The 57283-nt window shown below is 55.4% G+C and carries 51 protein-coding genes and 1 pseudogene (2 of these 52 only partly in view); 21 read left to right on the top strand and 31 right to left on the bottom strand.

Annotation, left to right across the window (positions count from 1 at the left end; all coding sequences use genetic code 11):
* Window positions 1-359, bottom strand: partial view of an RNA pyrophosphohydrolase gene (gene rppH / locus SPL01S_RS12665; RefSeq protein WP_004952284.1) — the 5' portion only. The gene continues 169 nt to the left of window position 1, outside the view; only the first 359 of its 528 coding nucleotides appear in the window; it begins with the start codon at window positions 357-359; its stop codon lies off the left edge, out of view.
* 696 nt (window positions 360-1055) lie between these two features.
* On the opposite strand from rppH, the gene mutH reads away from it, so the two are divergent.
* The 4 genes from mutH (at window position 1056) to SPL01S_RS12645 (ending at window position 4292) form a co-directional block, all read left to right on the top strand.
* Window positions 1056-1742: a DNA mismatch repair endonuclease MutH gene (mutH, locus tag SPL01S_RS12660; RefSeq protein ID WP_063200254.1), complete on the top strand. Its 687-nt coding sequence runs from the start codon at window positions 1056-1058 to the stop codon at window positions 1740-1742.
* A 94-nt stretch (window positions 1743-1836) separates the two neighbouring features.
* Window positions 1837-2553, top strand: a complete 717-nt coding sequence (locus SPL01S_RS12655; RefSeq protein ID WP_063200251.1) for a TerC family protein — start codon at window positions 1837-1839, stop codon at window positions 2551-2553.
* 175 nt (window positions 2554-2728) lie between these two features.
* Window positions 2729-2947: a YgdI/YgdR family lipoprotein gene (locus SPL01S_RS12650; RefSeq protein ID WP_004952287.1), complete on the top strand. Its 219-nt coding sequence runs from the start codon at window positions 2729-2731 to the stop codon at window positions 2945-2947.
* 304 nt (window positions 2948-3251) lie between these two features.
* A complete protein-coding gene (locus SPL01S_RS12645; protein WP_004952289.1) occupies window positions 3252-4292 on the top strand; it encodes an NADP(H)-dependent aldo-keto reductase in 1041 nt (346 codons plus the stop codon).
* Between the two features lie 47 nt (window positions 4293-4339).
* Here the strand turns inward: SPL01S_RS12645 and lplT are convergent, their stop codons facing one another.
* From lplT to SPL01S_RS12630, 3 genes are all read right to left on the bottom strand, one after another.
* The gene (gene lplT, locus SPL01S_RS12640; protein ID WP_063200248.1) at window positions 4340-5536 is read right to left on the bottom strand and encodes a lysophospholipid transporter LplT; all 1197 of its coding nucleotides are present in this window, start codon (window positions 5534-5536) and stop codon (window positions 4340-4342) included.
* Window positions 5533-7689, bottom strand: coding sequence for a bifunctional acyl-ACP--phospholipid O-acyltransferase/long-chain-fatty-acid--ACP ligase (gene aas, locus SPL01S_RS12635; protein WP_063200245.1), 2157 nt, complete (start codon window positions 7687-7689; stop codon window positions 5533-5535). The genes lplT and aas overlap by 4 nt, the downstream gene beginning before the upstream one ends.
* 686 nt (window positions 7690-8375) lie before the next feature.
* The gene (locus SPL01S_RS12630; protein ID WP_063200242.1) at window positions 8376-10634 is read right to left on the bottom strand and encodes a molybdopterin guanine dinucleotide-containing S/N-oxide reductase; all 2259 of its coding nucleotides are present in this window, start codon (window positions 10632-10634) and stop codon (window positions 8376-8378) included.
* A 220-nt stretch (window positions 10635-10854) separates the two neighbouring features.
* Between SPL01S_RS12630 and galR the strand changes: the two genes are divergently transcribed.
* On the top strand, window positions 10855-11874 hold the full coding sequence (gene galR / locus SPL01S_RS12625; RefSeq protein ID WP_004952299.1) for an HTH-type transcriptional regulator GalR: 1020 nt from the start codon (window positions 10855-10857) through the stop codon (window positions 11872-11874).
* Here galR and SPL01S_RS12620 read toward each other — a convergent pair.
* On the bottom strand, window positions 11871-12326 hold the full coding sequence (locus SPL01S_RS12620) for a GNAT family N-acetyltransferase (RefSeq protein WP_062868389.1): 456 nt from the start codon (window positions 12324-12326) through the stop codon (window positions 11871-11873). The two genes, galR and SPL01S_RS12620, sit on opposite strands and share 4 nt — an antisense overlap.
* A 151-nt stretch (window positions 12327-12477) precedes the next feature.
* On the opposite strand from SPL01S_RS12620, the gene SPL01S_RS12615 reads away from it, so the two are divergent.
* From SPL01S_RS12615 to SPL01S_RS12605, 3 genes and pseudogenes are all read left to right on the top strand, one after another.
* On the top strand, window positions 12478-13488 hold the full coding sequence (locus SPL01S_RS12615) for a LacI family DNA-binding transcriptional regulator (protein WP_062868390.1): 1011 nt from the start codon (window positions 12478-12480) through the stop codon (window positions 13486-13488).
* Between the two features lie 146 nt (window positions 13489-13634).
* Window positions 13635-13970, top strand: a pseudogene (locus tag SPL01S_RS12610) (type II toxin-antitoxin system RelE/ParE family toxin); the annotation flags it as partial.
* Window positions 13971-13975: 5 nt separating this feature from the next.
* Entirely contained in the window at window positions 13976-14278 is a 303-nt protein-coding gene (locus tag SPL01S_RS12605) for a helix-turn-helix domain-containing protein (protein ID WP_063200237.1), read from the top strand.
* Window positions 14279-14308: 30 nt separating this feature from the next.
* Here the strand turns inward: SPL01S_RS12605 and lysA are convergent, their stop codons facing one another.
* The gene (gene lysA, locus SPL01S_RS12600; RefSeq protein WP_063200234.1) at window positions 14309-15571 is read right to left on the bottom strand and encodes a diaminopimelate decarboxylase; all 1263 of its coding nucleotides are present in this window, start codon (window positions 15569-15571) and stop codon (window positions 14309-14311) included.
* Window positions 15572-15707: 136 nt separating this feature from the next.
* On the opposite strand from lysA, the gene SPL01S_RS12595 reads away from it, so the two are divergent.
* Window positions 15708-16631: a LysR family transcriptional regulator gene (locus SPL01S_RS12595; RefSeq protein WP_004952309.1), complete on the top strand. Its 924-nt coding sequence runs from the start codon at window positions 15708-15710 to the stop codon at window positions 16629-16631.
* Here the strand turns inward: SPL01S_RS12595 and SPL01S_RS12590 are convergent.
* Together SPL01S_RS12590 and SPL01S_RS12585 are read right to left on the bottom strand one after the other, a co-directional pair.
* Window positions 16621-17775 (bottom strand): MFS transporter, encoded by a 1155-nt coding sequence (locus SPL01S_RS12590; protein WP_004952311.1) that lies wholly within the window; start codon window positions 17773-17775, stop codon window positions 16621-16623. The genes SPL01S_RS12595 and SPL01S_RS12590 overlap by 11 nt on opposite strands.
* 316 nt (window positions 17776-18091) lie before the next feature.
* Window positions 18092-19000 carry a LysR family transcriptional regulator gene (locus SPL01S_RS12585; RefSeq protein WP_004952315.1) on the bottom strand — a complete coding sequence of 303 codons (909 nt, stop codon included), beginning with the start codon at window positions 18998-19000 and terminating at the stop codon, window positions 18092-18094.
* A 110-nt stretch (window positions 19001-19110) separates the two neighbouring features.
* Here SPL01S_RS12585 and SPL01S_RS12580 point away from each other — a divergent pair, with 110 nt between their 5' ends.
* Both SPL01S_RS12580 and SPL01S_RS12575 read left to right on the top strand, forming a co-directional pair.
* The gene (locus SPL01S_RS12580) at window positions 19111-19995 is read left to right on the top strand and encodes an MBL fold metallo-hydrolase (protein ID WP_062792605.1); all 885 of its coding nucleotides are present in this window, start codon (window positions 19111-19113) and stop codon (window positions 19993-19995) included.
* 83 nt (window positions 19996-20078) lie between these two features.
* Window positions 20079-20729: a DsbA family protein gene (locus SPL01S_RS12575; protein ID WP_062868394.1), complete on the top strand. Its 651-nt coding sequence runs from the start codon at window positions 20079-20081 to the stop codon at window positions 20727-20729.
* A 31-nt stretch (window positions 20730-20760) separates the two neighbouring features.
* Here the strand turns inward: SPL01S_RS12575 and SPL01S_RS12570 are convergent, their stop codons facing one another.
* On the bottom strand, window positions 20761-21468 hold the full coding sequence (locus tag SPL01S_RS12570; RefSeq protein ID WP_063200231.1) for a tetratricopeptide repeat protein: 708 nt from the start codon (window positions 21466-21468) through the stop codon (window positions 20761-20763).
* A gap of 193 nt (window positions 21469-21661) precedes the next feature.
* On the opposite strand from SPL01S_RS12570, the gene SPL01S_RS12565 reads away from it, so the two are divergent.
* Together SPL01S_RS12565 and SPL01S_RS12560 are read left to right on the top strand one after the other, a co-directional pair.
* Window positions 21662-23398, top strand: a complete 1737-nt coding sequence (locus tag SPL01S_RS12565) for an ABC transporter ATP-binding protein/permease (RefSeq protein WP_063200227.1) — start codon at window positions 21662-21664, stop codon at window positions 23396-23398.
* 250 nt (window positions 23399-23648) lie between these two features.
* Window positions 23649-24869 carry a CynX/NimT family MFS transporter gene (locus SPL01S_RS12560; RefSeq protein WP_063200223.1) on the top strand — a complete coding sequence of 407 codons (1221 nt, stop codon included), beginning with the start codon at window positions 23649-23651 and terminating at the stop codon, window positions 24867-24869.
* Here SPL01S_RS12560 and SPL01S_RS25480 read toward each other — a convergent pair.
* The 3 genes from SPL01S_RS25480 to SPL01S_RS12555 all read right to left on the bottom strand — a co-directional run bounded on the left by SPL01S_RS25480 (window position 24859) and on the right by SPL01S_RS12555 (window position 27199).
* A complete protein-coding gene (locus tag SPL01S_RS25480; RefSeq protein ID WP_169800858.1) occupies window positions 24859-25032 on the bottom strand; it encodes a YciX family protein in 174 nt (57 codons plus the stop codon). The genes SPL01S_RS12560 and SPL01S_RS25480 overlap by 11 nt on opposite strands.
* An 11-nt stretch (window positions 25033-25043) precedes the next feature.
* On the bottom strand, window positions 25044-25160 hold the full coding sequence (locus tag SPL01S_RS24600) for a YmiA family putative membrane protein (RefSeq protein ID WP_006327629.1): 117 nt from the start codon (window positions 25158-25160) through the stop codon (window positions 25044-25046).
* 386 nt (window positions 25161-25546) lie between these two features.
* Window positions 25547-27199, bottom strand: a complete 1653-nt coding sequence (locus SPL01S_RS12555; RefSeq protein ID WP_063200219.1) for a multidrug ABC transporter permease/ATP-binding protein — start codon at window positions 27197-27199, stop codon at window positions 25547-25549.
* A gap of 422 nt (window positions 27200-27621) precedes the next feature.
* Here SPL01S_RS12555 and SPL01S_RS12550 point away from each other — a divergent pair, with 422 nt between their 5' ends.
* The gene (locus tag SPL01S_RS12550) at window positions 27622-28173 is read left to right on the top strand and encodes a tyrosine-type DNA invertase (protein WP_006327634.1); all 552 of its coding nucleotides are present in this window, start codon (window positions 27622-27624) and stop codon (window positions 28171-28173) included.
* Window positions 28174-28276: 103 nt separating this feature from the next.
* Here SPL01S_RS12550 and SPL01S_RS12545 read toward each other — a convergent pair whose 3' ends face one another.
* From SPL01S_RS12545 to SPL01S_RS12460, 17 genes are all read right to left on the bottom strand, one after another.
* On the bottom strand, window positions 28277-28945 hold the full coding sequence (locus tag SPL01S_RS12545; RefSeq protein ID WP_063200216.1) for a helix-turn-helix transcriptional regulator: 669 nt from the start codon (window positions 28943-28945) through the stop codon (window positions 28277-28279).
* A 52-nt stretch (window positions 28946-28997) separates the two neighbouring features.
* Window positions 28998-29702 carry a LuxR C-terminal-related transcriptional regulator gene (locus SPL01S_RS12540; RefSeq protein ID WP_063200213.1) on the bottom strand — a complete coding sequence of 235 codons (705 nt, stop codon included), beginning with the start codon at window positions 29700-29702 and terminating at the stop codon, window positions 28998-29000.
* A 138-nt stretch (window positions 29703-29840) separates the two neighbouring features.
* Window positions 29841-30368 carry a fimbrial protein gene (locus SPL01S_RS12535; protein ID WP_063200210.1) on the bottom strand — a complete coding sequence of 176 codons (528 nt, stop codon included), beginning with the start codon at window positions 30366-30368 and terminating at the stop codon, window positions 29841-29843.
* Window positions 30369-30421: 53 nt separating this feature from the next.
* Complete coding sequence (locus SPL01S_RS12530; protein ID WP_220669753.1) at window positions 30422-31474, bottom strand: fimbrial protein; 1053 nt, start codon at window positions 31472-31474, stop codon at window positions 30422-30424.
* A 10-nt stretch (window positions 31475-31484) separates the two neighbouring features.
* Window positions 31485-34034: a fimbria/pilus outer membrane usher protein gene (locus tag SPL01S_RS12525; RefSeq protein ID WP_063200204.1), complete on the bottom strand. Its 2550-nt coding sequence runs from the start codon at window positions 34032-34034 to the stop codon at window positions 31485-31487.
* A gap of 105 nt (window positions 34035-34139) precedes the next feature.
* Window positions 34140-34817: a fimbrial biogenesis chaperone gene (locus SPL01S_RS12520; RefSeq protein ID WP_006327646.1), complete on the bottom strand. Its 678-nt coding sequence runs from the start codon at window positions 34815-34817 to the stop codon at window positions 34140-34142.
* Window positions 34818-34906: 89 nt separating this feature from the next.
* A complete protein-coding gene (locus SPL01S_RS12515; protein WP_006327647.1) occupies window positions 34907-35422 on the bottom strand; it encodes a fimbrial protein in 516 nt (171 codons plus the stop codon).
* Between the two features lie 482 nt (window positions 35423-35904).
* Complete coding sequence (locus SPL01S_RS12510; protein ID WP_013814324.1) at window positions 35905-36453, bottom strand: tyrosine-type DNA invertase; 549 nt, start codon at window positions 36451-36453, stop codon at window positions 35905-35907.
* A 547-nt stretch (window positions 36454-37000) separates the two neighbouring features.
* Window positions 37001-37243 carry an acyl carrier protein gene (locus tag SPL01S_RS12505; protein WP_062868403.1) on the bottom strand — a complete coding sequence of 81 codons (243 nt, stop codon included), beginning with the start codon at window positions 37241-37243 and terminating at the stop codon, window positions 37001-37003.
* A gap of 2 nt (window positions 37244-37245) precedes the next feature.
* The gene (locus tag SPL01S_RS12500; RefSeq protein ID WP_063200202.1) at window positions 37246-38523 is read right to left on the bottom strand and encodes a beta-ketoacyl-[acyl-carrier-protein] synthase family protein; all 1278 of its coding nucleotides are present in this window, start codon (window positions 38521-38523) and stop codon (window positions 37246-37248) included.
* Window positions 38516-39907, bottom strand: coding sequence for an efflux transporter outer membrane subunit (locus SPL01S_RS12495; RefSeq protein WP_063200199.1), 1392 nt, complete (start codon window positions 39905-39907; stop codon window positions 38516-38518). Before SPL01S_RS12495 ends, SPL01S_RS12500 begins: the two co-directional genes overlap by 8 nt.
* Window positions 39904-41859 (bottom strand): ABC transporter permease, encoded by a 1956-nt coding sequence (locus SPL01S_RS12490; protein ID WP_063200196.1) that lies wholly within the window; start codon window positions 41857-41859, stop codon window positions 39904-39906. Before SPL01S_RS12490 ends, SPL01S_RS12495 begins: the two co-directional genes overlap by 4 nt.
* The gene (locus SPL01S_RS12485; RefSeq protein WP_062868409.1) at window positions 41849-43012 is read right to left on the bottom strand and encodes an efflux RND transporter periplasmic adaptor subunit; all 1164 of its coding nucleotides are present in this window, start codon (window positions 43010-43012) and stop codon (window positions 41849-41851) included. Before SPL01S_RS12485 ends, SPL01S_RS12490 begins: the two co-directional genes overlap by 11 nt.
* A gap of 1 nt (window position 43013) precedes the next feature.
* Window positions 43014-45146 (bottom strand): peptidase domain-containing ABC transporter, encoded by a 2133-nt coding sequence (locus tag SPL01S_RS12480; protein WP_062868411.1) that lies wholly within the window; start codon window positions 45144-45146, stop codon window positions 43014-43016.
* A gap of 19 nt (window positions 45147-45165) precedes the next feature.
* Window positions 45166-46110 carry a hypothetical protein gene (locus SPL01S_RS12475; protein ID WP_063200193.1) on the bottom strand — a complete coding sequence of 315 codons (945 nt, stop codon included), beginning with the start codon at window positions 46108-46110 and terminating at the stop codon, window positions 45166-45168.
* Window positions 46110-46775 (bottom strand): DsbA family protein, encoded by a 666-nt coding sequence (locus tag SPL01S_RS12470; protein WP_063200190.1) that lies wholly within the window; start codon window positions 46773-46775, stop codon window positions 46110-46112. The genes SPL01S_RS12475 and SPL01S_RS12470 overlap by 1 nt, the downstream gene beginning before the upstream one ends.
* A gap of 188 nt (window positions 46776-46963) precedes the next feature.
* Window positions 46964-47161, bottom strand: coding sequence for a DUF4762 family protein (locus SPL01S_RS12460; protein WP_006327659.1), 198 nt, complete (start codon window positions 47159-47161; stop codon window positions 46964-46966).
* A gap of 435 nt (window positions 47162-47596) precedes the next feature.
* On the opposite strand from SPL01S_RS12460, the gene SPL01S_RS12455 reads away from it, so the two are divergent.
* Together SPL01S_RS12455 and lldD are read left to right on the top strand one after the other, a co-directional pair.
* Window positions 47597-48517, top strand: coding sequence for a LysR family transcriptional regulator (locus SPL01S_RS12455; RefSeq protein ID WP_063200184.1), 921 nt, complete (start codon window positions 47597-47599; stop codon window positions 48515-48517).
* Window positions 48518-48854: 337 nt separating this feature from the next.
* Window positions 48855-49994: an FMN-dependent L-lactate dehydrogenase LldD gene (gene lldD / locus SPL01S_RS12450; protein WP_063200180.1), complete on the top strand. Its 1140-nt coding sequence runs from the start codon at window positions 48855-48857 to the stop codon at window positions 49992-49994.
* 44 nt (window positions 49995-50038) lie between these two features.
* On the opposite strand, the gene SPL01S_RS12445 is transcribed toward lldD, so the two are convergent.
* Entirely contained in the window at window positions 50039-50941 is a 903-nt protein-coding gene (locus SPL01S_RS12445; RefSeq protein WP_063200177.1) for a LysR family transcriptional regulator, read from the bottom strand.
* A gap of 140 nt (window positions 50942-51081) precedes the next feature.
* Between SPL01S_RS12445 and SPL01S_RS12440 the strand changes: the two genes are divergently transcribed.
* From SPL01S_RS12440 to SPL01S_RS12420, 5 genes are read left to right on the top strand one after another with little or no spacing between them, the layout of a single operon-like run.
* Window positions 51082-52620: an MFS transporter gene (locus SPL01S_RS12440; protein WP_063200174.1), complete on the top strand. Its 1539-nt coding sequence runs from the start codon at window positions 51082-51084 to the stop codon at window positions 52618-52620.
* A gap of 23 nt (window positions 52621-52643) precedes the next feature.
* Complete coding sequence (locus SPL01S_RS12435; protein ID WP_232245977.1) at window positions 52644-53705, top strand: HlyD family secretion protein; 1062 nt, start codon at window positions 52644-52646, stop codon at window positions 53703-53705.
* Window positions 53702-55147: an efflux transporter outer membrane subunit gene (locus tag SPL01S_RS12430; RefSeq protein ID WP_063200171.1), complete on the top strand. Its 1446-nt coding sequence runs from the start codon at window positions 53702-53704 to the stop codon at window positions 55145-55147. Before SPL01S_RS12435 ends, SPL01S_RS12430 begins: the two co-directional genes overlap by 4 nt.
* Window positions 55128-55901: a siderophore-interacting protein gene (locus SPL01S_RS12425; RefSeq protein ID WP_063200168.1), complete on the top strand. Its 774-nt coding sequence runs from the start codon at window positions 55128-55130 to the stop codon at window positions 55899-55901. Before SPL01S_RS12430 ends, SPL01S_RS12425 begins: the two co-directional genes overlap by 20 nt.
* A 21-nt stretch (window positions 55902-55922) precedes the next feature.
* Window positions 55923-56366 carry a universal stress protein gene (locus tag SPL01S_RS12420; RefSeq protein WP_063200165.1) on the top strand — a complete coding sequence of 148 codons (444 nt, stop codon included), beginning with the start codon at window positions 55923-55925 and terminating at the stop codon, window positions 56364-56366.
* A 16-nt stretch (window positions 56367-56382) separates the two neighbouring features.
* Here SPL01S_RS12420 and SPL01S_RS12415 read toward each other — a convergent pair whose 3' ends face one another.
* Window positions 56383-57283, bottom strand: partial view of a BCCT family transporter gene (locus SPL01S_RS12415; RefSeq protein ID WP_063200162.1) — the 3' portion only. Its footprint extends 644 nt past the window's final position; only the last 901 of its 1545 coding nucleotides appear in the window; its start codon lies beyond the right edge, outside the window; it ends in the stop codon at window positions 56383-56385.

Here is a 57283-nt window from a genome sequence, read left to right as displayed (position 1 = left end):
TCCGGCGTGCTGCTGCGTTGCATATTGATATCCGCGTCATTGCACATTAACTGCAACAAAAACCATTTCTGCTTTTGGCCGATACATACCGGCTTTGTGTCCCAACGCACCAAACGTTTTGGCAATTTATAGCGCAACCAGTTGCGGGTTGAGGCCAGGATGCGCACATCCTTTTTGCTCAGCCCCACTTCTTCGAACAGCTCACGGTACATTGCCTGTTCTGCGGTTTCGCCAGGGTTAATCCCACCTTGGGGAAACTGCCAGGAGTGTTGACCGTAACGGCGAGCCCAAAGGACCTGCCCCTGACGATTACAGATTACGATACCAACATTCGGGCGGTAGCCATCATCATCGATCACCGGACTACCTCGATAAGCTTAATTTCGCATAGATGTACTGATTGTTTCACACAAGCTACAGGCGGTAAACCACTGCTTTGCAGCGCCGTAAACCGGATAACATTGGGATAACTCACAGATAATGGCAAAGTTATAAACATGCGAGGCGATTTCACGGCGGTTTTATTCACTTTTTCTGTGGATAGGTGTGTGAAGAACTCAAGGGATAAGCTGGTACAACTCTGACGAGCCTAAAAGCACCGTTAAAACAAATTCAATATTACTTTAATAAAAACAACATAATACATTATTATCAACAGGTATGAATAGGGCAGAAATGTGATCTGTGCACGGTTAGGATCTTACCCTGGCGAAAGATCCACCAACGTCGTTTTTATCCACAGATTATCCGTATGAGTTACGCACAAAACGGACAATTTCGCAAAAAAATGCCCGCGTCAAGGCTGTAAATCGAACCAGTGATCGGGAAAAATTTGGGTTATCCCATAAATCTGTGGATAAATAGGTGTAAGATCCTGTTTATTGTCGGTGGCTTCAGGTGCACAAGCGCCGGAGGGAATTTGTTTCCTGCGCGACGGAAGAAAAAAAGTCATGAAAAATCATGCTGCTATTAGTCTATTCCCGTGTCTTTTCCAGCCGATGTTCGCTGTGCACAAATGCAGTACATTTTTCAACCAAATCTGACGGACTTGCATTATGGCGTTTTTATCCCCTCTTCCCCTTCCGCCGGAAAACGAACGGCAGCTGTTTGAACGAGCACAGCAGCTTGCCGGCTTTACCCTGGGTGAACTGGCCGTGCGTGCCCAGTTGCCGATCCCCAAGGATCTGAAACGTGATAAAGGTTGGGTGGGCATGCTGCTGGAGCTGTACCTCGGCGCCATGGCGGGCAGCAAACCGGAGCAGGATTTTCCCGAACTGGGCATTGAGTTGAAAACCATCCCGATTGACGCTGCCGGCAAGCCGCTGGAGACCACCTTCGTCTGCGTAGCACCGCTTACCGGCAACAGCGGCGTTACCTGGGCCAGCAGTCATGTACGCCATAAGCTGGCGCGGGTATTGTGGGTACCGGTAGAAGGCGAGCGACAAATCCCACTGGCGCAGCGGCGCATAGGATCTCCGCTACTGTGGAGCCCGAGCGCCGCTGAAGAAGAGATGCTGCGCCGGGATTGGGAGGAACTGATGGACCTGATCGTGCTCGGCCACGTGGAGCGGATCACCGCTCGTCACGGAGAGGTACTGCAACTGCGGCCCAAGGCGGCCAACAGCAAGGCATTGACCGAGGCCATCGGCGAACAGGGCCAGCCTATCCTCACGCTGCCGCGCGGTTTTTATTTGAAAAAAAGCTTCACCGGCGCGTTATTGGCAAGACATTTCTTAATATGATCCTCTTTGTTTAAACCATGTTTAGCTAACAGTGTCGCCGTACCAATAAACGCGTATAATTCAGCCTTTGCATTTTATTAAGGTGTACTGGGTAATGTTCGATTGGATTATGGATCCCAATGCCTGGTTAGCGTTAGGTACGCTGACCATTCTTGAGATCATTCTGGGTATTGATAATATTATTTTCCTGTCTCTGGTGGTGGCCAAACTGCCGAAGGCACAGCAAAACAAGGCACGCCGTATCGGTCTGGCCGGCGCCATGCTGATGCGTCTGGGGTTGCTGGCTTCCATCGCCTGGGTGATCCGCCTGACCCACCCGCTGTTTACGGTGATGGACCACAGCATCTCGGCGCGCGATCTTATCCTGCTGCTCGGCGGGCTGTTCCTGATCTGGAAAGCCAGCAAAGAGATCCACGAAACTATCGAAGGGTCCGATGAAGAACACCACACGAAAGTGAACGGCTTCTTCGGCGCCATCGTGCAGATTATGTTACTGGATATCATCTTCAGCCTGGACTCGGTGATTACGGCGGTAGGCCTGTCCGATCACCTGTTTATCATGATGGCGGCGGTGGTGATTGCGGTTGGGGTAATGATGTTTGCCGCCCGGCCGATAGGCGAGTTCGTTAACCGCCATCCTTCTGTGAAAATGCTGGCGCTGGCGTTCCTGATTCTGGTGGGCTTCACCCTGATGCTGGAAAGCTTCCAGGTACATATTCCGAAAGGTTACATCTACTTTGCGATGTTCTTCTCGATGTCCGTCGAAGCGCTCAACCTGGTGCGAGGCAAGAAAAGCCAGCCAGTAGAGTAATCCCCACGGGAGCGAGCGAAAGCCGCTCCCGTTTGCATTTTTATCCTTCCTTCAACTCTTCTGCGTACTTTCTCTTACCAAGATAAGGACTTATCCGAAACACGAGGTATCCAGAGTTTGCTAATCTTGGAAGAAGACTCTTTTCTGCATACATACATAATTGAGGATCGGCAGGATGAAAAAGTGGGTAATGGCAGTTTCTGCGTTGGTGATCGCCGCCGGGCTGACGGGCTGCTCCAGCGATTACGTGATGGCGACCAAAGACGGCAATATGATCCTGACTCAGGGCAAACCCGAGATCGACCAGGATACCGGCCTGATCAGCTATAAAGATGAGAAAGGTAACAACCGCCAAATCAACGGCGATCAGGTTTCGCAGGTCATCGAACGTTAATCCCTCTACTATGTCAAGGTACAGCCAGGCGTCTAATAACTGCGTTTAATACCGCGACACCCCAAGCTTGAGACGGGTGAGGAGCACGATTAAGCGCAGCTATTTAGATGTAGCTTGAAAGACGACGGGGATATCGCCTCCTCTCCGCGCGATAGCCTCCTCCCTCCGCACTGAATCCACTTCCCCCATCTTCACGGCTTGGTTTATAGTCGAGAAAGGCGATATCACCGTCTCGCAGGTGATGAGACTCCTGTTTCACCGGGCGTAAAGGCCCGTAAGCGCTAACTTGAAAGGAAGGCCGTTAATGCAATACCACCGTATTCCCCACAGTTCTTTAGAAGTGAGCGTGCTGGGACTGGGCACCATGACCTTTGGCGAACAGAACAGTGAAGCCGATGCCCATGCGCAACTCGACTATGCATTAGCCGCTGGCGTCAACCTGATCGATACCGCAGAAATGTATCCGGTACCGCCCCGCCCTGAAACCCAGGGGCTGACCGAACAGTACATTGGCAGTTGGATCAAGGCGCGTGGCAACCGTGAGAAAATAGTGCTGGCCAGCAAAATCGCCGGGCCGGTACGCGGCACCGACAGCAGCATCCGGCCGCAACAGGCGCTGGACCGCAAAAATATCCGCGCCGCGCTGGACGCAAGCCTGAAACGGCTGAACACCGATTATCTCGATCTTTATCAGTTGCACTGGCCTCAGCGCCAAACCAACTACTTCGGCAAACTCAATTATCAATACACCGACGATAAAGCCACCGTTACCCTGTTGGAAACGCTGGAAGCGCTGACCGAACAGGTTCGCGCCGGTAAAATCCGCTATATCGGGGTATCCAATGAAACGCCGTGGGGCGTAATGCGCTACCTGCAGTTGGCTGAAAAACACGAGCTGCCGCGCATTGTCTCGATTCAAAACCCCTACAGCCTGCTGAACCGCAGCTTTGAGATCGCTCTGGCAGAGATCAGCCAGCACGAGGGCGTTGAACTACTGGCCTATTCCAGCCTGGCGTTCGGTACCCTGAGCGGCAAGTATCTGAACGGCGCCAAGCCGGCCGGAGCGCGCAATACGCTGTTCACCCGCTTTAACCGCTATTCTGCACCGCAAACGCAACTGGCGATTGCCGAGTATGTCGCGTTAGCCAAAAAGCACGGGCTGGATCCTTCGCAGATGGCACTGGCGTTCGTACGGCAGCAGCCGTTCGTGGCCAGCACCCTGCTGGGTGCCACCACGCTGGAACAGTTGAAAACCAACATCGACAGCTTTGACCTGGTGTTGGATGAAGACGTGTTGCAGGGGTTGGAAGAGATCCATACCCGCTTTACCATTCCCGCGCCATGAATAACTCGGGGCGCAGTTTGTTGCGCCCCGACAGCTGTCCGTTGCGGTTATTTCGTGCCGCGCTGTGAAAACCACAGCGCGGTAATCGCCAGCGCAAACACCGCGCCAAAACCAATTCCCACGCCGACCACCGGCACGCTCACTTTCACCGCCAGAGAGTACAGACCCAGCATGAGCAACATGGCGGTATTCTCCCCCAGGTTTTGTACTGCAATCGCATTGCCGGCGCCTACCGAACGTTTTCCTCGTTCCTGCAACAACGCGTTCAGCGGCACCACAAAGAAGCCCCCCAGCACGCCTATCGTCAGCAGCAGCGCATAAGCATTAAACAGGGTGGTTTGCAGCGCAAAGATTGCCACCGCCACACCAATCAGGATCCCGGCCGGCATACAGCGTTTCACCGTTTCCAGCGTGACAAAGCGCGCAGCCGCCCCGGCACCAATCACAATCCCTACCGCCACCATGGCGTTCAGCAGCGTCGGCGTGGCGTTATCGGCGATGCCAAGCGCCACCGGCACCCACAGCACCAACAGAAAACGCAGCGTCACCCCGGCGCCCCAGAACAGGCTGGTGCCAATCAATGAAAAGCGTGTCTGACCGTCGCGCCACAGCACAACGCATGCGTTGAAGAAGGCACGGGTCATCGCGCGCGGCGTCCAGGAAGCCGCCGGGTGCGCCGCCGGCAGGCGTGGAATGTACAGGTTGGCGATCACCGCCGCCGCATACACCAGCGCGCAGACCGCCAACGCCGCCACAATGTGCCAGTCGGCCAGCACGCCACCGGCAACCGAGCCAATCAGGATCGCGGCAATGGTGGAGGCCTCCATCAGGCCGTTGGCCTTGACCAGCTTTTCGCCGTGCGTGATTTCACCCAAAATGCCGTACTTGGCCGGGGAATAAGCGGCGGCACCCACGCCCACCAAGGTATAACCGAGGAAGGGATTAAGCCCGAAACAGATGACCAGCGCGCCGGCCAGCTTCAGACCATTCGCCACCATCATCACCCGCCCCTTGGCGAAACTGTCGGCGATCTGGCCGACAAAGGGCGCCAGAATGATATAGGTGGCGACAAACGCCATCTGCAAAATCGGTTGGCTCCAGTCGGGGTACAGTTGCTGCTTGATCAGCGCCAGCGTGGCAAACAGCAAAGCATTGTCGCCGAAGGCGGACAAAAACTGCGCGCAAATCACGGCAATCATGCTACGCGAGAGCAAAGGCGAGTCGGTATTCAACGATGGGTTCATCGGGCATTCTCCGGCTGTTCGGCCATTTTACGCAGGGTTACAAAGTCCGGTTTACCACTGCCGAGTACCGGCAAGGCTTTAAGCGGACGAATATCACGCGGCACCGCCAGTTCAGGGCTCCCCAACTCGCGCGCAGCACGCAGCAAGGCTTCGCGGGTGATGCTTGCGTCTGTGGTAAACAGCACCAGCGCTTCCCCCTTGCTGCTGTCGCTTTTCACCGTGGCGGCATGCTGCCCTTCCGGCGCCACGCGCTGCGCCAGCAACTCCACGCTCTCCAGCGAGACCATTTCGCCGGCCAGTTTGGCAAAGCGCTTTACCCGGCCGCGAATGACGCAATAACCCTGCTCGTCCAACGTGACGATATCGCCGGTGTCGTACCAACCCGGTTGCAGATTGCCATTTTCATCTTCCGCCGCCGGCGGTTCCAGTTCTCCCGGGCGTTCCACCCGCAGATAACCTTTCATGATATTCGGGCCTTTCAACTGCAGGCGGCCACCGTTATCAATGCCCGGCACCTTCATCAGACGCGCCTCCATCGTCGGCATAATGCGGCCCACGGTACCCACCTTCGCCGCCAGCGGAACGTTGATCGACACCACCGGCGCACATTCGGTTACGCCATAGCCTTCCAGAATGCGGATGCCGTATTTGTCCTGATAAATCTGTTTGGTGCTGTCCGCCAGTTTTTCCGCGCCGGCTACCACGTAACGCAAGCGGGCAAAATCATACGGATGGGCGAAGCGCGCATAGTTATTGAGGAAGGTGGCGGTACCAAACAGCACGGTACAGTTGCGGTCATACACCAGTTCGGGCACCACGCGGTAATGCAACGGGCTGGGGTAAAGGAAAATGCGGCTACCGGTCATCAGCGGGGTCAGCAGCCCGACCGTCAGGCCGAACGAATGGAACAGCGGCAGCGATGACATAAAACGGTCACGCGGGGTGAAATCGGCGATGGTGCGGATCTGTTCAACGTTGGCCAACAGGCTGGCGTGGGAATGCACCACGCCTTTTGGGTTACCTTCCGACCCCGAGGTAAACAGGATCAACGCGGCATCGTCCGGCTGTTGCGGCAACATGGCATGCGCCGGCTGGAACAGGTGGCGCAGGATCCACAGCTTGTCTGCCAGGGTCAGGGTATCTTTAAGATCCTCCAGGTACACCCAGTTGGCCTCCGGCACCTGCTCCGGCAAGTGTGTCAGTTTGCCCTTTTCCAGGAACTGGCGCGAAGTGACGATGGTTTTGATGGTCGCGGCAGTCATCGCGCTTTTCAAACCCTTGGAACCGGCGGTGTAGTTGAGCATCGCCGGAATGCGATTGCGCACAGAGGCGCCGAAAATCGCCGCCACGGTGATGGTGGCGTTCGGCAACAACATGCCGACATGTTCACCCTCGGCGGTAAAGCGCTGCAGGATACGGCTGACGCCCAACGATTTTTTGATCAGTTGCCGGTAGCTGTCTTCCTTGAAGGAGATGTCTTCGATGCAGGGTTTGTTGCGACCATAGCGGTGCTGAGCCGCCAGCAGGGCGCGGAACAGGGTTTGCGGCTCGCGAGTGTCCATCCGCGCCTTCATCATAATCTGCATCAGCCGGTCACCGGCCAATGCGCGACGATCGCGGGCGCGCGGCGCTTCCGGCATCGGCAGCGACGTCGGCGGTAAAATACGGATGCTGATCTGCGGGAACCAGCGGATCTTGAACACGCCGGCCATGCGGCCAAAGGGGCTGAACTCGGCGCCGTCCAGCCGTACCGGTACCAGGGTCGCGCCCGATTTGGCGGCGATAAACGCGGCGCCGTCATAAACCTTCATCAGCGAACCGGTAACGGTGATACGCCCTTCAGGGAACACCACGATCGGCCGGCCCTGTTCGATCATACGCACCAGCTGTTTGATCGCCATCGGTTTGGTCGGGTCGAGATAGACCAGATCGATATAGGGTTTCAACCAACGCATAAACCAGCGATCGCCGATGCTGGCATAGACCGCAAACACCGGTTTAATCGGTAAAAACAGCGCCAGCAATAGGCCGTCGAGGAAGGAGATATGATTGGGCGCAATCAATAGCTTAGGCTGTTCGAAGTGCCGGGCATCACCCTCAACGCGAATTCGATACAGCAGGCGGAACAGCGTGCGCAGCACGGAAAGGATCATGCCCTTCTCCCTTTAGCCAAAATGAGCGTAAACAGTTGTAGGGAAAAGAATACTATACGGCAGGCAAAAAAAAACCTACGCATCCGCGTAGGTTGGTGCAAGTGAAAATGGCTTCAACATACAGAGCATGCTGATTTCTCACCAATCAATACCTCTGGGATCACCTACTCTAGAGAGATGCCGATCAAGAAACTACCGACGAATCGCAAGAGTTCTGCTCTAAATGCAACCAGCTGTAAATTTCCCGCATTTTATGGAAATAACTCAATGAAACTTAAACAATCCTGGGGTCGGAAGGAGACAAAATCGAATCCTGCGCAGGCGGGCTGGGAGGGCGTCAGGCAAAAAAAAACCTACGCATCTGCGTAGGTTGGTGCAATTAATATGGGTTCAACACACGAGTTGTTGAAACTCACCAATCAATACCTCTGGGACGTTCAATTTACCCCGTTGCGTCGAAAGCCAGCCAGCGGGCAATCGCAACATTAGGGCGCAAAGTGTAACCAGCGGTGTATCCCCATCGCCTTTCAAGCTTCAGCGTTGTCGGCTGCACTCTGTCAGGGGAACGGGCGGATATACGCGCCCGATTAACGTGGGCGCGGCATGCCGCGCCCCCGAGTCTGGCTGGAGATGAACACCCCCGTCGCCTGGCAGCAATGCGAGCTCCTTAAGAAGGCATCGATGTTTTACCGTACGCTTACCTCAACCAGGCAGCTCATGGCATTCGGCCCCTGCGTCAACGGCGAGGTGCCGATATCCAGCGTTAAAACGTTCGGGTTGCCGGACTGCTCCACCGCCAGGCGCTGCGCGCCAAAGCCCGGGTCGAACCAGGCGCCGGTGGCCATCAGCACTACACCACGGGTGACGCCATCAGTGATGGCAACACCCGCCAGGCAACTGCCGCGCGCATTGCTGACCTGCACCTCGGCGCCCTCGGCAATACCGCGCATCGCCGCATCCTCCGGGTGCATATGCAACGTCTCTCGGCCCGCCGTTTTATTGCCCTGCGCCAGCGGCGCCGGATCCATCTGGCTGTGCAGCCGGTCGCCAGGCTGGATGGAAATCAGATGTAGCGGCCACTCTTTGGCCTGCGGCGCGCCCAACCATTCAACCGGCGGCTGCCACTGCGGGTGAGGTGCAAAATCCGCATAACGGTAACCGGCGATTTTCTCGCTGAACAACTCAATTTTGCCGCTTGGGGTTTGCAATGGATTGGCCTGCGGATCGGCACGGAAATCGTCAAAGAAAACAAACTCCTTCGCCGGTGTCGGCAGTTCTACGTAGCCTTTACGCCAGAAATCCGCAAACTCCGGCCACTCGACGCCAGTACCTGCCTGCGCCTGCCCGCACTGCTGATAGATAGATTCGATCCAGGCCTGTTCGTCGCGGTTTTCGGTGAATTGTTCACGGTAACCGAGCCGCTCCGCCAGATCGGCGAAAATATCAAAGTCGTTACGAGCCTGATGCTGCGGCGCTATCGCCTGGTGCATCGCCAGCACATAGCGATCGCGCGATGAACCGCCGATATCGTTGCGCTCCAGCGAGGTAGTGATCGGCAACACGATGTCCGCCATCTTCGCCGCCGACGTCCACCAGATATCCTGCACAATCACCGTATCCGGTTTTTGCCACCCTTCCACCAGCCGATTCAGCTGTTGATGGTGATGGAATGGGTTGCCGCCGGCCCAGTGAACCAGATGGATATCCGGGTAGTGCAGCGTTTCCCCACGGAACGAGTAAGGCTCGCCGGGTTGCAGCAACATGTCGCAGATGCGCGCTACCGGGATCGCCAGCCCGCAAGGATTGGTGCCCACCGGCATCATTGGCCCCGGCGTATCCACCCGCGGGTTGCCGACGCCGTTCATTGAGCCGTGGCCAAACGAGAATCCGCCGCCCGGCAGGCCGACCTGGCCGAGCATCGCCGACAGGGCGATCATCATCCAGTACGGCTGTTCGCCGCGGTGGGCACGCTGAACCGAATAGGAGCAGGTAATAAAGCTGCGTACGCCGATCAATTGCTGCGCCAGCAGACTGATACGCGCAGCCGGAATACCGGTGATAGCACTGGCCCATTCCGGCGTTTTCGCCACGCCGTCGTCCGTGCCGCGCAGATAATCCGCCAATTGCTCGTAACCCACACAATGGCTATAGAGGAAAGCCTCATCCTGCGCGCCCCGGCGCTGAATTTCATACGCCAGCGCCAGCATCAGCGCCACGTCGGTGTTGGGGCGGATCGGGATCCATTCGGCATTCACAAACGCCGGGCAATCATCACGCATCGGGCTGATGTTGATCACCGGGGTGCCTTTCTGCGCCAGCTTCTGCAGCCAGGGTTTGAGCGTATGCTCCGCTGCGCCGCCAGAGGATATCTGGGCATTTTTCAACGCCAGCCCGCCGAAGGCGACAAACAGCTCACAGTGTTCGACCACGCTCGGCCAACTGGTCACGCGCCCGGTCAACGGGGTAAAGGTGCCGATAACGTACGGCAGGAAAAATTGCGCCGCGCCCCAGCTGTAATTGCCCAGTTGGTCAACGCCACCGCCGCCGCTGAAATAAAAACGCCGCACCAGCGAGCGCGCATGATGCAGTCGCCCGGCGGATGACCAGCCATAAGAGCCGGTAAACAGGCCTGAAGGGCCGTAGCGATCGCGCACGCGGCGGTTTTCTTCCGCAACCAGATCAAGCGCGAGATCCCAGTCCACTTCAACAAAATCTTCCCGGCCACGCAGCGTGCGATCGCTGCCCTCGCGCTTCTGCAGCCAGGAACGCCTCACTGCCGGCTTGCGGATACGCTTGTCGGAATAGACCATTGGCGCGATGGAATTGAGCAGCGGGGAAGGATCCTGATCGTCGGCGAAAGGCTCACAGCGGATGAGCCTGCCGTCTTCAACCACGGCGGTATACGCCCCCCAGTGTGCGAGTTGCGGGTAACGTTTAATGGACATGAGGTTCTCGGACAATCAATAGATGCACAAAAGTAACATCAGCCGACGCGCGGTTTCAAAGCACAAATTGCTCTATCACTGTACCTTGCGAGCCTAAGCGCACATTAAATCGCTCATATCTGCAACGGCCGCCACAAGTTGCGATCACCACCGCTTGCAGCCCCGGGCTTTTTCCGCAAAACTGGGGAATGTAAGCGATTACCCAGGATGTATTACAGATATGGCTACGATAAAGGATGTTGCCAGGCTGGCGGGTGTTTCCGTGGCCACGGTGTCTCGCGTGATAAACAATTCCCCGAAAGCCAGCGAAAGTTCGCGCACTGCGGTGCTGGCGGCGATGGAACAACTGCAGTACCACCCTAACGCCAACGCCCGCGCGCTGGCGCAGCAATCGACCGAAACGCTTGGGCTTATCGTGTCCGACGTTTCCGATCCCTTCTTTGGTGCCATGGTCAAGGCTGTGGAACAGGTGGCCTACGCCACCCATAACTTCCTGCTGATTGGCAACGGTTACCACGAGGCTGAAAAAGAGCGTCAGGCGATTGAACAGCTGGTACGGCACCGCTGTGCCGCGCTGGTGGTTCACGCCAAAAAACTGACCGATAACGAACTGAGCGGCTGGATGCAGCAGATACCGGGCATGGTGCTGATAAACCGCACGCTGCCGGGCTTTGAGGCACGCTGCGTGGCGCTGGACGACCGTTATGGTGCCTGGCTGGCCACCCGCCATTTGATCCAGCAGGGGCATCAACGCATTGCCATCGTCTGCTCCACCCACCAGATTTCCGACGCAGCGGACCGTTTGCAAGGCTATCTCGACGCGTTGCAGGAGCATGGCATTGCGGTGGATGAAAAACTGATTGCCTACGGTGAGCCGGACGAAATTGGCGGTGAACAGGCGATGACCGAGTTGCTCGGGCGCGGCAAACACTTCACCGCAGTGACCTGTTATAACGACTCAATGGCCGCCGGCGCACTCTCGGTGTTGAGCGACAACAGTGTGGACGTACCGGCCCAAATGTCATTGATCGGTTTTGATGACGTGCTAATTTCACGCTACCTGCGGCCACGCCTGACGACCATTCGCTATCCGGTGGTGGCGATGGCGACTCAGGCTGCCGAACTGGCGCTGGCGCTGGCCAACAACCAGCCGCTGCCGGAGATCACCAACATGTTCAGCCCGACGCTGGTACGGCGCCATTCGGTCGCCAGCATCAATAACGTTTACGAACAGAATTAAACCAGTGCCCGGTGGTACAGCCGCACCGGGCGGTCAGGGTAATCCAGCGCGTCGCCAATGTAATGCCAGCCGTGGCGTTCGTAATAACCGCTGAAATCGCTGTACAGATAAAGTTCGCTGAAGCCCGCTCGCCGGCTGTAGTCCTGCACGTGTTGTTGCAACCTCAGACCAAGACCGCTGCCGCGCTGGCTTTCATCCACGTACAGCGCCGCCAGCCAAGGGGTCAGATCCTGGCGGCTGATCAGGTCACAGCGCCACAGACCGACGGTGCCCACCAGCTTCTCCCCCTGCAACGCGATAAAGGTGATCGGCAAATCCGCTCCTCGCAGGCCGCTTTCTACCACACTGGCGAAAAATGCCCGGCTGTTTTCGTTGCCGAACGCCCGCCATTGCCAGTCGACCACCTGCTGCAGGTGCTGCGGGTAATCCGCCAGAGGCACAATGTTAATCATATTTCCGCTTCCTCTCGTTGCCCGATCGCAGTCTAGTGCCGTTCCGCCACCGCGTAAACCCGATGGCAAAAAGCCAGGCAGCCAAGCGCTAACCCTATGCTAGACTGAGCGTTATTTGCCGCAGCGGATGTTGAAAAGGGGTTAGCCACTGATGATCACCATGTTGGATGTTTCCCTTCGCGCTGGGGTATCTAAAGCCACGGTTTCACGCGTGCTGAATGGCACCGGCCAGGTGAAAAAAAGCACCCGCGACGCGGTATTCAAGGCGATGGACGAACTGGGTTACCGCCCGAACTTCCTCGCCCAGTCGCTGGCGAACAAAAGCTCCAACAGCATTGGGCTGGTGGTCTCCAACTTCGACGGCCCTTATTTCGGGCGTCTGCTGCGCCAGGCCGCCAAACTTATCGAGGCCAGCGGCAAGCACCTGATAGTCACCGATGGTCACGATACGCCAGAAGATGAGCTGCAGGCGGTGCAGTTGTTGGCCGATCGCCGCTGCGACGCGATCATTCTTTATACCCGTTTCATGTCCGAATCGGCGTTAATGGCCTTGCTGGACAGCCTGCCGGTACCGATCATGGTGATCAATCGCGATTTGCCGCAGGCGCGTGCGCGCTGTGTTTTCTTCGAACAGCAGCAGGCCGCCTTCCATGCGGTCGATTACCTGATTCAACAGGGGCACCGCGAGATTGCCTGCATCACCGGTCCTATCGCCACCCCCACAGCCCAGGCGCGACTGGCGGGTTATCAACAAGCGCTTGAACATCACAAGATTGCCTTCGACGATGCCCGCGTGGCCTATGGCGACAGCAGCGTGCAAAGCGGCTATCAGGGCAGCCGCAGCCTGCTGGCCGCCGATACCGGCTTCAGTGCCCTATTCGCCTGCAACGACGATATGGCCGTCGGTGCGATGAAAGCGTTGCACGAAGCGGGCAAGCGCCTGCCGCAGGACGTCTCGTTATTCGGCTTTGACGACGAACCCAGCGCCGCCTATTTGCAACCCGCGCTATCCACCGTTTACCTGCCGATAGACGTGATGATCGAAGCGGCTATCAGCCAGGCTTTCCGCCTGATCAATGGCGAAAACCTCTCCCCGCTTTCCCCGTTCACCGGCGAACTTCGGCTGCGCGACTCCGTGGCTCCAGGCCCCTACGCCGGTTGAGATTCTTGGGCGAAAACGCTGATTGCGCACTGCGCCGCATTTATTTTTCTGCGATTTCCCATCCCCCACCAGTCCGCATATTGTCACCACAATAACCTTTACACTATATAGCATAAAAGCTATATTCAGAGCGTGGTATGTGGTAAGTAGTAACCGTCGAACGATTCGACGACTGGTTTTTATCACTGAACGGCGATGAACAAAAAAGCCTGTTGGCAGGAATATTCAAATTGCAGGAATTCGGCCCGCTGTTGGCTCGTCCGCATGCCGACACTTTGCATTTTTCCGGCTCAATAAAGCATCTTAAAGAGCTGCGCATTCAGCACCGCGGCCGCCCGTTTCGGGTGTTTTTCGCCTTTGATCCGCAACGGCAAGCGGTATTGCTATGCGGTGGTGATAAAACAGGCGATAAACGCTTTTACCAGCGCCTGTTGCCCATCGCCGCCATGGAGTTTTCACATTATCTGGCAACCCAGAGGTAACGCATATGGCCAAGCCTTTATCAAATTTGATCGATAAACTCGATCCCACCGTCGTTGCGGCAGCCCGGCAAAAGGCGGAGAAAGAAATTTTTGAATTGCGGCTGGCGATGCTGCGGGAAGAACTTGCGGTATCTCAGGTAGAACTGGCGAAACGGCTTGGCATCAGCCAGCCGTCGGTCGCTAATCTGGAAAAGCGCGGTAGCGAAATCAAACTCTCTTCACTGAAACGCTACATTGAAGCCATGGGCGGCACGCTTTCGTTAGAGGTTGAGCTGCCCAACGGCCAGCATCGGCGGATGACACTCTGAGGCGGGCGCAGCGCGCTGCGCCCGTCGGTATCAGATGAGTTCCAGCGCAATCAACTCTTCTATGGTCTGCCGGCGGCGGATCAGCCGTGGTTCCCCCTTTTCGAACAACACTTCCGGCAGCAGCGGACGGCTGTTGTAGTTTGAAGACATCGAAGCGCCATAGGCACCGGTATCATGGAATACCAGATAGTCGCCTACCTGCACCGGCGGCAATTCGCGGGTTTCGATGCCGCCACCGGCCTGTTGGGTGAACACGTCGCCGGATTCGCACAGCGGCCCGGCAATCACGGTGTCGCGCAGCGGCTGATGCTCGGTATTGCGGCCATCGGCCGGCAGCAGAGAAATATGGTGATAGCTGCCATACATCGCCGGACGCATTAAATCGTTAAAGCCTGCATCCACCAGCACAAAGTGGCGGCTGCCCATGTCTTTCACCGCACGCACTTCGGCGACCAACACCCCGGCTTCCGCCATCAGGAAGCGACCGGGCTCGATCTCCAGGCTCACCGGGTGGCCCAAATGGGCGGCAATGCGCTCGCGCGCGCTGTTCCAGAGGCCAAAATAGTGTTCAGTATCAATCGCCTCTTCGCCGTATTGATAGGGGATCGACAGCCCGCCGCCGGCAGAAATCGCGCTGAAATCATGACCCAGATCGATCACCTGCTGCACCATGGCGTCACACACTCGCTCCAGATGCTGGTAATCCACGCCCGAACCGATATGCATATGCACACCGATCAGCTTCAGGCCGTATTGCTGAATTTTTTCCACCGCCTGCGGCAAATCGGCATACCAAATCCCATGCTTGCTGTTCTCGCCGCCGGTATTGGTTTTCTGGCTATGGCCGTGACCAAAGCCCGGGTTGATACGCAACCACACCGGGTGGCCAACGGAAACCTGGCCCAGTTGATCCAGCATATCGATCGAGCCGACGTTCACCGGGATTTTCAACTCGCTGACGCGCGCAAGCGTCGCGTGGTCCAGCACGTCGGCGGTAAACACGATGTCGCTTGGCTCACCGCCCGGCTGAAAACCGGCCTGCAGCGCACGCTCAATCTCGCCCAGCGAGACAGAGTCCACCTTGACGCCCTGTTCGCGCATCAGGCGCAGAATATGAATATTCGAGCAGGCTTTTTGGGCAAAGCGGATCACGTCAAAATGGCGCAACTGGCTGATGCGCTCACTGATGATAGCTGCGTCATAGGCCCATACCGGGCAGCCAAAACGCTGAGGCAAGGCCAGCAGGTTAGCGGCATTGAGGGCGGTCGTCGTGTCGTGCAAAGCGCGTGGCATAGTGATATTCCCGGATCAAAAATATGGCTGAAGTAATGTCGCCAATAGTGCCGCACTCTTTCTTGTGTGGAAAATATCTATTTAGCCGAAGTCTATTCATTTATGATATGGGCTTGCCCGTTCATGGAGTGTGCCGATGCACGCGATTACCCTGCGCCAGATTGAAATTTTCCATGCGGTGATGACCACCGGCAATCTGACCGAGGCGGCAGCGCTGTTGCAAACCTCACAGCCCACCGTCAGCCGAGAACTTGCCCGCTTCGAGAAGCTGATCCAGCTACAGCTGTTCGATCGGCTGCGCGGACGTTTATACCCGACGGTGCAGGGCCTGCGGCTGTTCGAAGAGGTGCAGCGCTCCTATTACGGCCTGGAGCGCATCGTCAACGCCGCTGCAGGTATCCGCCAGTTCCAGCAGGCGCAACTTTCCATTGCCTGCCTGCCGGTATTCTCGCAGTCGCTGCTGCCGGTGGTGTGCAAACCCTTTATCGATCGCTACCCGGAAGTCAGTTTCAGCGTGATACCGCAGGAGTCACCGTTGTTGGAAGAGTGGCTGTCGGCGCAGCGCCACGATCTGGGTCTGACGGAAAACACCCTGACCCCGGCGGGCACAGAGCGGATGACGTTGATGACGCTGAACGAGGTGTGCGTGCTGCCGGCCGGGCATCCGCTGCTGGCGAAAACGGTGCTGACACCACAAGACTTCGACGGACAAAACTTTATCAGCCTGTCGAGCACCGACAGCTACCGTCAGTTGCTCGACTCGCTGTTTAATGAGGAAGGCGTTAAGCGCCGTCTGGTCATGGAAACCCACAGCGCAGCATCGGTGTGCGCCATGGTGAAAGAAGGCGTAGGGTTGTCGATAGTCAATCCGCTGACGGCGCTCGATTACGCCAACAGCGGCGTACATGTACGGCCGTTCAGCGTTGAAGTGCCTTTTACCGTCAGCCTGATCCGGCCGCTGCACCGCCCTTCCTCGGCGCTGGTCACGGCCTTCATTCAGCATTTGCAGCAGCAGGCAGAGAGCCTTCCCGCCCGCCTGGCCGCAGTGATTAAGCGCTAGCCGGCCGTTTGGCCCGGCTGAAAGTCACCAGACACAGCACCAACCCCAGCAGCGCAATCGCCGCGGCGGCCAGCGGCACGCTGGTCAACCCCAGCCCCTGTGCAATCACCACGCCGCCGACCCAGGCACCAATGGCATTGCCCACGTTAAACGCGGCGATGTTCAGCGTGGAAACCAGGTTCGGTGCTTTTTTACCGTAGGTCACGACGTTGATCTGCAGCGCCGGTACCGCGGCAAACGCAGCAGCCGCCCACAGGAACAGGGTCATTTCCGCCGGCACCATGGAATGGCTGGTCCAACTGAACAGCGCGGCAAAGAAGGCAATCACCAGAAACGTGCAGGTCAGCGTAACCGGCAAACGCCAGTCTGCCAAACGGCCGCCGACGATGTTACCCAGCGTCAGGCCGACCCCCATCAGCAACAGCGTCCAACTCACGCCGTGCGACGAAATGCCGGTCACCTCAGTCAGTAACGGTGCGATATAGGTAAACAGCGCAAACATCGACGCAGCAAAGGCGACCGTCATCAGCAGCGAAAGCCAGATACCGCCGCCGCGCAGGGCCGCCAGCTCTTTTTTCAGATCGGTTGGCGCTTCATCCTCCACCGCCGGCAACTTGCTGTACAACGCCAGCAGGGACAGCACACCGATGACCGCCACCGCCCAGAAGGTGGAACGCCAGCCCAATGCCTGCCCCAGCGCGGTGCCGAGCGGCACCCCCAGCACGTTGGCCAACGTCAGGCCGGTGAACATCAACGCCACCGCAGAAGCGCGGCGATTCGGCGGTACCAGATTGGCGGCCACCACCGCACCGATGCCGAAGAACGCACCGTGGCACAACGCGGTAACAATGCGCGCCAGCATCAGGAAATCGTAGCTGTAACCCAGCGCGCACATGATATTGCCGAAGATAAAAATCACCATCAGCAACAGCAGCGTATTCTTGCGCGGCAGCTTCGCCGTCAGCAGCGCCATGATCGGCGCACCTATCGCCACGCCGAGGGCATAGCCGCTGATCAGCCAGCCGGCTGAAGGGATTGAGACCTGAAGATCCCCCGCCACCTCAGGCAGCAGCCCCATAATCACGAACTCGGTGGTGCCAATGGCAAATGCACTTAACGCCAGTGCAAGCAGAGAAACAGGCATGTGTAACGCTCCCAGTCGACAAAGCCCCGGCATCAGGCGCACGGGGCCGGTAAAAACTCGCGGAATTGCCGGACAGCCTGACAGGCTGCCCGCGAAAAAGGGTCAGAGATGTTGTTCAATCTGTGGGTTATTTTCTTAACCCTATAATTATTAAGTCTTATTCGCTCTTTGCACGCTACAGAAATAGCACGGCGACCGGCGAAAAAACCAGTGACAACGCTACCCTTGAGCACAAAAAGCCCCCATCCGCCCGCTAAACGCTTGAATGCGCTGACGATGAAAAATGTGTGAAAATGTTGCTACCCTGTTAACGATATCAGCGCAGCGTCGCCCGCCAGGCGGGATCATTGGCAAACCACTCCACCAGAAAATCCAGCATGGTGCGCAAGGTGGCCGGCATTTGGCGACGCGAGGTATAAATACCGTAAATCCCCATCGACTGCGGCCGATAATCCGGCATCAGTTCTATCAGTTCACCGCTTGCCAGCAATGGCGCCGCCGAATAATAAGGCTGCATGGAAATGCCGGCGCCCTGCACCGTCCCCGCCATCAGCACCACCGATTCATTGGCACTGAGGTTGCCGCTGACCGCCACCGCCGATTTCACGCCCTGAGAATCAAAATGCCACAGGCTTTTACCGAAGTAGGAATAAGTCAGGCAGTTGTGCAGCGCCAAATCCTGCGGATGGCGCGGCGTGCCGTGCGCTGCCAGATAAGCCGGGGAAGCGCACACCACCGAAGCGCAAGAGGAAAGCGGGCGGGCGATCAGATTGGGGTCCAGCTCATTGGTGATGCGCAGCGCCAGATCGATGCGCTCCTCCACCAGATTCACCGCCCGATTATTCATTTGCAAATCCACCGCCACCTGCGGATGGCGTTTGAGGTATTGGGCCACCGCCCCCACCAGCGCTGTCTGGCCCAGCGACTGTGAACAGGTGATGCGCAGCAGACCGCGCAATTCATCGCTTTGCTCGCCTTCGACCAAATCAATCTCACCCGCCAGCGCCAGCATCTGCCGGCAACGTTCGAGAGTGCGCTCTCCGGCGTCAGTCAGACTAAGCTTACGGGTAGTGCGGTGCAGTAAACGCGCGCCGGCCCATTGCTCCATCTGCGCCAGATAGCGCGTCACCATCGCTCGCGACATTTCCAGCGTTTCCGCAGCGGCAATCATGCTGCCGCGATCAACGATGGTGATAAAAACCTCTGCTGCGGTAATGCGATCCATGATTCATCCGATTTACGCAATGAATAATTGCTCATTATCCGGTTTTTCTAACGCTTTATGCAACCTAACATCTGTACAACAACAACTGATACCCAAAAGGACCTCTGCCCATGTTTAAGAAATCATTATTGACCCTGGCTTTCGCCGGCATCGCCACAGTAAGCACCTACGCCGCCGCGGCTGACTCCCTGACCATGGAAGTGTACAACCCGGGTGAGAAAAGCGTGTTCCCGGTTTCTTCGGAAATCATCAGCGGTAAACACGAAGTAGCGCTGATCGACGCCCAGTTCCAACGCAACGACGCCGAAGAACTGGTGAAAAAGATCAAAGCGACCGGCAAGACGCTGACCACCGTCTACATCAGCCATTCCGATCCGGATTTCTACTTTGGTTTGGACGTGATCAAAGCTGCGTTCCCGCAGGCAAAAATCATCGCGTCACCGGGTACGATCAAAGAAATCAACGCCACCAAAGACGGCAAAATGGCTTACTGGGGCCCGATCCTGAAAGACAACGCACCTAAAGCGGTAGTGGTTCCGCAGGCATTGCAGGGTGACAGCTTCACTATCGACGGCCAGAAAGTGGAAGTGAAAGGCCTGACCGGCCCAACGCCGGAACGCACCTACGTGTGGATCCCTGAACTGAAAGCGGTAGTGGGCGGCGTACCGGTAGCCGGTGACAATATCCACCCGTGGATCGCCGATAACCAGACCGTGGAATCCCGCGCTCACTGGCAACAAACGCTGGAAGGCATCAAGGCGCTGAAACCGAAAGTCGTCGTCCCTGGCCACTTCCTGCCGGGAGCACCGCAGACTCTGGAATCCGTGACCTTCACCCAGAACTACCTGACCACGCTGGAAGCTGAGCTGCCGAAAGCCAAAGATTCTGCGGCGCTGATTGCGGCAATGAAAAAGCATTACCCGAACCTGAAAGATGAATCTAGCCTGGAACTGAGCGCCAAGGTGCTGAAAGGCGAGATGAAGTGGCCGCAATAAGCGCGTCGCCAATCAAACGACATTGCCTTTGACAGGCTCAATGTTCTGCGGCGCGAAGCCGCAGAACATCACGAGGAATAAAGATGACCGGTACAACTCTGCATTACGTTTTCGATCCGCTGTGCGGCTGGTGCTATGGCGCGGCGCCACTGGTGAAGGCGGCCAAGAGCATTCCGGGGCTGACTGTCGCCCTGCACGCCGGTGGCATGATGACCGGCAATAATCGCCGCCAGATCACGGACGAATGGCGTAACTATGTGATTCCGCATGACAAGCGCATTGCGGAGCTGACCGGCCAGACCTTCGGTGAAGCCTATTTCAATGGACTGCTGCGTGATACCACGGCAGTGATGGACTCCGAGCCGCCGATTACTGCGATTCTGGCGGCGGAAGCGCTGGGGGGACACGGGGTGGATATGTTGCACCGCATTCAGATAGCGCATTATCAGGAAGGCCGACGCATCGCCGATACCCCGGTGCTGGAAGCCCTGGCGAAAGAGCTGGGCCTGCCCTCGGCTCCGTTCATTGCCGAGATGCGCTTTAACGCCGGCGCACCGACCGCACAACACATTGCGGAAAGCCGCGCGTTTCTTGCCAAAGTCCAGGGCCAGGGATTCCCGACCTTTGCGCTGCAAGACAGCGAAGGCCAGCTACGCCAGATCCCGGCAGGCAACTATTTGGGCAACGTTGATGCCTGGAAAGCGTTGTTGAACAGCGCGGTGAACTGGGCTTAATACCGGCTTCGGCTGCGAGCTCCGCAGCCGATTATTCGACCCGGACGAAAGTCCCCTGCGCCTGCACGTTAAAACCAAATCCGCAGTCGCCCCTGGTACTCATATCCACCGCATCCGCCGTAAATTGCATCACCACATCACAGGCCATCCCGTCCTGCGGCTCCCGCTGACGGTACACCGCCTTGCCCCGTTCAATCGGCAATACCTTGGCGAACTCGCCCATATTCGGTCCGTAATACAACCCCATTTGCGGCATATAATAGCCGGAATAATTAATCAGCCAGCGTTCGCCCTGCGGTTTGACCTCTACTTCGCTCCATACGCCGCGCCCGGCGTACTGCCAATAGACGCCACCCGGCCCGCTCGTCGGCGGCTGCTTTGCCAGACGTTGCTGCAGCAGTTTCAGATTATGCTGGGATTTCGCATCCTTCGGCGCCAACTCCAGATAAGCGCGCGCCTTGAGCAATTCACCGGCGTGCATCAGCGCCAGCGCCACATTGTTATAGGCGGTGGCAATTGCCTGATCGTTCAGGCCGCAAAACTCGCTCCAGGCGGCCTGATCACGGAAAACATCGGCCGCCCGGCCATAATCGCCCCGCTTATAAGCGCTTTTCCCCAGTGCGGCGTAGCCCGCCACTTTCTGGCAATCGGCATCAATATCCGGCTCATCAATATGTGCCATCACCTGGCCGCTGGCGAGCGCACCATAGGTCAACAGCAGGGGAACCAACGCCTTCATGCCTTATCCTTTCCAGAGTGAGTAACCGGTAATTCGGCGCCAGTATAACCCTCATGCCCCCCGGCTTCACCTCTAAGGATTCACCCGCAATATTTCAAACGGTTAGCCCCGTTAAAACTGCTTACATGTCACGGTTTGTTTGTTACCAGGCGGCGGCTCATGCTGATCGGAACGTAAAAAAACCGAGAACCCTATGAACAGCCCTCCTACGCAAAAACACGCTGTCTGGCAGTTGATTAAACCTTTTTGGGTTTCGGAAGAGAAATGGCGAGCCTGGTCGATGCTGATCGCCATCGTCGCCCTCTCGCTCGGGCTGGTGTATATCAGCGTGCAGATCAACCAGTGGAACCAGGTGTTCTACGACGCACTGCAAAACAAAAACTACCCGGTGTTCAAGACGCAGCTGTGGCGTTTCACCTATCTGGCGCTGATCTTCATCGTGCTGGCGGTGTATAAAATCTACCTGACGCAGGGCCTGCAAATGCGCTGGCGGCGCTGGATGACGGAAAAATTCATGGGTAAATGGCTGGCGCATCAGGCCTATTATCATACCGAGCAACAGCAGATCGTCGATAACCCGGACCAGCGTATCGCAGAGGATCTCAACGTCCTGACCCAGTACACGTTATCGCTTTCGCTTGGGCTGCTCTCCAGCCTGGTGACGCTCTTTTCCTTTGTCGCCATTCTGTGGCACGTCAGCGGGCCAATGACCTTTATGATTAGCCAACACACCTTCACCGTTCCCGGCTATATGGTGTGGTTCGCTCTGTTGTACGCCGGGCTGGGTTCCCTGCTGGTCTGGTGGGTCGGCAAGCCGCTGGTCCAGCTAGGTTTTAACCAGGAGCGTTATGAGGCGAACTTCCGTTTTGGCCTGATCCGCATCCGCGAAAACAACGATGCCATCGCGCTGTATCACGGCGAACCCCGCGAGGCGCAACAGTTGGGCGACCGTTTTGATACTATTCGCGCCAACTGGTGGTCGATCATGCGCATCACCCGGCGGCTCAACATCGCTTCCAACTTTTACAGCCAGTTCGCCATTGTTTTCCCGCTGCTGGTGGCGGCGCCACGCTATTTTTCCGGCGCCATCCAGATGGGCGGCATGATGCAGATCGCCTCCGCTTTTGGCGAGGTGCAGGGAGCGCTGTCGTGGTTTATCGACGCCTTCAGCGATCTGGCTACCTGGAAAGCCTGCGTGAACCGTCTGGCCGGCTTTAATGCCGCAGTGGATCAGGTTCACCATCAGCAACGCGGTATTCAACTGCGGCCGGAGAGTGCCCAGCCGTTGGTGCTTGATAGTCTCAGCCTGCAACTGCCGGACGGCCAGAATTTGCTGGATGCAAGCTCTATGACGCTGAAGCGCGGCGAACGCGTGCTGATCGTCGGCCCGTCGGGCTGCGGCAAGTCAACGCTATTGCGCGCCATCGCCGGTATCTGGCCGTACGGCTCCGGCACCATTGGGCTCGATGCCGCCAGCCGCGCATTATTCCTGCCGCAACGCAGCTACATTCCGATAGGCACATTGCGAGAAGCCCTCAGTTACCCCCACCTCGCCGCCGAATACAGCGATGAGCAACTGCTGAAAGTACTGGAAAATTGCCGTCTGAAACATTTGCAGCGCTGGCTGGACACCAGTGCCAACTGGAGCCAACGTCTGTCGCCGGGTGAGCAGCAGCGGTTGGCCTTTGCCCGGGCCATTTTGACCCGTCCGGATATTCTGTTCCTCGACGAGGCCACCAGCGCGCTGGACGACGAAACCGAGCAACTGATGTATTGCCTGCTGGTCGATGAGCTGCCGCAGGTGACGCTGGTGAGCGTGGCTCACCGCAACAGCGTGGCCAAATACCACCAGAGTTGCTGGCGCTTTAGCCGCCCGGAACAAAACGAACCGGCACGCATGGCGCTTGGCCCGCTGCCCGTCGCCGGCTAACGGAGCGACAGTGGCCCAATGAACAAGCTTATCGTTCATCGGGCCACCGAATCGCACTTAGGTACATCCACTCCTCCCGCAATAGACGCCAGATCCCATCGGCGTCGGTTAGATGCCCCCTTGTCAGTCCCCGAGTTCTTCCCTAAACTTGCGCACAGATATCGGCCCCCTGTCGGTACGTAAGCGTTAACGTCAATCAACGCATCATGTCTTGCAGCATTGATTGGCTGCATGCTGGTGCGAGGAATTCATGTCATACCCTGCTTTATCCCCAAAATCTGCCGCCATAAAACGCAGCCGTTTACGCCATCCCTTATTGCTGGTGGCCGGTATCATGTTGATCGCCGCCAATCTGCGCGCCGCGCTGACCAGCGTTGGCCCGTTACTGGAACAGATCCAACGACAGCTAATGTTGTCCGCCACTTCCGCCGGCTTGCTTAACTCACTGCCGTTGATACTGTTTGCCGTGCTCTCGCCGGTGACGCCGGGCCTGGCCAAACGCATGGGCATCGAACGCACGCTGGGCATGGCGCTGCTGCTGCTTGCGACAGGCATCGTTCTGCGCTCTCTGCCGCAAGCAGGCATGCTGTGGATAGGCAGCATAGTGATCGGCGCCGCCATCGCGTTTGCCAACGTGGTGTTGCCAACGCTGGTCAAACGCGACTTCCCCAGCCGAGCCGCCGCCATGATTGCCGGCTATGCGGCGGTAATGTCGCTGGCTGCCGCTACCGCCTCCGGTCTGGCAGTGCCGCTGGCAGAACTGAAGAACCTCGGCTGGCGTTTCTCTCTGCTTTGCTGGAGCCTGCCGGCCCTGTTGGCGCTGCTTGTCTGGTTGCCGCAGTTGCGCCGCCCACCGACCGTAACGGCCGGTGACGCGCGACAGGCCCCATTGACGCCATCCCGCTCGCCATGGGGCAGCGCGCTCGGGTGGCAGGTAGCGCTGTTTATGGGCTTACAGTCCATCACCTTCTATACCATTATCGGTTGGTTCAGCGCCTTTGCCGCCAGCCACGGCACCTCGCCGCAACAGGCCGGTTTCGAACTGTTTATCTACCAGGTGGTGGCGATCGCCGCTAACTTTGCCATGGTATTTATTCTGCCGCGCGCGCGCGATCAGCGTGCTATCGCGTTGTGCGCTTCATCGCTGATTTTTATTGGCGTCACCGGCCTGATGTTGCTGCCAGAAAGCTCGCTGATATGGCTGATTTTTGCCGGATTGGGGGCGGGAAGTTCTTTGGTGCTGGCGCTGTCATTCTTTGGTTTGCGCAGCAGGCATCAGCACCAGGCCACGCAGTTGTCGGGCATGGCACAATCGGTAGGCTATTTACTGGCGGCGCTGGGCCCAACGTTGTTCGGCCTGTTGCACGACCTGACCCAGGGTTGGCAATTGCCGCTAAGTATCCTGCTGGGCCTGACCCTGCTGCAAATGCTGTTTGGCGTTCTCGCCGGGCGTAATCGCATCATCCGCTAACGTCGTGACGGGTGGGTAGCGCCGGTGCAGGATCCGGGGCGTCCGCCTGCCAGAGATCGTCAATAAAATCGCGCTGTGCAGCGTTCAACTGCCAGCGAGGCGGTATCCTGGCAAGACTACGTTCTTTGGCGCTCTTGCCGTTTTTAACGCGTTTTTTGTCCATCGACATGTTTCCTAAATCATCAGCAACCCATAAATCGCGGCGGCAACACCCAACCAAAATACCCCACAGCCGATAAACACGCACAGCCAAGCCTTACGTTTGATGTCTACTCCATCCTTGCTTATCACTCTGCGCCTCACCAATAGATTAAATTGATTGACACTGCATTATTGATACGTTTAAACAATCAATAAAGTAGCCTTGCACTATGGACATTTAAATAAAACATGCTGGCAACCTACTCTGAACGACGAGCACGACGGGAAAACAGTTCCACGCTTCGCACAGACTAATAACAACCCAATAATCAGTATTCAGGCAGTGTGCCACGATACAAACGATCAAAATCAAACCATTGGTAAATGAATTATTATTAAAACTAATGATTGGATTTAACCGAAATTGGCGGGAGGTTTGAGGGCAAAGACAAATAAAGGAGAGAGCTTCCGCTGCGGGTTAAAGGACTGGCCCCATCGTTCAGGCCGCGTAAACGGCCTGAACAGGGTGAGATAAATCAGCTAATCTGCGTAACAGAGTCCTTGCTGGCGCGCTCACGTTCGCTGCCGGACAATTCAATGAGACGCCCGTCACGCATTTGCAGCAGCCGATCGGCATGTTCGAAATAGTGGTCGTCATGGCTGATGGCAAATACCGTTTTACCCAACTCGCGCAGCTGAGGTAACAACTCGCGATAAAAAATGCGCCTAAATTGCGGGTCCTGATCCGCCGCCCATTCGTCCAGTAGCAGGATATCTCGCTGTTCCGCCACCGCCAGCAGCAGCGCCAGACGTTTGCGCTGCCCTTGCGACAGTTGAGGATTGGTCACCCGCAGGCCATTAAATTCCAGTTTACCTTTCATGTTCAACCGGTTAAGCCAACGCTCCACCAGTTCGGCGTCAGGCTGTTGACCATCGGGCCCCTGCAAATGGTGGAATGGGTGAAAATCGGTAAAGATAGCGGAAAACAAACGGCGATAGCCGGGCATGCTAGCCAGGTTCTGCTCGACGCCATCCAACAGGATCTGTCCACTGACCGGTTGATATAACCCGGTCAACAGCATCGCCAGCGTGGATTTTCCGCTGCCGTTGCCGCCAATCAGAAACACCAACTCACCGCGGCGCAATGTCACAGAGACCGGCCCGACGGCAAACCCGGCTTTCTGCTCCGTAGCGCCGTAATGAAATACGATGTCACGCAGTTCCAGCGTTTCCCAGGTTTTGGCTTCAACCGCAGGAAACGCAGGCTGATAATCGGCAAGCCTCAGGGCTTTGATCTTATTGAAAGCCACTTCGGCACCGATCAGCGTCGGGAAAGCCCCCACAGCCTGCAGCAATGGCGTGCGCAGAAACAGCAGTGTCAGTGAATAGGTAGCCGCAACGGCGGTATTTGCCCAGCCCAGACTGTTGGCCATATAGAACACGAGACCAATAGCCCCCAGCATCATGATATTCGACCAGTTCACAGCGCTGAGATGGAAGGTATCGGCACGGATAATCTGGTAGCGGTAGTCTTCAGCATCCGGTTGATAGGCCTGTTGGTAGAGCGCTTTCGCGCGGTCGCGGTTCAGCGCCAACTCTTTACGCCCGTCAATGGCTGACTGGTAGTGTTGGTAAAGATGCTCTTCCGCCTCACGCACGCTGCTCAGGTGACGATACACCCGCGATACCAGATATCCGCTGCCAATCACCGTCACCGCCACCCAAACTGCGGTCACCGCCAGCATTCGCGGTGAAAGCCAACCCAGATAGGCCGCAGACCCCAGCGTCAGTATCACCCCCTGCACCAATTCTGGCAGGCGGACAAAGGCAAGGGTGATGGTGCGGATGTCGCTGGCCAGGCTCGCCAGTAGAGAGGCGCTGCCCAATTGTTCAATCCGTTCGATATCGGTATCCAGGATCCGCTTCACAAGTTGGCCGCGCAGCCGGAACACGAAATGATGACCGAGCGTGGTCAGCGCCAACTGAGATCCTAACGTCACCGCCATCAACAGCGCCAGAATCCCGAGGAATTCCGGCAGCACGGTCAGTGGGTTGCCGGTCACCGTCATCAACCGCAAATTTATAAAGGCAATGATACCAATGCCCAGCGCCGCGCTGGTCATGGTCAACGCCATTACCGCCAGAAACGGCCAACGATACTGGTGGTAAACCACCCTAAGCAACTCCATGAGAAACCCTTACCCTGCCATCTTGAGATGGCAAGCATTGTAAGCGGCGAGAGAATGATATCAATAATAATTCTCATCCATGCCCCTTCATCTGCAGAAACTTAATCCGCACAGGTAACGATAAACGGAGGGGGGAGCCTGGCCTATCTGAGAAGAAAGCTTTATCGGCAGCATTAAATTATTTCAAATAAAAAGAGACTGCAAATTAACAAAAAGAAACAAACAGCAGCATTGTTAGGGATGTAAACAAAAATATAAAAACAAAGCATTCACCGTGAACATAAAATAATAGAAAACATATAAATAACCTCTCCATGCAAAAGTGCGGTCACTTTATTTTCTTTGCCGTTACTTATCATTCAATGCTTTAATAAAAAATCACAGGTAAAAATCAGCCAACATTCAACATCCAGGTAATTAAGATGAAGAAAAGGAAATTTCTCAGCCAGGTTGAAATTGAGCAGCTTATCTCAGCCGTTCATGAAGGTAAAAACAGTATTCGGGACCGCTGCTTGTTATTGATGTGTTTTATTCATGGTTTACGGGTCAGTGAACTGCGTTCATTACGCTTACAAGATATTGATATGACCACCAATCGGGTACATATATTCCGATTGAAAAATGGCTTCTCAGTCCAACACCCCATACAACCCAGGGAACGTGATGCCCTGTTGAAGTGGCTTGGCCAACGTTCCGGTTACCTTGAAGCGGACAGCCAGTGGCTGTTTTTATCACGCCACGGCGGGCAAATTTCACGGCAACAGCTGTATCGATTGATGAGGATGTACGGCGAGATGGCCGGCATCAGCGTTCAGGTTCATCCCCACATGTTGCGCCACTCCTGCGGTTATGCCCTGGCCGACAGAGGTGTCGATACCCGGTTGATTCAGGATTACCTGGGGCATAAAAACATCCAGAATACGGTCATTTATACCGCTACCAACGTGGAGCGCTTCCGCATCATCAATATATAACGCCAGTATAGTCGTCCAGGGGCTCACTATTTCTGAAGACGCATTAAGCGTCTTCAGGCGTACCCTGTTTCGTGGGTTATTCCCGACACCGAGAGTGCTTTAGCTACTCCCCGGAAAATTTCCGGGTAATCCTGGTGTGCAGAGAAAACAATTCGCTATCGTTTGTCACTTGAAGTTTACGCATCGCACTGCATTTATGCGCACTGATCGTTTTGATGCTGCGACACTGCAGATCGGCTATTTGCCGCAGGCTCATACCGTTAAACAAAGAAGCCATAACATCACTTTCGCAACGAGTCAGCTCGTGCATGACGGAAGTCTCACGGCAGGCAGAACGAGCCAAACAGGCACCAATCTGCGGACTCAGTACCCGCTCACCGTTCAGAACCCGGTTGAAGAATTCAGCCACCAGTGGCAATGCGTCATCTCGAGCGACGATGCTGATATTAGGCTGACTCAATAACGGGCCCAACTCTTCGGCACTTTGGCTACGGGTGTAAACCACCACTCTGAGTGCCGGCAATTGCATGCACAGATTAAGCAGAATCTCCCGCCCCTGTACGGTAGTCTCATCCACACCGGCTAACTCCGCAATCAGGACGTTAGCCTGCTGATAGACCACACTATCTGCGGCGTCCCTCATACTGGTTTCCTGCACCACAATCTTTCCCGATCTCGAGAGAGAACCAATAAAACTGGCCAGCCCATCAAGCATTAAGGGACAACGATCCATTAATGCGATGTGTAGAGGTTGATGACGCGAAGAATACATATTCTGCTCCTGTCTTATCTCTCCTGCCGCGTTAATGCGCTATCCGGCGCCGTTAACGGACAAAGGACGGGCCATTCATGGCCATCCATTTTCCCTGAAGATATAACTCACCATCATTGTGAAAACCCAGCTTCAGCATGGCATTGCGTTTATGTGTACTGACGGTGCGGATATCCCGACGCATCGTCAAGGCCACGCTGGACACGCTCTTACCGGAGAACAACTCTGCCAAGACATCCAGTTCACGGATGGTCAGAGGGCGCCCTGGAGTGGCTTCATGCAACTGACGCTGGCGGATCCGGTGGCTAAAGCTGCATTTTCCTGCCAATACCTGCTGTACACAGTGCGTCAGGGCGATAGCGGGCTCTTGTTTTAGCATCAATCCGTGAATACCGGAGGCAATTAACTGCCTCAATATTCTGGACTCATCCAACGCCGTGCAAACCAGCAATGCGGTTTGGGGAGAGGCCGCTTGTACCTCAGCAATCAGGCGTAAGCCATCCAGCACCGACTCTGACTTGCCACACAGCTCCATAATTAATAAACGGGGCCTGTGTTTGAGCAATACGGACGGCAGATCGGCAAGACACCTGACGTGCAGGATCCTATCTTGGCGATAACCACATGATTCAATTAATTTATTACGTATTCCAAGCGCGGTGACCGGGCAAGGTTCCATAATGACTGCATGACCATTCTTTTTATCGTATGCATCATTTGAAGCTAGCGAAATACTGGGTTGATAATAGGTATTCATATCACCGCCTCCGATTTGTTATTACGGTTACTTGTCCGGTCAGTGTCACCAAATTTAGCGTTTTGGGTCGCGATAAAACTTCAGCGTAAATGGCCGTTTGCTCAGAAATCCGATGCCGTAAGTTCGCCGGATAAATATCTATTCATAAATAAAAGAAATTTGCAGTACACCGTCTATGCTGCCGGGCGTTGCACCGCCATAAGTGCTGTATGCTCGGGCACGGAGATCAAATTTGGCCTCATGCGTGAATTGATTGACCAATTGAACCATGCTCTTATTATTGCCCAGATTTACACCTCTCTGATTTTGCAACTCAATCTGCACTCGGCTCGAGGTCCCGTTGTTCTTATATAAAGTACCGCTCTCCTCTGCCGCCGAGCCGGTAAAGGTCGCAGTCGCCGAAGTTGTGGTGGCCGGACAATTTTTCAGCGTTATGGGAAACTCTATCCATTCGCTGGCAGAGCCGGAGCTAGCCAAAGTGGCGGCGGAAATAGTGTCACCGAGGTTAACCTGGATATTACTGTTTGCCCCATCTACAACGCAGGGAGCCGCCTTAATATTACCGGTTATTTGGAGTTTCGCCGCCACCGCTACCGCCGGAATTCCCCCCTGGAAAATACCGACAAGAATCATTATCCGGCTTATTCCGCTAAAGCCATTAAACATAGCAATTTCCTTTTCTTTAAGAATCAAATGACCCGCTACCCATAAAATTCCAGTTATTCCATTTCTGCCTGGATGGTCGCAGTGGCGGTGAATACACCAGCCGCAGGCACCTGCCCGGTGGTGTTTATCGGATACACGCTGAACCTGGTGCTACCACTCTGGCTGGGATAGAGAAAATCAACCGGCAAACGACCGCTCTGTGGCGAAATGGGGCCGCCAAATCGGTCCTCGATCATCACCCCAATGTTACTGTTGCTGGTTCTCAGCGCTGCGGGCATATTGCTATCAACCTCTCCTCTGAATGACAGGCTGACTTTGACTCCAGAGGAAATATTGCGGCAGGCCAGGGTCAACTCTTTCTGGTGCGGGGTAAAACCCGGCGGCATCATCCCTTTAGTCCGAAAGCTGGTAGACAGGATATCGCCAAAATCCACCACTACCGTCTGTGGGCTAATCTCGCAGTTTTGCGGTACCGTCACCACCCCGCTCATTGATACGGTAGATACCGGAATCACGCTGCTCACCCCATTGGATACCGAAACATAGGTTTCAACCAGTTGGGTGCTGGGAATGATGGTCTGACCGACAAACGGACGCCGAAAGTACAAATGAATTCGCCCTCTGGCACCGCTGGAATAGTGCGCACTGGCGCAACTCTCATCCTGGCCCATTTCGTTTTTTAAATTTGATACATTGCTGAAGGGGGTAGGAATGTACTCATTCCTAAAACCGGCTACATAGACTTCGCTGGCAACAGCCAGATACTCGTTCAACGCGTAATAAGATAAACGTCCGTCGCTATGAGTCTGCGTTGGCAGGCTGGACTTGGCGGTGATATAGGAAGCAGTACGGCTTTTACATTCGCACTGCACATCATAAGTCCCGCTCAGGTTCCAGTTATTGCCCGCGGCGTTTTCAATCACCAGGCCGGCAACGTTCTGCGCCGGATTAGTCAGCGTAGGTGTAAACGTAAACGAAAAAGGATGAGGCCCCCCCGACGGTTTACATTGCCCCAAAGCGGCCAGAGCCGGCTGAGCGCTGAGCATAGAGGCAAATAGAACACTATATACAAGCGTTATTCGTTGAGTTGATTTTACTGTTGTCATCACACGCACCTTATAAACACAGACCCTTGACCAAGCGAATCCCACCGCTTTCAGGCTGGTTAGCCAATTGATAGCTGACCTGACACTGTTGCGCAGCGCCATTTCCCCACTTGACCTGCAGCCGACCGCTTTCAGCCAACCCAGCCAGGTAAACTTGTCCGCCGTCACCGACAATACTGGCATTGCCCTTCGGATCATTAAGAGCGCTGACGGTCGCGCCGAACGGGACCGGGCTTCCGGCCCTGGTTAACAACGTCATCAGTACGCGCAAACCGACATTGGGACTAAAACTGGCGCGCACTACGGCACCGCGAGTCGGGATCACCGTTTGACTGCTGAGGGTCATATCCACATCGTCGGCAAAAGAATCACCGTCCAATCCAACGATATTGCGGCGGTACGGTGTCAGATAGGGCACTACCGCATAACCGCGCCAATCGGTATTCACACCGGTCTGATTCAGCACGTTGACACCCGCGGCACCCGGAGCCTGTACCAGGGCTACCGTGTCGCCCAATGGCTGCGACAGCGTGATGCCGTTTTGATGCACCAAAACACCGCCCTGGATCCCGTAGTTCACCTGCTGACGATGGCGATCGTAGCCATAGCCCAGGTTCAGCTCAGCCAAGGAGCCTTTATAGTCGGCTTGAATGCTGCCATTGGCGCCTCCCCCTTTTCCGGTATATCCCTGGCTGAGGCTGTAGTTCAGGTTATTGCCTTCCAGTGCGCTGCCACTCAACCCAAGGTTATGGCTGGTGGGGCCATTGCGGCTGCTGTTCATGTTGTAGGTGGCGTAACTGCCCGGCAGCCATTTATTCAACGGGACGCTGACGTTAAAGGCCAGGATGTGATCGCGCACGTTGGTACGCTGGCCGTTACTGTCAAAACCGTTCTGGCTGAAGGTGTAATTGAAACCGTAGCTAACGCTTTGCCAGTTGTTGTTGTAGCCGACGCTGGCCGATTGCGAACGGCGGCTATCATTCCAGTAATCCTCGTTGAACAGGCTGAGTGACAGCGTTCCGCCCCCTTCCCACAGGTTCTGGCTCAATATCAATTCGGCGCGGCTTTTCTTGTGGTCGTTATATTTGGCACTGTTACCGCCATAACTTTCCAACGCCTCTTGCAGGGTATAGAAGCCGCGAGTGGAATAGCGATAACTGGCCAGGCTGAAGTTGGTGCCGGTTTCGATAACGTTTTTACCGTAGCGTAAACGCCATGATTGCCCCTGGTCCTTGGGCTGGGTTTCTTGTTTGGTCCAGGCTTGGGTAACGTCGGCGGACAAGGCCCCGACAGTTCCCAGGTTTTGCCCCCAACCCAAAGCCAAGGCTTGATACTTGCTCGCGGCCTGTATGCCGCCGTATAAAGTCGCCCCCCAAGGCAGCCCATAAATGCCGGTAGCCTGACTGAAAGGCCGTTCATCGACCTCACTGCCGTAAGAACGATATGTCCCACTGGTGAGGCTGTATTTGAACCGCCCCTCACGCTGCAGTACCGGCACTACGGCATAAGGCACCACAAAGTTTTGCTCCTGGCCATTGGCTTCCCGCACGCTCACATTCAGATCGCCACTACCGCCAGTGGGGTAAAGATCGGTAATCTCGAACGCACCGGGCGCCACATAGCTTTGGTAGATCACATAACCATTCTGTCGAATCACAATCTGGGCATTGCTGCGCGCAATCCCACGTACTATCGGTGAATAACCTTTCATGCTATCCGGCAGAATTTCATCTTCCGAGGCCAACTGACCGCCACGAAACTGCACGCTGTCGAAAACATCACTAGAAGTGGTGCTATCACCCAAGGTCAAACGGCTTTGCAAGGCAATGATATCGCGCTGCAAATAGGTATTGATCGAACGCCATGAAGAAGCGCCACCGTTATGCTGGTTCCACACCGAATAGTTGCGCAGCCGCCAGGCACCCCAGTTAATTCCTGAGCGCAGGTTGAGATAATAGTTGTCATTGCCCTGCCCTTTGCTTTCACTCACCTGGCTGTTGGCACCCGAGAAGCTATAGTTGACCAACAGAGCCGGTACGCCGGCATCCCACTTGTCAGGGGATACGTAATCTCGCGCGTTCAAATTCAAAGCAGCCTGGGGAATGCTCAAATTCAGCCGCAACTGGTTGAACAAAAAAGTGGCCTTTGCCTGTGGAATGGCCTGCTCCAGGTTGATGCAATCATCCGAGCCGGCGATCGCGGGAAGTGAATTCAACCTGACACCTAACTCGGTCAGTTTTTCAGCGCTAAGGCAGGGCTGCAGCGTTTTTTTCCCTGCCGCATCCTGTTGGAGCCTGAACTCGACATCCAGGGAATCCACCTGCTGGCCATTAAGATAAAGATCGACCCGGTAACTTCCCGGTGCCTGGGTGCTATTTTCCTCGAAAACTGAAAGATCCGCTCCGCGCAGCGCCGGGTTATCTATTTCCAGCAACGCAGGGTTAAAGTAATCACGCGCTTGCGCCACGCTCGGTGAATTCAGCAGTATCGCCTGGCAGGAAAACAGACATGCCAAGATCGATTTGGATCTTCGCAAACCAATACAATTCGGGTTATTCATCGTTTTAACTCCCTGTCCCGATCCTTCCGGCCGCCGCTAAAATCAGGCAAGCCGTATCCTTCCCCCATTTTCTGTCTGGGGATAAAAGCGTTGTAAAATAATCCGTTATAACGTACTGGCGAACGTCTTTCCGGTACCCCCGTAGTCATTGATTATTTGCCAACTGAGGTTTCCACCTGCACTCCCCCCCGCAGACAGCGGGAAACTGGCGGTGGCCTGCGGCGCAACCATAGTGCTGCCGGCAACAGCGCTGCCGTTGAGCTTTAAATTGAAAAAGGTGAGGTAATAAGGAGACGGGTTGGTCACCCGTAAAGCGTTGCCGCTGCGCTGCCACGTCAGCTTGCCGACCGCCTCTTCCAGATTGCCGGACAGGCCTTGCGGGCGATAAATCAGCTTGATGCGAGTCTTGATCGCAATTTGCAACGTGTTGTCTTTCTTCTCTACCGACGGAATGGCTTTTACGTTCAGCCAATACAGCGACTCTCTGTCTGACGGCAGATTGCCGCCCGCGCGCACTACCCGCAAAAGGTTATTTTGCCCGCCATCCAGCCGGAAAAGTGGTGGCGTAATGATAAAAGGCGCTTTGGCACTGTCGCCCTCTTGCGCGTCAACCCACGATTGGATCAGGTAAGGCTCGGCGTCCGGATTGCTGATATTCAATGCAGACTCTTTTTTGGCGCCGTCATAAATCAGACGGGTCCCGCCCACCACCACCCCAGCCTGGGCCGGCACCCAAAACATCATCAGCAACGCTGCAACCAACGTGAAATATCCTGCTTTCATTCTCTTTCCGTCCTGGTCATCCATGATTAAAGAGCCAGGGATAGTTTCCCCTGGCCCATTTAACTAACTGCCGAAAGTCAGCTAAACCCTTATTGGTAGACGACGGTAAAGTTTGCCGTCGCGTTGGCGCTACCAGTACCAACAGCTGCATAGGCGTAATAACGGGCCATAAAGTCCAGCGTGTTATCCCCAGTGGAAACCAGAGTGTAAATGCGTGAATCTACGCCCAGATTAATCACGTTGTTCTGATCATCCAGCAGTTGTACCCCCACACCGGTCGCCGCATCAGTAGCCGCCGTCAGCTCCAGTAAACCGGCCTGGCCCACGACTTTGGTACCGTCAAAACGCACCGTGGCGCCAGAAACTGTTTTCGGGCAATCTTTCAGTACCAGGCTGAACTGTTTGGCCCCTGCGGTCTTGCCCAAGGTGAATGCGTCTTTGGAAACCTTACCCAAGACAACTTCCTTGTTTTTAGATGTGGTATCTACGGTACAGGACTGATCGGTAATCGAGCCCTTGAAGTTGACTACGCCATCGGCAGCGAATGCCGAAGTGGCAAATACGGACGCGCTAACAACGGCTAAAGCCAGCAGATTCTTTTTCATCCTAATTTCCTTTTAATAATGCAAAAAATGCATTGGTTTATTTCCGACATAACCTTATGTCACTCCTTTTATTTAGTTCACAAACCGAGATGTATTCTCCGACAGGGGTGATTCATTGCCGCGAGCCTATTCATCCAAACGGTTCATTTTGAACTAAAGTGACTCCTTTGGTTTTTTATGCTGATTATTTAATTTATTTTAGTTTTTTATGAAACAATTAGAGGGCCATGTAAGGGTAAATGGTTGAAAAAATCAGAACCTTGAATGGATTACTTAGTGAGGTTGGAAATTAAGCAGGATTATACTTAGATCATGGCTGGCGATAACTTAAATGAATGCCGCTCATCCTTTTGTTTTTAAATAAAAAAATTGAATATTTAGGAAAGTGCTGATGCGAGTGTTGACATTGGTTTTACACGTCCTTACAGTATGTTTCAGTTTAGTTCAAAGTGACTCCTTAAATATATTAACTTAAATCCTGCTTACCAAATTTCCTTGAATCTTTGCGCGTTGCTGGCGGTATAAATGACTGTATTCTGGATATTCTTATGCCCCAGGTAGTCCTGAATTAACCGGGTATCGATCCCACGATCGGCCAACGCAAATCCACAGCCGTGACGCAGCATATGAGGGTGAGCGTTTACTTCCAATTTAGCCGCTCTGCTGTAATGCCGAATCAGAGAATAAATTCGTTGACGTGACAGGCGTCCTCCCCGGTTGGAAAGGAATAACCATTCTCCATCGGCCCCACGGTGCTCTTTGCGTTTTTCCAGCCAGCGCCGCAGGCATTGCCTTTCACGCAGGTATAATGGGTGCACGGTGGAAAAACCATTCTTCAACCGATGGACATAGATATTACCGCCCTCCAGATCGATATCCGAGAGTCGCCAGCCGCCAATTTCACTGGCGCGACAACCATGTATAAAACACATATATATCAGGCAGTAATCACGTTCTGGATTCTTCCCCTGCAGCGTAACCTCAAGCAACCTTTCAACTTCGGAAGGCATTAGATGTTTACGATTGGACATGGTACCTCTATTACTTTGATCAGAAAAATGTGGCTGTCATTTTCCTTTTACATCACCACAATGGATACGCGGAGCGTACTCCGGTTTACGGATAGGTTCCTGCATCCTGCGCGGAGTATAGCGGATTTGATCTGACTGAACAGCTCTGGTTGAAGTTGAAAAGTACCGACATGATTTATGCTAAAAATGAAGCGCATGCTGAGCATGCAATCCTGAGTAAGGTTAATGATTTCAACATGTACAACCTCTATTTCATTAAAAAAAACCTACTTAGAACGCCAAGGAAAGAGATTGTCATCACAAGAACCGGCCAGTCGTCGCTATAAATAAAGAATATTCCTAACAATGTTTCACGGCTATTCCAAGCCCTTTTTTATATGTAACAAAAGGAACTAAGAATACTCACACAGTGCATATTGATAATTTCATCGTCTTATTTATCGATATCGAGGAATGATAATCGGGGGCGGAGGAGAGTGGCCCATGGACGGGCCACATAAATGCGTGCAGGCAACAACGCTGCGCTTGAAAGACGACGGATAGACAGTTATTGCGCAGACATATAATGACAGAGCTCTGATAATGTCAGATCCGGTTGGTCAATAAACATTTCCGCACTGAGTGATATCCCGAACTCTCGCTTGGCCAGCAGCATCAACTCCACATAATCCAGGCTATCCAAGCCTAACTGCCGCAAAGGTATATCTGCCGACAGGGATGCCCGATCCAACTCCCTGGCCTCGTATAGCAGAGTGCAAATAGCTTCATACAAGATTGGGTACTTTTCCATCATCACTCCTGCTGGTTATTAATATCGGCCTTGCCAAACACCAATGCCGCATTAGCGCCCCCAAAACCAAAGCTGAGGTTCATGACGTGCCTCAAATCCCCGCAGCGATGCCCTTCGCTAACATAGTCAAGATCGCAGGCCGGATCGGCCTCGTTCAAATGGCAAGTGCCCGGGATGACCTGTTGCTGAAGAGCCTGCAAACAGAGGATGGATTCATAGCTGCCGGAGGCGGCGATCAGATGGCCGGTATAAGATTTGGTACTGGAAAGTGGAGTTCGGTATGCATCCGCTCCCAGCGCCAGTTTGATGGCTTCGGTTTCATTGAGATCGTTGAGCGGCGTTGAAGTGCCATGCGCGTTGATATAGTCGATTTCGTGGCTGCCAAGACCCGCCTGCGCAAGAGCCCGTTGCATGGTTTTCACTCTGGCCTGCTTGTCATCCGCTGGAGCAGTAAGATCGAAGGCGTCCGAATAATTGCCGTATCCTTTGATTTCTCCCAATATCGTTGCGCCGCGCGCCAGAGCGGCATCGCGTTCTTCCAGGCACAGCACCGCCGCCCCTTCAGCCAACACAAAGCCGTTGCGCGCCCGGCTAAATGGGCAACTGGCTTTGGTGATATCCTGCTGCTCATTGCTCAACACACGCAGTACATCCATATTCCATATAGCGCCATTGTTCCTCAGCGACTCGGCAGCGCCAGCCAACATCATGGTTGCGCGGCCACTGCGGATAATCTCAAACGCTTCGCCAATAGCTATGCTCCCCGTTGCGCAGGCAGCGGCAGGTGAACTCTGATATCCCCTGAGCAACCAACGCTGGCTGCAGATCGCCGTCGCGATATTGGGCATCGCATGAAAACCGCCGAACAATCGGCCCAGGCCTGAATACTGATAATCCACGTTATTCACCAGGATCTCATCCTGCCCGCCCCACCCGCTGCCGATAATGGCACCGCAATCCAGCGAAGGATAAAAATGTGCCGGCCCAGTCGAGGCTGAAGAGAATGCCATGTCTATCGCTTCTGTCGCCGCCGCCAAGGCCAGCCGAGCAAAACGCGGTAATCGACGCAGGGTCGCCCGCGATATGCCTTCAAGCGGCGGCTCTTCATCCATCAACGCAAAAAAACGTGAGCGGATCCCCGCAGCCGATTTGTCGTGATACCGATAGGCTAATCGGCACGCCATAATAGCCTGCCAATTTTGTTGCGCATTGGTGCCTAATGCCGTTACAGCACCGTAGCCGGTTACCACAACCCGCCTCTGCAATCTTCCCTTATCCATGTTTAATTCCTTTCCCTTGATTCCGAGATGCTGCGCCCCCCAGCGCCAACCACAGTTGCATGGTGGCATTCAGATAACGGTACTGCTGCTCCGACAGCGCATTCTCACTGGACAACAGCGCATCCTGAGCATCCAGCAACGTCTGCAATGACACCGCACCGGCCTGATATTGGTTCTGCGCCAAAATAACGCCTTGCCGACTCATCGTCAGATGCTGCTGTTGGTTGTCGATTTGCCGTTGCGCTTCCAAACGCTGCTCCATAGCATTATCCACGTCCGCCAAGGCGCGATAGACGGCATCACGAAACTGGATTTCCGCCTGCTGCGCCTGCAACAGCGCTTTCTCGCTGGATAATTGCATCTTGCGCCATTCAATAAACGGCAGCGTCAGAGACATCCCCAGCGCGCGCGTCGGATCGCTGAACCATTGCCGAAAGACCCGGCTGCCCGCCTCCAGCGCGGCATCCAGGCTCAGTGCCGGGTAAAAATTCAAACGAGCCAACTCGGCTCCCGCCAGAGCAGCTCGCAACCGCCGTTCCGCAGCCTGGACATCAGGCCGCTGCGCAATCACGGCTACCGGCTGGCGTTGAACAATGGCGACACTCTCGATAGCCAGCGATTGACGCTCCCAACGCCGTGCAAACGGCGACTGACCAAACAGCAGCGCCAGGGAATTACGCGCGTTCTCCCGTTGCCGGCGCAGGTCATGCTGCTGGTTTTCCCGTTCAAGCAACTTTTGCTCGGCCTGCAACACTTCAAACTTTCCGACGTCACCAGCGGCATGCCGCGCCTTCACCCGTTGCACGGTGTTTCGGGCGATCGCCACCGCAACCTGCTGCTGCCGATTTTGCTGGTTCAAATTGGCGATTTGCCAATATAAACGAGCAGCGGTGCCAATCAGCACCAGCGCCGTATTTTTCCGGTCCAATTCGGAGGCGTCGGCCAGCCATTCAGCTTGTTCACGGGCCCGCGCCAACTTGCCCCACAGGTCCAATTCATAGCTCAGGGAGAAGGCCGTCTGGTAGACCTCCTGAGGTCGCGTTGCGCTCTGCAGCGTTCTGATATTGCGGCCACTCAGGTTGGCGGCCATATCCGGGGTCAGGTTGCCGCTCACCAGCTCAGCGTCCAAAAGGGCCTCGCGCCATTGCAAGCCGGCCAGTGCCAGATCTTGATTACTTGCCAGCACAGCGCCGATCACAGCCGACAGCAGCGGATCGTTAAAATTGTCCCACCAAGCGCCATCGCTACGTAGCGCCCCGACATCCTCGTCGGCAATGCGCCATTGTGACGGCAGTAATAGCTGCCGCTGCGCTTCCCCGCCGGCAGGGCTCCCCCCGCAACCACCGATCAGCAAAACAAAAAGTAACGTTAAAAATTTTCTCATTCGCGCGCCAATGCCTCTACGGGCTGTAGCCGGGCGGCGGTGCGCGCCGGAAAAAAGCCAAACCCCACGCCGATCAGCGCCGAAAAACCACAGGCCAACAGCAATGGCGGCCAGGTAAATACCATGGTGACCTGCGGCGTCAACCAGGCCAGCGCCAGGCAAACCAGGGCTGAACAGGCAATGCCCATGGCGCCGCCCAAACTGCAGATGACCACCGCCTCTATCAAAAACTGGCGCATAATGTCTCTTTCCCTGGCGCCAACCGCCAAGCGAATGCCTATCTCATGGGTGCGTTCCGTTACCGACACCAGCATGATGTTCATCACCCCCACTCCGCCAACCAACAATGAAATGCCTGCGATGGCTGTAATCAGCCAGCTCATGGAGGCGGAGGCTTTCTGTAGGGCTTGCGTCATCTGGTCATCGGTCACCGTGAAAAAATCCCGCCGACCGTGTTCCAACATCAAGCGCCGCTCCACATCATCTCGAGCCTGGGTCAGCGAAAGCCCTTCTCGCACACGCATCACTATCGATTCCAGCGGCATGTCGCCCGATATGCGACCGGTCAAAGAGGTGTAAGGCAACCAGGCAAGTGGCTGAGCGCCGGCGTATTTAGCTCCCTTGCGTTCCGCCACGCCTATGACCCGATAAGGAACGCCCGCCAGAGGCAGCACTTCTCCGATCGGATCCCGCAACGAGGAGAACAGCACCTGCCTAAGCTGCGTATCGATAATCACCACCGGTTCGCGTTGGTCTAAGTCCTGTTGAGTAAAAGTGCTGCCGGAGATCAAACGAGTGCCCTGCGTCCGAAAATAACCGTTACCGACCCCCATTACGGGAAGTTGCACCTGCTTGCCATCCCGAACGGCCAGCACCTGAGCACTGGCTACCGGGGAAACGCTGTCGATATACGCCAATGCAGAGAGCAGTGCGACATCCTGCAAGCTCAGCGAGCGTTCAAAATCCGGGCGTTTCTTTTCCCATCCCAACCCCGGGCGGATCTCCAGCGAGCTGGTACCAAGCTGACTGATTTCATTCAGGATGTTTTGCCGTGTCCCCTCACCGATGGCGATCGAGGAGACAACCGCAGCGATGCCGATGATGATGCCGAGCATCGACAATAACGCCCGAACCCGGTGCCCAAGCAAAGCGCGCCAGGCCATGCTGACGGCCTCCCTGAAAGCCGGCCAGAGGCGCGCCCGACGAAGCGGGGCGGAAAGCGCTGGAAAATGCCCGTCAGCCGATACCCGACGCGTGTCGTTATGGCGATCGGTAACGATCTCTCCGTCGCCGATCTCAATGATCCGCTCCGCTTGCTCCGCAATACGGCGATCGTGCGTGACGATGACGATGGTATGCCCGGCCGCGTGCAACGCATGCAGAATGCCCATCAACTCCTGGCCGCTGACACTGTCCAACGCGCCGGTAGGCTCATCCGCCAGAATGATTTCCGCACCGTTCATCAGAGCGCGAGCAATACTGACCCGCTGCTGCTGCCCGCCGGACAGCTGGGCCGGGCGGCGGCGCCCATGTTGGGACAATCCCAAACGCGCCAGCAGGCCCTGCGCTCGCAGGCGGCGCTCAGCAGCAGGCATAGCGGTATACAACGCCGGGATCGCCACATTTTCACTGGCCGTCAGGTACGGCATCAGGTGATAGCGTTGAAAAATAAAACCGACATGGCGGCTGCGCAGTTGCGCCAACCGCTCGCCGTCTGCCTGCTGAATCGCCACGTCGTTGATGCGGACTATGCCTTGAGAGGGTTTGTCGAGACAGCCGATGATGTTCATCAGTGTCGATTTTCCGGACCCGGAGGCACCGACAATAGCCACCATTTCACCACGCCGAATGCACAACGAGATGTGTTTCAATATCCTTACCCTGTGCTCGCCGGCGTTGAAGTCTCGGGAAACATTTTCCAAAACGATCACTGGGGTGGCCTTAGCGGTCATGATCTTCCTCTGCGTCATTCTGCGGTGCCATTAGCACCCACTCACCTTCCTCCAGCCCTGCCAGAACTTCGGCGTAACCGCGATCGCTAATGCCTGTCCGCACCTGGCGCGACACAGTCTGTTCCCCCTGGCGCACCCGTACCTGATATAGGCCCACGCCCTGCGGCGCACCGAGCGCAGCCATCGGTACCCGCAGCACGTTCGTCGCCCGGTCGGTAACGATGAACACCTGCGCCGTCATCGAGGTGCGCAAACGGCGCTCGCCGTTAGCGACGGCAAAAACGCCGTTGTAGTACACCGCCGACGACTGCTGGCTCAGATTTCTGCTCATCGGATCGGCCTCCAGTGCCTCGGACGGCGCTTGCTGTATCGTCCCCATCACGCTGTCATAGCGCCATTTGGGATCGGCTGCCGAGTAGAACCACAGCGGTTGCCCCACCCGTACTTTCAGGATGTCGTTTTCCGATATCCGGGTATGCACCATCATGGTATCCACGTTGGCCAGTACCAGCAGGGTCGGCGCACTCTGTGAAGAGACAATGGTTTGCCCTTCCTGAGTAACAATGCCCAACACTTCACCGTCAATGGGGGCAACAATGCGGGTAAAGGCCAGGTTAGCTCTGGCGGTTTCCAACGCCATTTCCGCCTGAACGATTTGCGCCTCATTCACCTTGAGTTGCGCCAATTGGGCATCCCGCTGCGCCCGAGCCTTTTCCAGATCGCTGAGTACGCCGGCACTATCTCGTCGCAGTACCCTCTGGCGTGTGAGTTCCAGTTGGTATTGCGTCAACAACGCCTCATTCATCAGTTTCTGCGCCTGCGCGCTTTGCAACTCAGCCTGTGATTTGCGCAGTTCGTTTTTCTGCAAGGTCGGATCTATTTCAGCCAACAGTTGCCCCTGGCTCACTCGATCGCCCTGTTTGACATACAGCTTTTTCAACTGCCCGTTTACCTGCGCGCCCACATTGACCTGCAGAGCCGGTTTTAGAATGCCTGTGGCTAAAACGTTTTTCTCGATGTCGCCACGGCCGATGCGCACTGCGTTCGACGGCTCCATTGCGCCCGGACGGTTCAGCAGCGCCAAACTTCCGGCGGTCGACAGCACAATGGCAAACAGCCCCATCAGGCTGAAAAACACTTTTTTCCTCATCATGTCACTCAGCCGCCGTAGGGCATCTCACCGCTGCGTGGGGAAAAGCTGCGGTTTCCAAGCGACCTTCCGCCATGTGTAAAACCCGATCAAACAGCGGCAGCAGCCTCTGGTTATGGGTAACGGTAATCAGTGTCTTACGGTGTTCCCGACAGTGAGCCAATAACGTAGCTATCACCTTACCCGCAGTGTCTTCATCCAGATTCGCCGTCGGCTCATCCAGCACCAGTACCGGGCAATCGCTGTACATGGCGCGCGCTAACAACAGGCGCTGACGCTGCCCCAACGACAAGCCGGCGTGACTTTCCCGCACCAGCGCATTCACCCCTCCCGGTAACTTCGCCACCGCGTCGGCCAGACCCAGTCCGCGCAGCGCCTGTTCAACCCTCGCCCGTTGCCCCGGCACCGGCGACGCAAACAACGTAATATTCTGTAATACCGAGGCATTGAACAAAATATCCTCCTGGCTTTGCAGGAAAAACAACCCCTGGGCCGCACCGCCGTCGATCGTTTGGCCGTCCAATTCCAGCACGCCATGTTGAGGCACCAGCAGACAGGCCATGACCTTAAGCAGGGTACTCTTGCCGGCGCCGGAACCGCCGGTAATGGCGATGCACTGCCCCCGTGTCAGGCACAGCGACAGATCCCGCAAAATCGGTTGGCCGGCATCGTAAGCAAACGTCACCGAGCGGTAGCACAAGCGAGCGTTGAAGCCAGACGCCCGGCCGCCGCGCTGCCCGGCAGCAGAAGGCAAAGCGGGGAACAAATCCCGCGCGCGTTCGTCAATCACATGCAGTTGGTTTTTATGCAGGACGGAGAAAAAGATCTTGCTGGTATAAGAAGTGAAAATTTCACGGATGAAACTGTAGGCAAAGAATGCCCCCAGACTGAGCTCGCCGTTCCTCAATAATGGCAACGCCAGCAGCATGAAAAACACCATCTCCAGGCTGGCGATCAACTGGTAAACGCTGCCCTTCACCTGCTCATAGATTTTTTGTTGTTGCAGGCAGTTAAACAACGAGAGAGCGTGGGCAGCGAAGCCTTGCTGCCGTTGGCCGGTAAGGCCGGCAGATTTGATGGTTGAAAACCCCTGGATGGTCTCCAGAATAAAGTCATTTTGCGCAGCGCCTTTCGCCTGCAACTGCTGGGTATAGTAGCGATCCTGATAAATGGCCCATACGCTGACGGCCCCCATCAGGAACATGCCGATCACCGGTACCAGGGCCAGCATCGGGCTCAGATAACACATCGCCACCAAGGCTATCGCACCGATAATCCAGTCGGTGCGCAGGCTGTTATCCAACTCTATTTTTTGCCCGGCGGCCATTTGCCAACTGGTAAAACGGCTGAAGATCTCACCCGGCGCACGTTTATTGAAGAAATTCAGCGAATTATCAAGCAAACGGGAAAAGCCGGCTGCACTGTGCAGCAAAACGAAGTGCTTGATAAAGCGTTCGGTAATCATGCGAACGGCCAGCGCCAGAGCGGTCGAAACGACAAATGCCAACAGGTAATAGAAGTAAGGAAAACCCGCTTCCCCCGCAGTCGAGAATACCTGGTTAATCGCGCTGCCCACCATCACCGGCATAATGAATAACGTCAGCGAGATAAAGAATGTCATGGCTGCCAGGCGATAAATACCGGCAAGGGCGGCGGTATCTTTCATGCTCAGGCTGGCGAACGCGCGCCAACGCCCGTTGCGCTTCTTCCCTGCGGGCATAGGGGATGTAGAGGAACCTTCGCGATCCAACACCAGCGCATAGCCGCTAATTTCTGCTTTCAACGCGCCAAGCGGCAGCAGCTGTTGGCCGAACGCCGGGTTCATTACACAGACGTAGTTCCCTTTACGATAAGCCAACACGACATAATGGCCCGCGCCGTAGTGCAAAATCGCCGGCAAAGGCAGAGCGGCGAGATCTTGATGTTCAAATGCCACCGGATAAGCCGGCAGCGCCAATTCGGACAGTATGGCGCACAAAGTCGCCAGCGAAGTGCCGTGCTGCGACGCCGGATAACGTTCCCGCAGCTCCGTCAAAGACGCCTCGATCCCTTGAGTTTCCGCCAGCATGGCGATACAGGCCAATCCGCATTCATTGATTTCGCTTTGAAAGACCGGCGTTGGAATAATGTGTTCCATGCTTTTTTACATCCCTGACTTATTCATTAATAAAAAACAATGAATGCGAATGCCATAACAGCCAGTCATCCGCATGCCGAACCATTGTCCTTTCCACTATCCCTGGCAGGACATGACCGATATTTTCTGCAGCAACCGGTTCATCGATATGAATGCGGATCCCGCCGTCGTAAGAGAGTGAGTAAAACACCACCTGAGCCTGTAACGCGCGCGACAACCGGGCAATGCCGCTGTGCAAATGCGCCGGGCGATTGAACAAACGGCAGGCCAGCTTGGCCGAGAGATCCTTATTGCTGTTCAGCGTGTAATCCGGTGTGATATCCGGGAACAAAATAATATTGCGGCGATGTTCTGCGGCTTCCAGCATCGCCTGCGCCAACTTGCCGGCAATCCGCCGCTGATCGTCGTGAATGGAACAAAGGTCAACATTCTGTTGCCACTTTGGAGCCTGTCGCAGATACTCCTGCGCCTCGCCCGAGACAATCACCGTGGCCAGCCCCGGATACACCCCAGCCCCCACCAGCGTGGCCAACACGTCGGAAACCGTATGCATCGGCGCCAGGATCACCGGAACTCCAGACCGGTGCAAAGGCTCCACCACCCGGTTAAGCCGGGCGGAACACTGTGCTAGTTGGCCCAAAAGCTCGGCGTTATGTGCATAAACCGCGGCAAAATCCAACAACCGCCGCCGCTGCATCAGCCAGGAAAAATCCAGTTCATCCATACGCCCCAGCAAACTGCGATAATTCGCCATGGCCACCGCGCTCCGGTTGCGCTGCCCAGGCGGCAACAATGCCCGGCAATGCAGCCGATGCCGGAGCCCCAAATAAAGGCGGTAATCCATACGCCGCAGCATGGCGCACACCAGCCGATCCCTGAGGCCGACAAGCTTTGTGGTATAGAGAACCATGCCGTCGAGGCCATTTTTCCATGCCAGATAGGCCCATACGGAAAAGAAGCGCATCAGGGCTCCAGCGGCTTATCATGCTGTAAGAGAGACAGTAACTGCTCGCTGAAGGCTGGGAAGTCGCGGTCCTGCACCGCCAGCCATTTCCTGTTGACGATAAAGCTCGGGGTAGCATTGACCTGGTAATAGCGGCTTACCGACGACATATACGCCAGCAATTCTTTCACCGGTGCAGAAGCACTGGCCCTATCGTATGCCGCTTCATTAATGCCGTTAGCCTTCAGCCAACCGACAAGGTGCTGCCTATCCGCCAAATTAATCTTTTCTTTTATGATTGCCTGATAAGCGGCCGGGCGATGCTGCGCTTCGATCCCCATGACCGTCAGCGTGGCAAACAGTGGCGCAAACGCCGCCATACCGCTGTGATCGTCGTCATTGAGGTGCAGCCGTATCAAACGGGTCCCTGCGGGCAGATTTCTTTCCAACTCGGCGATATTACTTTCATTTATCTCGCAATAATGGCAGGCGTAAGAAAACACTTCGACAATAGCATTAACCTCTGTTAATGGGCTGTCATTCACCTTCTCAGGCGCAATAGCTCTCACGCCCTCACTTTCGGGTTGATTAATAACGTAAACGTGGAAATATACCGAAGTCATAATGGTTGTAATGACAATAATAAAAAATGTATAACTAATGAATAACAACGGGCGTTTATACATGGGGCGCATCCTGCGAACGAACCAATATTCAAACCTGCCAGGTGAACATTTACTATGGAAATTCAATACCCTGAGGAACGGTAATATTATGCTATTGATAAAACGCCAGCAGGACCAAGGCGGGGTGGCACAGAAACCACCCCGCTTGATAACCCTTAACCTAAATGCAGGCGTTCAGCCCATTTGGGTTAATTAGGCACGCTGGTACCACAGCTGGCCGAAGGCGCCGGACGGTAGGTTTTTTTCACTCCGCCAAATTTATCCGCGCAGGTGGTTACCAGGTTGCAGGTCCGGTTATTGCCGTTGCCCACCCACTCGAAATTTTTGGCACAGGAGAAAGTGCCGCCCACGATTTTTTCCGCTTCAGACAGATTGATCTTTTTCATTACAATATCCTTATTTATATTAAAATCAGAAATACACTACGCTATTGTTTTTCACCTCAGGCAAAAAACAATTCTGAAAAACCATTGCAGGGACAATTGACTAACGATGAAACCAAGTCGCAAAAATAATAGCCTTCTCAAACTGGCAGATCAATACAATTATTTACATTCAGCCATAGCGTTACTTTACCCGCTAAGTCTTATTGATAAGATAACTCTATTAAAAAACAAATAAAAAAATAAGAAAATAAGAAAACCCCAGTAATAATGGGAAGGTAACGGAAAGGATAATTCTTAAATGGGGCGCTATTTAAATAAGAAATAATCAGATCTGACCAGTTGGAAAAGCCGGTAAGCCGCGATGAAAAGATTGCTTCCTGACGTGCCGGATTTACACTGATGTATCAACCCGGTCTCTGCGATGACAGGATGCCAATGCTAGCCACACACGAATACGCCAATGACCTGATTCTATTTGCCCTGATTGTTGACTGCGGCTCATTCAGCAAAGCCGCCGAAACAGCCGGCGTGACCAGCTCAGTGGTCAGCAAGCGTATCGGTCGTTTGGAAAAGTCCCTCGGCGCGCGCTTGCTGTACCGCACTACCCGAAGTCTGACGCTCACGGAAAGCGGCCTGGCGCTCTACCAGCAGGCCAAAGACATCGGCATGAAAGTTCAGGATGCGCTATACGCCGTCAGTGAAAAAAGTGAAGAACTGACCGGCACTGTCCGTATGTCGGTGCCAACCATTTCCGGGGAACTGTTGCTCAGCGAAAGCGTGGCGGAGTTCTGCGCGCAACATCCAAACCTGAAGGTAGAAATGCGGCTGGAAAACCGCTTTGTCGATTTGGTCGAGGAAGGCGTAGATCTGGCGATCCGCACCGGTACCCTGCCCGACTCCAGCCTTATCGCACGCCCAATTCTGGACTCCCGCTGGGTGATCGTCTGCTCGCCAGGCTATCTTGAGCGCCATCCTCAGCCCCGGTCGGCCGCTGATCTGCTCGAGCATAATTGCCTGACGTATACCTATCAGGAAAGCGGTACCGATAACTGGCTAATGAAGCAACCGGGCAGCAACGACATTTACGAACTGCAGGTCAACGGCAACCTGTCCGCCAATAACGCCCGCGCGATCCGCAAAGCGGTCATCGGCGGCTATGGCATTGCCATGGTGCCGCGCTGCATGGTGTACGAGGATTTGCAGGACGGTAAACTGGTGGAAATTTTAGCCGGCCATTGTGCAAAAGTATTAGGCGTTTACGCCGTCTATCCCTACACCCGCAATTTGCCGTTAAAAACCCGCCTGCTGATCGAACATATCATTACGTCCTACCAAAATATCAGCCACTTTTTTTGAATCGGCTCACATTATCGCCATTTAACTTTCACCGTCGGCAACAGGGATTAGATCACTTTCAGACATAAACTGTGTCAAATTCATGCCTAATGAATGCAACCGCTCATTCCAATAAAATATAACAAAATGATTTAAAACATATTTAATTAGAGAATTCATTACCCCAGCCCCATTACTTCTTACCCTTGCCAGGCCTGCCCAAAAAACCGGCATAGAATCCCTTCACCTATTGGGCTTAGAATAAACACAGCATAATTATTAACACTTTCGCTACATTTTAGGCCGAGATTACCCACGCACGCCGTAATCGGCGGCCTCCATCGCAGAGAGTAAAAACATGATTATTTCCGCGTCAACCGATTACCGGGCCGCTGCACAGGCCAAGCTCCCCCCTTTTCTGTTCCACTATATTGACGGCGGGGCTTACGCCGAACATACGCTACGGCGTAATACCGAGGATCTGGCTAACATCGCCCTGCGCCAGCGCGTGCTGCGCAATATGTCGGATCTTAGTCTGGAAACCCGCCTGTTCGGCGAAAAACTGGCGATGCCGGTAATACTGGGGCCCGTCGGGTTAACCGGCATGTACGCCCGTCGCGGTGAAGTACAGGCCGCGCGCGCAGCGGCGCAGAAAGGCATTCCTTTTACCCTTTCCACCGTGTCGGTCTGCCCGATCGAAGAAGTGGCGCCGGCTATCGATCGGCCGATGTGGTTCCAGCTGTATGTCCTGAAGGACCGTGGCTTTATGCGTAACGCACTGGAGCGGGCCAAAGCCGCCGGAGTGAAAACGCTGGTGTTCACCGTCGATATGCCGGTGCCAGGCGCGCGCTACCGTGACGCCCATTCCGGTATGAGCGGCCCTAACGCCGCCCTGCGCCGCATGCTGCAGGCATTTACTCATCCGCAATGGGCCTGGGATGTTGGCCTGCGCGGCAAGCCGCACGATCTGGGCAACGTATCAGCCTATCGCGGCCAACCCACCAGCCTGGAGGATTACATTGGCTGGTTGGGGACGAACTTCGATCCTTCCATCTCCTGGAAGGATTTGGAATGGATCCGCGAATTCTGGGAGGGACCGATGATCATCAAAGGCATTCTCGATCCGGAAGACGCCAAAGATGCAGTGCGTTTCGGTGCCGATGGCATTATCGTTTCCAACCACGGCGGCCGCCAGTTGGACGGCGTGCTGTCGACCGCCCGCGCGCTACCGGCGATCGCCGATGCGGTAAAAGGGGAGATTACCCTGCTGGCCGATTCCGGGATCCGCAGCGGTCTGGATGTAGTGCGTATGATCGCGCTGGGCGCCGACAGCGTGCTGCTGGGGCGCGCCTTCGTCTATGCGCTGGCCGCAGCCGGCGGTGCCGGCGTCAGTAATCTGCTGGAACTGATCGACAAGGAGATGCGCGTCGCCATGACGCTCACCGGCGCGAAAACCATTGCGGAGATCGGCGCCGGCTCGCTGGTCGCCGGGCACTGAATCACGGCGGTTGCCTGCGAGACGAACTCAAACGCACCGCCGGGTTATTCCCGCCGCAAAAAGAAATCCTTGATGGTTTGCCGCAGCCATTGATGCGCAGGATCACGGTCCAGACGCGGATGCCAGGCCTGAACGATGAATACCGACTCCAGTGCCAGAGGCAGTTCGATCTCTACCAACGGCAGACTGACGCTGCTCACCCCTTGCAACACATGGCGCGGCAGCGGCAGGATAAAATCGGACTTCATGGTCAGCATCATGGCCGAATGAAATCCGGGCAAGGTCAGTGCAACATTGCGCTGCAGACCGAGATCCCGCAGTGCATCATCGATCGGCCCCTGCGTCCTCCCGCGTCGTGAAACGCTAATGTGAGGATAATGCGTCAGGGTTTCGGGCGTGACCTGATCAATGATCGGATGCCCCCGGCGCACTAGCGCCTGGAAGGTGCTGGCGAACAGGCTCTGAGTCTTGATTTCCGGGTGCCAGTTGCGCGAAGAGCCAATCACCAGATCCACTTTCCCCATACGCAGCGCATCATCATCAGTATCGCTTTCGGCAATAAACTTCAGGCTGCTCAAGGGCGCCATTTCTCGCAGCGTCTCCAACAACCCGCCCGCCAACGCGCCAATAAAAATGTCATTGGCGCGAATGGTAAAAGTCCTTTCCAACCCTTGCGGATCAAATGATTCAGTTGGCGCAATCAACGCCGTGGCCTGCTCAATGATGTCGCTAAGCTGCCGTTTCAGTGCCAGTGCACGCGGCGTTGGCACCAGGTTTTTACCGGCTCTGACCATGATGGGGTCATCAAACTGATGCCGAATCCGCCCCAAAATGCGGCTCATCGCCGGTGCACTCAGGTTCATCTTTTCTGCAGCCCCTCCTACGCTCCCCTCTTCAAGCAGCAGATTAAGCGCATAGATCAGGTTGAAATCAATTTTTTGCGGCATCGCTTTTCCTTTTGCAGCCATATTCTGGATTGCGTTTTATGCAACTATTTAATTACATGATTTCATTTTAAACAATATAAAGAAATCTGGATACTGCCCCCGAACAACAAAGATTGATAATGAAACAGCAGGAGTAGGGAATGGTTGATGCGTCTGTTACGCCGCACCATAAGAATAAATGGCTCACCAGCGCAGGCGAAATTAATGGCCGCACCTGGTTGGGATTATTCGGTGTTTTTTTAGCGGTCATGGCCAGCGGAGTGGGCGAGAATGCCAGCAAATTCGCCCTGGCAGACATTCAAGGCGGCATGCTGCTGAGCCAGGATGCCGGCAGCTGGCTGACCACTTGTTATGTCACCGGCTTTGTGATCGGGTCTGGGTTTACCCCATGCTTCTGGCCGACTTTTTCACTGCGCCGGGTGGCGCTGGTAATGTCCGCCATTTACCTGACCGGCGGGCTGATCACCCCCTGGTTGGCAGGCCATTATCCGGCTCTGCTGGCGGTGCGAAGCCTACAGGGTTTTGCCGGCGGCGCCCTGCCGCCGATGCTGATGACCGTGGTACTACGCTTTATGCCGCCGCTGATCAAAGTGCTGGGATTAGGTGCCTACGGCTGGGTTTCCGCCTGGAGCGCCACCCTCGGTGCCACCGCCGCCGCCTTTGCCTTTCACTGGGGATGGAGTGGATATTTCTACTGGAATCTGCCGCTGATGGCGATCGCCGCCGTTTGCATCGGCTATGGTCTGCCGCAAGACCCGCTGCGGCTGGAACGTTTGCGGCAGTTCAACTGGCGCGGTTTACTGCTCGGCGGCACTGCGCTGGGCATGCTGACCACCGGCATTTCTCAGGGGGAGCGGCTCGACTGGCTCAATTCACCGCTAATCTACAGCTTATTATTGGGCGGTATCGGATTGTTAATGCTCTTTTTGATTAACGAATGGTTTCACCCGCTACCTTTTTTCAATCTTCAGTTATTAAAGAAAAGAAACCTGTCTTTTTCATTAATAACGCTGGGCGGCGTTCTGATTATTATGGTGTCACTGGTAAATATCACTTCGGGTTATTTATCTGCGATTCAAGGGTATCGACAGGAACAAACCTCAGACATGATGCTGTGGGTGGCGCTACCCCAATTAATTACGCTGCCGATTATCGCCGTTATTTGCAATACGCCACGGGTTGATTGCCGCTGGGTACTGGCCATCAGTTTGCTGTTGATGGCCACTGCCTGCCTGTTGGCTTCTCAACTAACGCCAGAATGGAACGGCGACAATTTTCACACCATTGAACTGCTGCAGGCAATTGCCCAACCGATGGCGATTATACCGCTGCTGATGCAGGCAACCGGCGGGCTGTTACCGACCGACGGCCCTTTTGCGGCCGCATGGTTCAACGCGGTGAAAGGATTCTCGGCCACTGCGGCCAGCGGTGCTATCGCTCTGCTCAGCCGGCAGCGCGGAGATTTTCACGCCGACGTTATCACCGACGGTTTTGGTTCAACATACCGTGACGCTTCGGCGGCCGCTGGCGAACAACTGTCGCAGCTCGCCACCAGACAAGGTCACGTCTTAGCCAGCGCCGACCTTTATATGTTGGTGGCTGGTCTGGCGTTATTACTGACGGCACTGATTATTTTTATGCCGACCCGTATTTATCCACCGCGGTCGGTTGCCGCCTAGCAATTTATTACCAGGAATGAATCATGAGTGGAGTTAAATTTATGGCGAATAAAAAAGCCACCTTTGCCGTGCTGACAATTATCGTTGTTACGCTGGGTTTATTTATCAGTAAATTTTTTTTCAATGAAACGCAGCAACATACCGACGATGCCTATATTCGCGCCGATATATCGCGCATATCTCCGCAAATAGCCGGTGAAATCACCCAGGTGCAGGTTAAAGACAATCAGTGGGTCAAACAGGGGGAACTGCTGGCCGTCATCGACCAACGCGAATTCAATGTTGCTCTTTCGCAGGCAGCGGCACAGGAGCAATCCGCTCGTGCCCGCCAGGAAGACGCCAGGGCCAACCTGGTTCGACAAAATGCGCTGATTGCCGGTGCCCAGGCGGAGCGGCAGGCTGCGCAGGCTGAACTGACGTTTGCCCGCCAGGAACAGAACCGCTATCAGAAAATGGCCAACAGCGGTGCGGGATCCTTGCAGGCGGCGCAGCAGGCAACGACGCGCGTTCACACCCTGTCAGCCAATGTAGCCAAAACGGAGGCGGCGCTCAAGGCAGCGAAAAACATGCTGCAAGTGTTGCAGGCCAGGCAGGCGGACAGCGATGCCGAACTGACACTGGCGCAGGCTAAAAAAGCCATGGCTGAACTAAACCTGTCCTACACCCGCATTACCGCGCCGATCGGCGGCATTATCGGCAAAAAAAGTCTGCGGGTCGGTGAATTTGTCAAACCGGGTGATGCCCTGCTGGCCATCGTACCGCAGGACAAGCTGTACATCATCGCCAATTACCAGGAAACCCAGTTGGAAAAGGTGGTGCATGGGCAACCGGTAGACATCCGCATAGATACCTTTCCCGGGCAAACGCTGAAAGGCCGGGTGGACAGCATTTCTCCAGCCTCCAGCGTCAGTTTTTCAGCCGTGGCGCCGGAAAACGCCACCGGCAATTTCACAAAAATTGTTCAGCGCATACCGGTAAAAATTGTTTTTGATATCAATAAAGAACACGCCACGCTGCTGAATGCCCTGCGCGTCGGGATGTCTGCGGACGTCCGCATCAATACGCTGGATAGGGGGCTGCAATGAACAGAATCGTCATCCCGCTGCTGCTCATGGCGTTAACCGGCTGCCAACAGGTTGGCCCGAACTATGCCCCACCGAAAAATGTTCTGCCCGGAGATTGGGATCGCCACTCCAACCGCAATCCGTTACCGGTAGCCTGGTGGTCAATATTCAATGATGCGCAGTTGTCGCAACTGGTGCAACGTGCAGCGGCAAACAATCTGGATCTGCAATTAGCCACCGCACGCATGCAGCAAAGCCGCACATTGCAGGGGATCGCTGACGCGGCCCTAACGCCGGATCTGAGCCTGGACGGCAGCTACCAGCGCCAGCGCGCTACCTCAGCAGGCAGCATGGATCCGTCAGGGAAAAACGGCGAGGCGGACTTCAATCTTTGGCGCGGCGGATTCAGCACCGCCTGGGAGTTGGACATGTGGGGCAAGCTGCGCCGCTCATCGGAAAGCGCCCGGGCCGGTTTCGCCGCGTCGCAAGAGAACCGGCGAGCGGTACTGACTTCGGTGACGGCAGAGGTAGCGAGTGATTATCTGCGCCTGCGCGCCACTCAGAGGCTGCTGGAGGTCACGCAGGAAAACCGCGACACGGCGCTGCGCACGCTGCAGTTAACCCAGAATCGATACCAAAACGGCGCCGGCAACGAGCTGGATATCGACCAGGCACAGGTGCAATTGGACAGGGTGGAAGCCCTGTTGCCGGAGCTGGACGACCGGCAAAATCGGCTAATAAATGCCATCAGCCTGCTGCTGGGTGAACGGCCCGGTGCGCTGAAAGCGGCATTAACGCCGCCGGGTCCACTGCCGTTGCTGACTCGCCCCGTGCCGATGGGGATGCCTTCGGAACTCGCACTGCGCAGGCCGGATATCCGTGAGGCGGCAGAGCGTTTGCATCAGGCCACCGCAGAGATCGGCGTGGCCACCGCCGACTATTATCCGCGAATTACGCTGACCGGTAACGCAGGCTATCAGGCTCTGGCCTTATCGGACATGGGCAATTGGTCCACCCGTACCTTCGCCATTGGCCCCGCATTATACCTGCCGATTTTCGACGGAGGGAAAATCACGCAGCGTGTACGTCTGAGCGAATATCGGCAACAGGAAATGGCCATTGCTTATCAGCAAACGGTTCTTCGCGCCTGGCATGAGATAGACGACGCCCTTTCCGGTTATCAATCTCAACAACGGCGCCAAGCGCATCTGGCCGACGCACTGGCCGCTAACCAACATGCTTTCTCGCTGGCTCGCGATAGTTACCTGAACGGTGCCAGCGATTTTATCAACGTCCTGAACACGCAGCGCGCATTGCTGGATCTGCAATCTGCTCAGATCGTTTCCCAACAGGAAACGGCACTCGCCGTAGTTAATTTATATCAAGCGCTGGGCGGCGGCTGGGAGCAAACCTATCCGTCAGCAGCGCCTAAGGAGTTCGTTTATGCACAACACGCTGAATAAAATTGTCGACGATATTCTGGAAAAAGATACCCGCCGCAAGCGTGAAGCCAGAGTCAGCGCCGTAAGGCAAATGACCGCGAAAACCAAGCGCATTACTTTGAGCGGGGACGAAGTGGATAAATTTATTGCCGATCCGCGCACGCTTGAGCCGGCCTCTTGGATCAAGGTGTTTTTCCCCTGGCGCGATACCCTGGCAGGCCGTGCTTACACGCTGAGCGGCATCGACAAATTCGCCCGTACCTTCGATATCGATATGGTGCTGCATGGCGAAGGCCCAGCATCAGACTGGGCACGAGATGCGATGCCGGGCGATAAGTTAGGGTTTGCCGGCCCTTGTTCCGGCGGTTTTCGGCTGTTGCCGCAAACCCGTTGGCTGCTGCTGCTCGGCGATGAAACCGCCCTGCCCGCCATGCGTACCATCCTCGCCTCGCTGTCAGAGCCTTTACCGGTGTTGTGGTTTGCCGAAGTGAGCGATGCGCAGGAAATTCAGACCGTCGATTACCCCTTCCTGCGGGTTAACAGTTGGCAAATACGCACCCGACATTTTGACAGCGTCATGAACAGCCCGCTGGTGCAGGCCGTCAGCCACTGCGCTCTGCCCGCCGGTCAGGGCCAGGTGTGGATAGCTTGTGAATGCCAGATCGCCGCTTATCTGAAGGACCGTTTTATCAATGAGCTGGATATCCCCAAAGCCGCGCTGTTCGCCAAAGGCTATTGGAAGAAAGGGGAATCTAATTTCAAGGGTGCAATTTAAACCGCACAAACGGGAGTCACTATGATTGGTAAAGTGTTATTGGCAGTAGACAACTTTGAACACAGCGGCAACGCCCTGCAATTTATGCAACGCATGCAAAGCTGCATTTCCGGCATTATAGTGCTGACGGTGGTGGATAACGCTTTCGCACTCAGCCACAGCGGGTTGCGCTTCGACAGCGATGAAAGCGACGAATATCCAGCCGCTCAGCACGAAGTGGCGCTGGCGCAAAAACAGTTGGGCCAAGTGACCCGGGCGCTGAACCAAATGGGGTTCCGTGCCCAAGGCCTGCTGGCCAGCGGCGCGCCCATCGACGTTATCCCTGAGCAGATGGTGCTGTTCAACTGTGACCTGTTGATCATCTCGCATCGCCATCTGTCTTCACTGGGGCGCTGGCTGAATACCTCAGTTACCCGTGGCCTGCTGGACGAGATCGGCCAGCCGGTGCTGGTGATCCCGCGCTAATGCCGGCCCTCCCGTTTCATGTCGTCACCGGCTTCATGGCGTAGCGATGCAGATCCTTATGCAGACTGACCATATACAGCACGATCACCGCCGAGAACGGCAGGCCGCACAGCACTACGGCGGTCTGCATCGCACTGAAGCTGCCTGCATACAACAGGCCAATGCACACCACGGTGGTCACCGCAGCCCAGAAAATGCGCAGCCAGGCCGGTGCATCATCCTGCGCCGAGCCGCCCTGGCAAGACAGGTTGGCGATCATCAGCGTGCCGGAATCGACCGGCGTCAGGAAAAGCACAAAGCTTATCAACACGGTGAAACCGGCGGTGAGTTGGGTATAGGGCAGGTATTCGAACAGCTTGAACACCGCCATCGGCGGATCGCTCACCGCCACCTGGCCGAGGATCGCCTGCCCGCTTTCCAGCACCAGACTGATGGCGGTGTTACCGAAGATCGACAACCACGCCAGGGTAAAGCCCAGCGGGATCAGCAACACGCCGAAGATCAATTCACGGATAGTGCGCCCTTTGGAGATGCGCGCGATAAACAGGCCGACAAACGGCGCCCACGCCACCCACCAGGCCCAGTAGAACAGCGTCCAGGCGCCCTGCCACTGGCGCGCCTTGCCGTACAGGTACATGTCAAAGCTTCTGCTGACAATCGAAGTCAGATAGTCCCCCACGTTCTGCAACATGCCGTTGACCAGGTTTAGCGTCGGGCCGGCCAGAAACACGAACAGCAGCAGCAGGCACAAAAAACCGACGTTGATATTGGACAGTATCGCAATGCCCTTCTCGACGCCGGTTACCGCCGCCAGCGTGGCTACCACCATCATCACCACGATCAGCACCAACAACACGCCGTTGCTTTGCGGAATATCGAACAGGTAAAACAGCCCGGAGTTAACCAGCAAGGCACCG

Origin of the sequence: Serratia plymuthica NBRC 102599, from assembly GCF_001590925.1 — a bacterium.
GTDB classification, from domain to species: Bacteria; Pseudomonadota; Gammaproteobacteria; order Enterobacterales; family Enterobacteriaceae; genus Serratia; species Serratia plymuthica.
The sequence above is the reverse complement of the archived record's forward strand: the minus strand, read 5'-3'. Positions and strand labels throughout refer to the sequence as shown.

What these genes read in the sequence shown, in the direction of transcription:
- SPL01S_RS12535 (WP_063200210.1), bottom strand. Translation starts at nt 30,368, where the DNA reads ATGTTTAATGGCTTTAGCGGAATAAGCCGGATAATGATTCTTGTCGGT.
- SPL01S_RS12470 (WP_063200190.1), bottom strand. Translation starts at nt 46,775, where the DNA reads ATGTATAAACGCCCGTTGTTATTCATTAGTTATACATTTTTTATTATT.
- SPL01S_RS12560 (WP_063200223.1), top strand. Translation starts at nt 23,649, where the DNA reads ATGTCATACCCTGCTTTATCCCCAAAATCTGCCGCCATAAAACGCAGC.
- SPL01S_RS12520 (WP_006327646.1), bottom strand. Translation starts at nt 34,817, where the DNA reads ATGAAAGCAGGATATTTCACGTTGGTTGCAGCGTTGCTGATGATGTTT.
- SPL01S_RS12525 (WP_063200204.1), bottom strand. Translation starts at nt 34,034, where the DNA reads ATGAATAACCCGAATTGTATTGGTTTGCGAAGATCCAAATCGATCTTG.
- SPL01S_RS12540 (WP_063200213.1), bottom strand. Translation starts at nt 29,702, where the DNA reads ATGAATACCTATTATCAACCCAGTATTTCGCTAGCTTCAAATGATGCA.
- SPL01S_RS12485 (WP_062868409.1), bottom strand. Translation starts at nt 43,012, where the DNA reads ATGATGAGGAAAAAAGTGTTTTTCAGCCTGATGGGGCTGTTTGCCATT.
- mutH (WP_063200254.1), top strand. Translation starts at nt 1,056, where the DNA reads ATGGCGTTTTTATCCCCTCTTCCCCTTCCGCCGGAAAACGAACGGCAG.
- SPL01S_RS12630 (WP_063200242.1), bottom strand. Translation starts at nt 10,634, where the DNA reads ATGTCCATTAAACGTTACCCGCAACTCGCACACTGGGGGGCGTATACC.
- SPL01S_RS12420 (WP_063200165.1), top strand. Translation starts at nt 55,923, where the DNA reads ATGATTGGTAAAGTGTTATTGGCAGTAGACAACTTTGAACACAGCGGC.
- SPL01S_RS12550 (WP_006327634.1), top strand. Translation starts at nt 27,622, where the DNA reads ATGAAGAAAAGGAAATTTCTCAGCCAGGTTGAAATTGAGCAGCTTATC.
- SPL01S_RS12425 (WP_063200168.1), top strand. Translation starts at nt 55,128, where the DNA reads ATGCACAACACGCTGAATAAAATTGTCGACGATATTCTGGAAAAAGAT.
- lysA (WP_063200234.1), bottom strand. Translation starts at nt 15,571, where the DNA reads ATGCCACGCGCTTTGCACGACACGACGACCGCCCTCAATGCCGCTAAC.
- SPL01S_RS12590 (WP_004952311.1), bottom strand. Translation starts at nt 17,775, where the DNA reads ATGCCTGTTTCTCTGCTTGCACTGGCGTTAAGTGCATTTGCCATTGGC.
- SPL01S_RS12620 (WP_062868389.1), bottom strand. Translation starts at nt 12,326, where the DNA reads ATGATTAACATTGTGCCTCTGGCGGATTACCCGCAGCACCTGCAGCAG.
- SPL01S_RS12515 (WP_006327647.1), bottom strand. Translation starts at nt 35,422, where the DNA reads ATGAAAAAGAATCTGCTGGCTTTAGCCGTTGTTAGCGCGTCCGTATTT.
- SPL01S_RS12490 (WP_063200196.1), bottom strand. Translation starts at nt 41,859, where the DNA reads ATGACCGCTAAGGCCACCCCAGTGATCGTTTTGGAAAATGTTTCCCGA.
- SPL01S_RS12430 (WP_063200171.1), top strand. Translation starts at nt 53,702, where the DNA reads ATGAACAGAATCGTCATCCCGCTGCTGCTCATGGCGTTAACCGGCTGC.
- SPL01S_RS12510 (WP_013814324.1), bottom strand. Translation starts at nt 36,453, where the DNA reads ATGTCCAATCGTAAACATCTAATGCCTTCCGAAGTTGAAAGGTTGCTT.
- SPL01S_RS12435 (WP_232245977.1), top strand. Translation starts at nt 52,644, where the DNA reads ATGAGTGGAGTTAAATTTATGGCGAATAAAAAAGCCACCTTTGCCGTG.
- SPL01S_RS12505 (WP_062868403.1), bottom strand. Translation starts at nt 37,243, where the DNA reads ATGGAAAAGTACCCAATCTTGTATGAAGCTATTTGCACTCTGCTATAC.
- SPL01S_RS12445 (WP_063200177.1), bottom strand. Translation starts at nt 50,941, where the DNA reads ATGCCGCAAAAAATTGATTTCAACCTGATCTATGCGCTTAATCTGCTG.
- aas (WP_063200245.1), bottom strand. Translation starts at nt 7,689, where the DNA reads ATGATCCTTTCCGTGCTGCGCACGCTGTTCCGCCTGCTGTATCGAATT.
- SPL01S_RS12570 (WP_063200231.1), bottom strand. Translation starts at nt 21,468, where the DNA reads ATGAAGGCGTTGGTTCCCCTGCTGTTGACCTATGGTGCGCTCGCCAGC.
- SPL01S_RS12495 (WP_063200199.1), bottom strand. Translation starts at nt 39,907, where the DNA reads ATGAGAAAATTTTTAACGTTACTTTTTGTTTTGCTGATCGGTGGTTGC.
- SPL01S_RS12500 (WP_063200202.1), bottom strand. Translation starts at nt 38,523, where the DNA reads ATGGATAAGGGAAGATTGCAGAGGCGGGTTGTGGTAACCGGCTACGGT.
- SPL01S_RS12475 (WP_063200193.1), bottom strand. Translation starts at nt 46,110, where the DNA reads ATGCGCTTCTTTTCCGTATGGGCCTATCTGGCATGGAAAAATGGCCTC.
- lldD (WP_063200180.1), top strand. Translation starts at nt 48,855, where the DNA reads ATGATTATTTCCGCGTCAACCGATTACCGGGCCGCTGCACAGGCCAAG.
- SPL01S_RS12645 (WP_004952289.1), top strand. Translation starts at nt 3,252, where the DNA reads ATGCAATACCACCGTATTCCCCACAGTTCTTTAGAAGTGAGCGTGCTG.
- SPL01S_RS12545 (WP_063200216.1), bottom strand. Translation starts at nt 28,945, where the DNA reads ATGTATTCTTCGCGTCATCAACCTCTACACATCGCATTAATGGATCGT.
- SPL01S_RS12650 (WP_004952287.1), top strand. Translation starts at nt 2,729, where the DNA reads ATGAAAAAGTGGGTAATGGCAGTTTCTGCGTTGGTGATCGCCGCCGGG.
- SPL01S_RS12615 (WP_062868390.1), top strand. Translation starts at nt 12,478, where the DNA reads ATGATCACCATGTTGGATGTTTCCCTTCGCGCTGGGGTATCTAAAGCC.
- SPL01S_RS12555 (WP_063200219.1), bottom strand. Translation starts at nt 27,199, where the DNA reads ATGGAGTTGCTTAGGGTGGTTTACCACCAGTATCGTTGGCCGTTTCTG.
- SPL01S_RS12480 (WP_062868411.1), bottom strand. Translation starts at nt 45,146, where the DNA reads ATGGAACACATTATTCCAACGCCGGTCTTTCAAAGCGAAATCAATGAA.
- SPL01S_RS12580 (WP_062792605.1), top strand. Translation starts at nt 19,111, where the DNA reads ATGTTTAAGAAATCATTATTGACCCTGGCTTTCGCCGGCATCGCCACA.
- SPL01S_RS12530 (WP_220669753.1), bottom strand. Translation starts at nt 31,474, where the DNA reads ATGACAACAGTAAAATCAACTCAACGAATAACGCTTGTATATAGTGTT.
- galR (WP_004952299.1), top strand. Translation starts at nt 10,855, where the DNA reads ATGGCTACGATAAAGGATGTTGCCAGGCTGGCGGGTGTTTCCGTGGCC.
- SPL01S_RS12575 (WP_062868394.1), top strand. Translation starts at nt 20,079, where the DNA reads ATGACCGGTACAACTCTGCATTACGTTTTCGATCCGCTGTGCGGCTGG.
- SPL01S_RS25480 (WP_169800858.1), bottom strand. Translation starts at nt 25,032, where the DNA reads ATGGACAAAAAACGCGTTAAAAACGGCAAGAGCGCCAAAGAACGTAGT.
- SPL01S_RS12655 (WP_063200251.1), top strand. Translation starts at nt 1,837, where the DNA reads ATGTTCGATTGGATTATGGATCCCAATGCCTGGTTAGCGTTAGGTACG.
- SPL01S_RS12565 (WP_063200227.1), top strand. Translation starts at nt 21,662, where the DNA reads ATGAACAGCCCTCCTACGCAAAAACACGCTGTCTGGCAGTTGATTAAA.
- SPL01S_RS12585 (WP_004952315.1), bottom strand. Translation starts at nt 19,000, where the DNA reads ATGGATCGCATTACCGCAGCAGAGGTTTTTATCACCATCGTTGATCGC.
- SPL01S_RS12460 (WP_006327659.1), bottom strand. Translation starts at nt 47,161, where the DNA reads ATGAAAAAGATCAATCTGTCTGAAGCGGAAAAAATCGTGGGCGGCACT.
- SPL01S_RS12605 (WP_063200237.1), top strand. Translation starts at nt 13,976, where the DNA reads ATGGCCAAGCCTTTATCAAATTTGATCGATAAACTCGATCCCACCGTC.
- SPL01S_RS12440 (WP_063200174.1), top strand. Translation starts at nt 51,082, where the DNA reads ATGGTTGATGCGTCTGTTACGCCGCACCATAAGAATAAATGGCTCACC.
- lplT (WP_063200248.1), bottom strand. Translation starts at nt 5,536, where the DNA reads ATGAACCCATCGTTGAATACCGACTCGCCTTTGCTCTCGCGTAGCATG.
- SPL01S_RS12455 (WP_063200184.1), top strand. Translation starts at nt 47,597, where the DNA reads ATGCTAGCCACACACGAATACGCCAATGACCTGATTCTATTTGCCCTG.
- SPL01S_RS12595 (WP_004952309.1), top strand. Translation starts at nt 15,708, where the DNA reads ATGCACGCGATTACCCTGCGCCAGATTGAAATTTTCCATGCGGTGATG.